The organism is Sphingobium sp. PAMC28499, from assembly GCF_004795815.1.
In the GTDB taxonomy this organism is placed as follows: Bacteria; Pseudomonadota; Alphaproteobacteria; order Sphingomonadales; family Sphingomonadaceae; genus Sphingobium; species Sphingobium yanoikuyae.
On the sequence record NZ_CP039248.1, the window covers coordinates 2159813 to 2214829 of the forward strand.

Annotated in this window: 55 protein-coding genes, 2 tRNA genes, 1 pseudogene and 2 riboswitches (2 of these 60 only partly in view); of the genes and pseudogenes, 22 read left to right on the forward strand and 36 right to left on the reverse strand. The window is 66.6% G+C overall.

Annotated features, from left to right (window positions below; genetic code table 11):
• The 6 genes from E5554_RS10475 to E5554_RS10500 all read right to left on the reverse strand — a co-directional run.
• Positions 1–528, reverse strand: partial view of a DMT family transporter gene (locus E5554_RS10475; protein WP_136188307.1) — the 5' portion only. It extends 375 nt beyond the left edge of the window; 528 of the gene's 903 nt are visible here — the first part of the coding sequence; it begins with the start codon at positions 526–528; its stop codon lies beyond the left edge, outside the window.
• 45 nt (positions 529–573) lie between these two features.
• Positions 574–2034, reverse strand: a complete 1461-nt coding sequence (locus tag E5554_RS10480; protein WP_136186730.1) for a GntP family permease — start codon at positions 2032–2034, stop codon at positions 574–576.
• Complete coding sequence (locus E5554_RS10485) at positions 2027–3061, reverse strand: patatin-like phospholipase family protein (RefSeq protein ID WP_037517156.1); 1035 nt, start codon at positions 3059–3061, stop codon at positions 2027–2029. The genes E5554_RS10480 and E5554_RS10485 overlap by 8 nt, the downstream gene beginning before the upstream one ends.
• Positions 3062–3168: 107 nt before the next feature.
• Entirely contained in the window at positions 3169–3816 is a 648-nt protein-coding gene (locus tag E5554_RS10490) for a heme exporter protein CcmB (protein ID WP_010336308.1), read from the reverse strand.
• Positions 3807–4424 (reverse strand): heme ABC exporter ATP-binding protein CcmA, encoded by a 618-nt coding sequence (gene ccmA / locus E5554_RS10495; RefSeq protein ID WP_136186731.1) that lies wholly within the window; start codon positions 4422–4424, stop codon positions 3807–3809. Before ccmA ends, E5554_RS10490 begins: the two co-directional genes overlap by 10 nt.
• Positions 4421–4828, reverse strand: a complete 408-nt coding sequence (locus E5554_RS10500) for a metallopeptidase family protein (protein ID WP_017501770.1) — start codon at positions 4826–4828, stop codon at positions 4421–4423. The genes ccmA and E5554_RS10500 overlap by 4 nt, the downstream gene beginning before the upstream one ends.
• Positions 4829–4868: 40 nt before the next feature.
• Here E5554_RS10500 and E5554_RS10505 point away from each other — a divergent pair, with 40 nt between their 5' ends.
• The 3 genes from E5554_RS10505 to E5554_RS23460 all read left to right on the forward strand — a co-directional run bounded on the left by E5554_RS10505 (position 4869) and on the right by E5554_RS23460 (position 7695).
• Positions 4869–5159 carry a 4a-hydroxytetrahydrobiopterin dehydratase gene (locus tag E5554_RS10505; RefSeq protein ID WP_004207923.1) on the forward strand — a complete coding sequence of 97 codons (291 nt, stop codon included), beginning with the start codon at positions 4869–4871 and terminating at the stop codon, positions 5157–5159.
• 35 nt (positions 5160–5194) lie between these two features.
• Positions 5195–5303, forward strand: a riboswitch (SAM-I-IV-variant riboswitch).
• 57 nt (positions 5304–5360) lie between these two features.
• Positions 5361–6407 carry a low specificity L-threonine aldolase gene (locus E5554_RS10510; RefSeq protein ID WP_136186732.1) on the forward strand — a complete coding sequence of 349 codons (1047 nt, stop codon included), beginning with the start codon at positions 5361–5363 and terminating at the stop codon, positions 6405–6407.
• A gap of 238 nt (positions 6408–6645) precedes the next feature.
• Positions 6646–7695, forward strand: coding sequence for a hypothetical protein (locus tag E5554_RS23460; RefSeq protein ID WP_168708697.1), 1050 nt, complete (start codon positions 6646–6648; stop codon positions 7693–7695).
• Between the two features lie 7 nt (positions 7696–7702).
• Here the strand turns inward: E5554_RS23460 and E5554_RS10525 are convergent, their stop codons facing one another.
• Positions 7703–8200 (reverse strand): hypothetical protein, encoded by a 498-nt coding sequence (locus E5554_RS10525; protein WP_136186735.1) that lies wholly within the window; start codon positions 8198–8200, stop codon positions 7703–7705.
• Positions 8197–10530, reverse strand: coding sequence for a patatin-like protein (locus E5554_RS10530; RefSeq protein WP_136186736.1), 2334 nt, complete (start codon positions 10528–10530; stop codon positions 8197–8199). Before E5554_RS10530 ends, E5554_RS10525 begins: the two co-directional genes overlap by 4 nt.
• 366 nt (positions 10531–10896) lie before the next feature.
• Between E5554_RS10530 and E5554_RS10535 the strand changes: the two genes are divergently transcribed.
• Positions 10897–11145 carry a hypothetical protein gene (locus E5554_RS10535; protein ID WP_136186737.1) on the forward strand — a complete coding sequence of 83 codons (249 nt, stop codon included), beginning with the start codon at positions 10897–10899 and terminating at the stop codon, positions 11143–11145.
• Between the two features lie 425 nt (positions 11146–11570).
• Here the strand turns inward: E5554_RS10535 and E5554_RS10540 are convergent, their stop codons facing one another.
• From E5554_RS10540 to E5554_RS10555, 4 genes are read right to left on the reverse strand one after another with little or no spacing between them, the layout of a single operon-like run.
• Complete coding sequence (locus E5554_RS10540; protein ID WP_136186738.1) at positions 11571–12467, reverse strand: NAD(P)H-binding protein; 897 nt, start codon at positions 12465–12467, stop codon at positions 11571–11573.
• 24 nt (positions 12468–12491) lie between these two features.
• Complete coding sequence (proB, locus tag E5554_RS10545; protein WP_136186739.1) at positions 12492–13622, reverse strand: glutamate 5-kinase; 1131 nt, start codon at positions 13620–13622, stop codon at positions 12492–12494.
• A gap of 34 nt (positions 13623–13656) precedes the next feature.
• Positions 13657–14751, reverse strand: coding sequence for a GTPase ObgE (obgE, locus tag E5554_RS10550; RefSeq protein WP_017499840.1), 1095 nt, complete (start codon positions 14749–14751; stop codon positions 13657–13659).
• Between the two features lie 30 nt (positions 14752–14781).
• Positions 14782–15462 carry a TetR family transcriptional regulator gene (locus E5554_RS10555; protein ID WP_136188308.1) on the reverse strand — a complete coding sequence of 227 codons (681 nt, stop codon included), beginning with the start codon at positions 15460–15462 and terminating at the stop codon, positions 14782–14784.
• A 54-nt stretch (positions 15463–15516) separates the two neighbouring features.
• Between E5554_RS10555 and E5554_RS10560 the strand changes: the two genes are divergently transcribed.
• Entirely contained in the window at positions 15517–16044 is a 528-nt protein-coding gene (locus E5554_RS10560; protein WP_136186740.1) for a GNAT family N-acetyltransferase, read from the forward strand.
• A gap of 36 nt (positions 16045–16080) precedes the next feature.
• Here E5554_RS10560 and E5554_RS10565 read toward each other — a convergent pair whose 3' ends face one another.
• From E5554_RS10565 to rplU, 3 genes are all read right to left on the reverse strand, one after another.
• Positions 16081–16656, reverse strand: a complete 576-nt coding sequence (locus E5554_RS10565; protein ID WP_069338538.1) for a GNAT family N-acetyltransferase — start codon at positions 16654–16656, stop codon at positions 16081–16083.
• Positions 16657–16940: 284 nt separating this feature from the next.
• The gene (gene rpmA / locus E5554_RS10570; protein WP_004207902.1) at positions 16941–17210 is read right to left on the reverse strand and encodes a 50S ribosomal protein L27; all 270 of its coding nucleotides are present in this window, start codon (positions 17208–17210) and stop codon (positions 16941–16943) included.
• Positions 17211–17237: 27 nt separating this feature from the next.
• Complete coding sequence (gene rplU, locus E5554_RS10575; protein WP_004207901.1) at positions 17238–17534, reverse strand: 50S ribosomal protein L21; 297 nt, start codon at positions 17532–17534, stop codon at positions 17238–17240.
• A 190-nt stretch (positions 17535–17724) separates the two neighbouring features.
• Here rplU and E5554_RS10580 point away from each other — a divergent pair, with 190 nt between their 5' ends.
• The 3 genes from E5554_RS10580 (at position 17725) to ybaL (ending at position 19989) form a co-directional block, all read left to right on the forward strand.
• Positions 17725–18108: a hypothetical protein gene (locus E5554_RS10580; RefSeq protein ID WP_097384165.1), complete on the forward strand. Its 384-nt coding sequence runs from the start codon at positions 17725–17727 to the stop codon at positions 18106–18108.
• Positions 18109–18161: 53 nt separating this feature from the next.
• Positions 18162–18290: a hypothetical protein gene (locus E5554_RS23465; RefSeq protein WP_257211493.1), complete on the forward strand. Its 129-nt coding sequence runs from the start codon at positions 18162–18164 to the stop codon at positions 18288–18290.
• Positions 18291–18354: 64 nt separating this feature from the next.
• On the forward strand, positions 18355–19989 hold the full coding sequence (ybaL, locus tag E5554_RS10585; protein WP_136186741.1) for a YbaL family putative K(+) efflux transporter: 1635 nt from the start codon (positions 18355–18357) through the stop codon (positions 19987–19989).
• Positions 19990–20062: 73 nt separating this feature from the next.
• On the opposite strand, the gene E5554_RS10590 is transcribed toward ybaL, so the two are convergent.
• The 7 genes from E5554_RS10590 to E5554_RS10620 all read right to left on the reverse strand — a co-directional run bounded on the left by E5554_RS10590 (position 20063) and on the right by E5554_RS10620 (position 25514).
• Positions 20063–21799, reverse strand: coding sequence for a DEAD/DEAH box helicase (locus tag E5554_RS10590; RefSeq protein WP_004207897.1), 1737 nt, complete (start codon positions 21797–21799; stop codon positions 20063–20065).
• Between the two features lie 316 nt (positions 21800–22115).
• The gene (gene rplA / locus E5554_RS10595; protein ID WP_004207896.1) at positions 22116–22814 is read right to left on the reverse strand and encodes a 50S ribosomal protein L1; all 699 of its coding nucleotides are present in this window, start codon (positions 22812–22814) and stop codon (positions 22116–22118) included.
• 4 nt (positions 22815–22818) lie between these two features.
• Entirely contained in the window at positions 22819–23250 is a 432-nt protein-coding gene (rplK, locus tag E5554_RS10600; protein ID WP_004207895.1) for a 50S ribosomal protein L11, read from the reverse strand.
• Between the two features lie 269 nt (positions 23251–23519).
• Complete coding sequence (nusG, locus tag E5554_RS10605; RefSeq protein WP_004207894.1) at positions 23520–24056, reverse strand: transcription termination/antitermination protein NusG; 537 nt, start codon at positions 24054–24056, stop codon at positions 23520–23522.
• A 36-nt stretch (positions 24057–24092) separates the two neighbouring features.
• A complete protein-coding gene (secE, locus tag E5554_RS10610) occupies positions 24093–24296 on the reverse strand; it encodes a preprotein translocase subunit SecE (RefSeq protein WP_004207893.1) in 204 nt (67 codons plus the stop codon).
• A 173-nt stretch (positions 24297–24469) separates the two neighbouring features.
• Positions 24470–24545, reverse strand: a tRNA-Trp gene (locus E5554_RS10615).
• A gap of 63 nt (positions 24546–24608) precedes the next feature.
• Positions 24609–25514 (reverse strand): YihY/virulence factor BrkB family protein, encoded by a 906-nt coding sequence (locus E5554_RS10620; RefSeq protein WP_099231805.1) that lies wholly within the window; start codon positions 25512–25514, stop codon positions 24609–24611.
• Between the two features lie 159 nt (positions 25515–25673).
• Between E5554_RS10620 and E5554_RS10625 the strand changes: the two genes are divergently transcribed.
• Positions 25674–26822, forward strand: coding sequence for a diguanylate cyclase (locus tag E5554_RS10625; protein WP_136186742.1), 1149 nt, complete (start codon positions 25674–25676; stop codon positions 26820–26822).
• Between the two features lie 77 nt (positions 26823–26899).
• Here the strand turns inward: E5554_RS10625 and E5554_RS10630 are convergent, their stop codons facing one another.
• The 6 genes and pseudogenes from E5554_RS10630 to E5554_RS10655 form a co-directional block, all read right to left on the reverse strand.
• Positions 26900–28123: a dihydroorotase gene (locus tag E5554_RS10630; protein ID WP_136186743.1), complete on the reverse strand. Its 1224-nt coding sequence runs from the start codon at positions 28121–28123 to the stop codon at positions 26900–26902.
• A complete protein-coding gene (locus tag E5554_RS10635; protein WP_004207889.1) occupies positions 28120–29115 on the reverse strand; it encodes an aspartate carbamoyltransferase catalytic subunit in 996 nt (331 codons plus the stop codon). Before E5554_RS10635 ends, E5554_RS10630 begins: the two co-directional genes overlap by 4 nt.
• Positions 29116–29169: 54 nt before the next feature.
• Complete coding sequence (locus E5554_RS10640; protein ID WP_136186744.1) at positions 29170–30780, reverse strand: NAD(P)/FAD-dependent oxidoreductase; 1611 nt, start codon at positions 30778–30780, stop codon at positions 29170–29172.
• A 27-nt stretch (positions 30781–30807) separates the two neighbouring features.
• Positions 30808–32061 (reverse strand): aromatic ring-hydroxylating dioxygenase subunit alpha, encoded by a 1254-nt coding sequence (locus E5554_RS10645; RefSeq protein ID WP_136186745.1) that lies wholly within the window; start codon positions 32059–32061, stop codon positions 30808–30810.
• 83 nt (positions 32062–32144) lie between these two features.
• The gene (locus tag E5554_RS10650; RefSeq protein WP_010336332.1) at positions 32145–32660 is read right to left on the reverse strand and encodes a phosphoribosyltransferase family protein; all 516 of its coding nucleotides are present in this window, start codon (positions 32658–32660) and stop codon (positions 32145–32147) included.
• Positions 32657–33650, reverse strand: a pseudogene (locus E5554_RS10655) (bile acid:sodium symporter family protein). The gene E5554_RS10650 and the pseudogene E5554_RS10655 overlap by 4 nt, the downstream one beginning before the upstream one ends.
• Before the next feature lie 98 nt (positions 33651–33748).
• On the opposite strand from E5554_RS10655, the gene E5554_RS10660 reads away from it, so the two are divergent.
• On the forward strand, positions 33749–34507 hold the full coding sequence (locus E5554_RS10660; RefSeq protein ID WP_010336334.1) for an enoyl-CoA hydratase: 759 nt from the start codon (positions 33749–33751) through the stop codon (positions 34505–34507).
• A gap of 24 nt (positions 34508–34531) precedes the next feature.
• Here E5554_RS10660 and E5554_RS10665 read toward each other — a convergent pair whose 3' ends face one another.
• The gene (locus tag E5554_RS10665) at positions 34532–35434 is read right to left on the reverse strand and encodes a DMT family transporter (RefSeq protein WP_010336335.1); all 903 of its coding nucleotides are present in this window, start codon (positions 35432–35434) and stop codon (positions 34532–34534) included.
• A 27-nt stretch (positions 35435–35461) separates the two neighbouring features.
• Between E5554_RS10665 and E5554_RS10670 the strand changes: the two genes are divergently transcribed.
• The gene (locus E5554_RS10670; protein WP_247594422.1) at positions 35462–36028 is read left to right on the forward strand and encodes an XRE family transcriptional regulator; all 567 of its coding nucleotides are present in this window, start codon (positions 35462–35464) and stop codon (positions 36026–36028) included.
• A 212-nt stretch (positions 36029–36240) separates the two neighbouring features.
• Here E5554_RS10670 and E5554_RS10675 read toward each other — a convergent pair whose 3' ends face one another.
• The 3 genes from E5554_RS10675 to E5554_RS10685 form a co-directional block, all read right to left on the reverse strand.
• Positions 36241–36651 (reverse strand): hypothetical protein, encoded by a 411-nt coding sequence (locus tag E5554_RS10675; protein ID WP_125987625.1) that lies wholly within the window; start codon positions 36649–36651, stop codon positions 36241–36243.
• Positions 36652–36918: 267 nt separating this feature from the next.
• On the reverse strand, positions 36919–37242 hold the full coding sequence (locus E5554_RS10680) for a hypothetical protein (protein WP_010338154.1): 324 nt from the start codon (positions 37240–37242) through the stop codon (positions 36919–36921).
• 169 nt (positions 37243–37411) lie between these two features.
• A complete protein-coding gene (locus tag E5554_RS10685) occupies positions 37412–37921 on the reverse strand; it encodes a MarR family transcriptional regulator (protein WP_136186746.1) in 510 nt (169 codons plus the stop codon).
• A gap of 162 nt (positions 37922–38083) precedes the next feature.
• Here E5554_RS10685 and E5554_RS10690 point away from each other — a divergent pair.
• The 5 genes from E5554_RS10690 (at position 38084) to cobJ (ending at position 42007) form a co-directional block, all read left to right on the forward strand.
• Positions 38084–38158 (forward strand) — tRNA-Gln (locus tag E5554_RS10690).
• 177 nt (positions 38159–38335) lie between these two features.
• Positions 38336–38548: riboswitch (cobalamin riboswitch) on the forward strand.
• A 279-nt stretch (positions 38549–38827) separates the two neighbouring features.
• Entirely contained in the window at positions 38828–39880 is a 1053-nt protein-coding gene (locus E5554_RS10695; protein ID WP_136188309.1) for a cobalamin biosynthesis protein CobG, read from the forward strand.
• The gene (locus E5554_RS10700; RefSeq protein ID WP_136186747.1) at positions 39880–40509 is read left to right on the forward strand and encodes a precorrin-8X methylmutase; all 630 of its coding nucleotides are present in this window, start codon (positions 39880–39882) and stop codon (positions 40507–40509) included. Before E5554_RS10695 ends, E5554_RS10700 begins: the two co-directional genes overlap by 1 nt.
• Positions 40506–41228: a precorrin-2 C(20)-methyltransferase gene (cobI, locus tag E5554_RS10705; protein WP_136186748.1), complete on the forward strand. Its 723-nt coding sequence runs from the start codon at positions 40506–40508 to the stop codon at positions 41226–41228. The genes E5554_RS10700 and cobI overlap by 4 nt, the downstream gene beginning before the upstream one ends.
• Positions 41225–42007 carry a precorrin-3B C(17)-methyltransferase gene (gene cobJ / locus E5554_RS10710; RefSeq protein WP_136186749.1) on the forward strand — a complete coding sequence of 261 codons (783 nt, stop codon included), beginning with the start codon at positions 41225–41227 and terminating at the stop codon, positions 42005–42007. Before cobI ends, cobJ begins: the two co-directional genes overlap by 4 nt.
• On the opposite strand, the gene E5554_RS10715 is transcribed toward cobJ, so the two are convergent.
• Complete coding sequence (locus tag E5554_RS10715) at positions 41968–42732, reverse strand: cobalt-precorrin-6A reductase (RefSeq protein ID WP_136188310.1); 765 nt, start codon at positions 42730–42732, stop codon at positions 41968–41970. The two genes, cobJ and E5554_RS10715, sit on opposite strands and share 40 nt — an antisense overlap.
• Between E5554_RS10715 and cbiE the strand changes: the two genes are divergently transcribed.
• The 6 genes from cbiE to E5554_RS10745 all read left to right on the forward strand — a co-directional run bounded on the left by cbiE (position 42731) and on the right by E5554_RS10745 (position 47966).
• Complete coding sequence (gene cbiE / locus E5554_RS10720; protein ID WP_136186750.1) at positions 42731–43939, forward strand: precorrin-6y C5,15-methyltransferase (decarboxylating) subunit CbiE; 1209 nt, start codon at positions 42731–42733, stop codon at positions 43937–43939. The two genes, E5554_RS10715 and cbiE, sit on opposite strands and share 2 nt — an antisense overlap.
• Entirely contained in the window at positions 43936–44298 is a 363-nt protein-coding gene (locus E5554_RS10725) for a cobalamin biosynthesis protein (RefSeq protein WP_136186751.1), read from the forward strand. The genes cbiE and E5554_RS10725 overlap by 4 nt, the downstream gene beginning before the upstream one ends.
• Complete coding sequence (gene cobM / locus E5554_RS10730) at positions 44295–45080, forward strand: precorrin-4 C(11)-methyltransferase (protein WP_136186752.1); 786 nt, start codon at positions 44295–44297, stop codon at positions 45078–45080. The genes E5554_RS10725 and cobM overlap by 4 nt, the downstream gene beginning before the upstream one ends.
• Positions 45077–46381: a cobyrinate a,c-diamide synthase gene (locus E5554_RS10735; protein ID WP_136186753.1), complete on the forward strand. Its 1305-nt coding sequence runs from the start codon at positions 45077–45079 to the stop codon at positions 46379–46381. Before cobM ends, E5554_RS10735 begins: the two co-directional genes overlap by 4 nt.
• Entirely contained in the window at positions 46381–47133 is a 753-nt protein-coding gene (gene cobF / locus E5554_RS10740) for a precorrin-6A synthase (deacetylating) (RefSeq protein WP_136188311.1), read from the forward strand. The genes E5554_RS10735 and cobF overlap by 1 nt, the downstream gene beginning before the upstream one ends.
• A 182-nt stretch (positions 47134–47315) precedes the next feature.
• Positions 47316–47966 carry a TetR/AcrR family transcriptional regulator gene (locus E5554_RS10745; protein WP_247594423.1) on the forward strand — a complete coding sequence of 217 codons (651 nt, stop codon included), beginning with the start codon at positions 47316–47318 and terminating at the stop codon, positions 47964–47966.
• Positions 47967–48026: 60 nt separating this feature from the next.
• Here E5554_RS10745 and E5554_RS10750 read toward each other — a convergent pair whose 3' ends face one another.
• The 3 genes from E5554_RS10750 to E5554_RS10760 form a co-directional block, all read right to left on the reverse strand.
• A complete protein-coding gene (locus tag E5554_RS10750) occupies positions 48027–50297 on the reverse strand; it encodes an arylsulfatase (protein WP_136186755.1) in 2271 nt (756 codons plus the stop codon).
• A gap of 171 nt (positions 50298–50468) precedes the next feature.
• Positions 50469–53381, reverse strand: a complete 2913-nt coding sequence (locus E5554_RS10755; RefSeq protein ID WP_247594424.1) for a TonB-dependent receptor — start codon at positions 53379–53381, stop codon at positions 50469–50471.
• A 292-nt stretch (positions 53382–53673) separates the two neighbouring features.
• Positions 53674–55017, reverse strand: partial view of an acylase gene (locus E5554_RS10760; RefSeq protein WP_247594425.1) — the 3' portion only. Its footprint extends 744 nt past the window's final position; only the last 1344 of its 2088 coding nucleotides appear in the window; its start codon lies beyond the right edge, outside the window; it ends in the stop codon at positions 53674–53676.

Here is a 55017-nt window from a genome sequence, read left to right on the forward strand (position 1 = left end):
CGTGCCGCGCTGGATCAGCGTGCCGCCGGTCATCGCCAGCACCGCGACGATGCCGCCGATCGCGGGAATGAGCGTGATCGCGCCCGCGCCCGACTTGGCGATCGCCGGCATCAGCACGCAGCCGACACCCAGGATGGCGATGGCAAGGCCGCTCCAGGCGCGCGCGGGCAAGCGCTCGCCCAGGATCGCGACGCTGGCGACCGCCACCATCAGCGGCTGGGTCGCGCCCAGCAGCGACATGATGCCGGCCGGCATGCCATGGCTGACCGCCCACCAGCTGAGCGTCAGGTAAAGGCCATGCAGCATCGCGCCTGCCGCCAGATGCAGCCCCAATTGCCGGCCGCGCGGCCAGGGCTGGCGGCCATGCAGCGCCAGTGCGCCCAGCAGTAATGCAGTCAGGCACAGGCGCGCGGCCAGGATCAGCTCGGGCGCGCCATGGGGCACCATCGCGCGGGCGACGATGAAGCCGGTGGACCAGATCAGGACGAACAACAGGGATGCGATAATGCCGAACATGGCGCAGCCCATGGCCGATGCGCGCGCGCCTGTCGACCCGGCCAAGGGGCGAAGGGATCAGAAGCTGCCGATCATCGATCCGATCAGGATGACGGCGACCAGCGCCGCAAGCGAGCTGACGATGCCGGCCATGGCGATATCCAGATAGGATTCGCGGTGGGTAACGCCGCTCAGCGCCAGCAGGGTGACGATCGCGCCATTATGCGGCAATATGTCGAGCGTGCCGGACCCGATCACGGCCACACGGTGCATGATGGCGGGGTCGGTGCCGGTTCGCGCGGCGATGTCCATATAGGTCGGCCCCAGCGCCTCCAGCGCGATGGTGAGCCCGCCCGATGCCGATCCGGTGAGCGCGGCGAGCAGGTTGGTCGCCACCGCCAGCGACACCAGCGGCCCGCCGCCCATGCCCAGCACCCAGTCGCGGATCATGTGGAAGGCGGGCAGCGCGGCGATCACCGCGCCGAAGCCGACCAGGCTCGCCACGCTGATGATCGGCAGCACGGCGGCGTTGGCGCCCGAATCGATGCTGTCGCGCAGGCTGACGAGGCGCGCCCGGTTGCACAGGATGATGGCGAGCGTCGCGATCATGAGTGCTGCCGTTACCGACCATATGCCCGCGACCGCACCCAGGCTGGTGCTGCCCCATAAAGGCTCCGCCAGGAAGGGCGCGTCCCAGGTCGGGAACAGCCAGAGCGAGAGGATGAGGTTGCAGCCGATCATCACCCCGATCGGCAGGAAGGCGATGCCGAGCGAAGGGCGGTCGTCGGTGGGCGCACCCTTGTCCATCTCTGCGGGGTCGAAGGTGGAGGCGGTCGTCGTATGCTCGCGCATCCGCGCGCTGTCGACCGGCGCGGCCGGGGACAGGCTGGGGTCATAGCCCTCCTGCCGGGCGGCGGCCGCTGCCTGCGCCCGCAGCAGCCAGCCCAGCCCCACCGCCAGCATGATGACCGCGGCGATCAGGCCTAGGCCCGGCGCGGCATAGATGGAGGTGCCGAAGAAGGGCATGGGAATGACATTCTGGATCGCGGGCGTGCCGGGCAGGGCAGTCATGGTGAAGGTCGATGTGCCCAGGATGATGGTCGCGGGCACCAGCCGCCGGGGAATGTTGCCGGCGTGGAACAGCGCCTGTGCCATCGGCACCAGCACGAAGAAGGCGACGAACAGGCTGACCCCGCCATAGGTCAGGATCGCGCCGGCCAGCACCACCGCCATGATCGCGCGGCCGGACCCCAGCCAGCCGATCATGGCATCGGCAATGGTGCGCACCGATCCGCTGTCGTTCATCAGTTTGGCGAAGATCGCGCCGAGCAGGAAGAGCGGGAAAAATTGGGCGAGGAAGCCCGCGGCGGCGACCATGAATATCTGGGTCCAGCTCGCCAGCATCGGATAGCCCGAAAAGCTGGCGGCGATCATCGCCAGCGCCGGGGCGAGGAACAGGACGCTCCAGCCGCGATAGGCCATGGCGATCAGCGCACCGAGCGCGACCAATATGCCGAGGAAGCTGAGCGCGTCAGACATGGGCGAGCAGCGCGTCGATATCGAGCGTCGATTCCCGGCCGATCGCCTGGCCATGATCCTTCAGGAAATCGTCCGCCGCCTTGCGCCCGATCTTCTTGAGTTTCCACAAGAAAGCCCATTCGGCGTTCAGCTTGGACGAATGGCCGAATTGCAGCATGTCGGCACTGGCGATGCGGTGGATGCGCATCTTCGCCCATTTTTCGCCCTCGCCATGGCCGGGGTCGGCAACCTGGCGCAGCAGCGCCATCATCCGGATTTCCTGCAACAGCACGGCGTTGAAGGAAATCTCGTTCAACCGGCTGGCAATGTCGCGCGCGGCATAGAGGTCGGTGGCGCGCTCGACCGGGTTCACCTGGATCAGGATGGTGTCGTCCGAATCGCAGTCGCGCACCAGCGGCGTCAGCGTCGGATTGCCCGAATAGCCGCCGTCCCAATAGGCCTCGCCATCGATCTCGACCGCGTGGAACATGGTCGGCAGGCAGGCGGAGGCGAGCAGAACGTCGGGGGTGATCTCCGCATTGCGGAACACGCGGGCCTGGCCGGTGCGCACGCTGGTCGCGGTGATGAACAGGCGGATCGGGCTGGCGGCAAGATGGTCGAAATCGACGCATTCGTTGAGGATGTCGGTCAGCGGATTGAACCCGCCCGGATTGAGATCATAGGGCGAGCAGAGCCGCGCCATCAGGTCCATGCCGACATAGAGTGGCGAATAATCGAGCGTCCAGCGGCCGAGCGCTATGTCGAGCGGGCTCCGGCGGAACGGGCTGAACATCGCCCCGTCCGACACCTTGCTCCAGAAGCGGGTGAGGGCGCGGCGGGCGCCCGGCGCGCCGCCATGGGCATAGCCGCTGGCCAGCACGGCCGCGTTCATCGCCCCGGCCGACGTGCCCGATATGCCGTCGATCCGCAGCCAGGGTTCCTCCAGCAGGCGGTCGAGCACGCCCCAGGTGAAGGCGCCATGGGCGCCGCCGCCCTGCAGGGCCAGGTCGATCAGGCGGCTTTGCGGCTCGGCAGTCGGATCGGGCATCGGGCACCTCGCGCTTGGCGGGGATGCCCCGCTATCGGAGTTTGTTGCGATGCAGCATGGGACCATTGCGGCCCGCCAATGTCAACGCCTTGCGCGTTGCACAAACCTCATTCCCGGCCCGCGCGGATCGCCGCGCCGCCTGCGATCGGCGTGATCGCGACCAGCAGCAGGGAGGCGGCGCCGAGGAATTTGAACGCGGCGCCGCTGCCGTCGCCCAGCGTGCCTGCGCCAAAGATCAGCAGCGGCACCGCCAGCGGCAGGGCGAGCAGGCCCGCCAGCGCGCCCGACGAGCGCAGTCCGGCGGTCAGCGTCGCCACCAGCAGGCCGAGCGCCGCAAGCGCGGGCGTGCCGATCAGCAGCCCGGCCTCCAGCGTCAGGATCGTCGCGCCGTCCAGCTTCAGCAGCGCGGCGGCAGGCAGGGCGGCGATCATCAGCGGCGGGCCGAAGCCCAGCCAATGGGCGATCAGCCGGGCGATCACCACCATCTCCTCGCTGATGCCGCGCAGCGCGATCTGGTCCAGGATGCCGGCGTCGCGATCGGGCGCGACCAGCCGATCGACCGGCAGCAGGCTGGCGAGCAGCGCCGCGATCCACAGCATGCCGCCACCGGTGCGGGCGAGCAGGGCGGCGTCGGGACCGACCGCAAAGGGGTAGAGGCTGGCGACCAGCAACAGGAAGGCGACCGGCAGCCACAGTCCGGCCGAGCGCCAGGCCTGTCCCAGGTCGCGGGCGACGAGCAGGGCGATCAGTCGCATGACGCCTCCTGCGCCGGGTCCGGCACATGGGCGGCCATGGCGATCCGCACCGGATCGGTCAGCGGCAATGGCTGGTGCGAGGCGGCGACGACGATGCCGCCGGCCGCCAGATGGTCCGCCACCGCCGCGCCGAGCAGCGCGACCGACGCATCGTCCAGGCCATTGGCCGGTTCGTCGAGCAGCCAGATATCCGCGCCGCTGGCGATCACGCGGGCGAGCATGGCGCGCTTGCGCTGGCCGGTGGAAAGCATGCGCACGGGCACGTCGCGCAAGGGGGCGAGCGCCATGGCGTGGAGCGCGCGGTCGAGCGCGGCCGCATCAACCCGATCGAGCCGTGCCCAGAAGCCGAGCGCGCGGTGGAGCGGCAATTCCATGTCGAGCGCCAGCCGCTCGTCGGCCAGCGCGACGCTGCCCTGGCGGTCGATGGTCCCGGCATAGACGGGCAGCAGTCCGGCGCACTGGCGCAGCAGGCTCGACTTGCCGATGCCGTTGGCGCCGTGCAGCAAGGCGCTGCCGCCGGCCGCCAGCACCAGGTCGACGCCGGCAAAGAGCAGGCGTCCGCCGCGCAGACAGGCCAGGCCCGACAGGCGCAGCGCCGCGCCGCTCATGGGGCGACCATATCCTCCAGCACATGCATGTCGATGTCCGACAGGCCGAAATGATGGCCGACCTCATGCACCACGACATGGGTGATGAGCGCTTCGAGCGGCACGCCGGTCTCGACCCATTCGTCGAGCAGCGGGCGGCGGAAAAGATGCACGGTCGGCGGCAGGTCGCCGGTCTGCGCCTCCTGCCCGAAGGGACGGCCGCTATAGAGGCCGGTCAGGCCGAACGGATCGTCAATCTCCATCTCCTTCAGGATATCGGCGTCGGCGAAATCCTCGACCAGCATCACGACATTGGAGAGATAGGAACGGAACGGCTCGGGCAGGCGGCTCAGGGCCTCCAGCGCGAGTGTCTCGATTTCCTGTGGGGTAGGGGCGAAGCGGAACGATTGACCAGTGTCAGGCATGGCTGTCACATAGGCGAAAGAAATAACGCAGGATAGAGAAATGCTTGCCAGACTGAACGAAACGGAACGGGCGATCGCGCTGGCGGATTTGCCCGAATGGACGGCGGTCGCCGAACCGGACGGGATCGCGCGCAGCTTCACCTTTCCCGACTTCGTCGCCGCCTTCGGCTTCATGACGCGCGTCGCGCTGCTGGCGGAAAAGGCCGACCATCATCCCGAATGGTCGAACGTCTATAATCGGGTCGAAATCACGCTCACCACCCATGATGCCGGCGGCCTGTCGCAGCGGGACATCGATCTGGCGAAGGGGATAGAGGCGCTGCTGCGCTGATGCTTGACGCGGCATCGCCCGGCCGATAATCGCCCCGGCAACATCAAGAGTCGGGCCAACGTCCGACACCAACCTGCTCCCCGAGCAAGGTGGTGCCTTTCGAAAGAGGGGGATGTGGCCGGACCGGCAATCCAACGGGACATGCAGCCACGACGACGTTGATCCGATGCTTGGTCACACACCAGCAGACGGAAGCATGACGTGCCCATTTCCACACAGCAATTTGCCAGCGACAATTATGCCGGAGCCTGCCCCGAGGCGCTCGATGCGATGCTCGCGGCGAACAGCGGATCGGCGACGGCCTATGGCGAGGATGAATGGACGCAGCGCGCGGCCGACAATTTCCGCACCCTGTTCGGCGGCGATGCGGAGGTGTTCTTCGTCTTCAACGGCACGGCCGCCAATTCGCTGGCGCTCGCGGCGCTGTGCCAATCCTATCATAGCGTCATCTGTTCGGCCGCCGCCCATGTCGAGACCGACGAATGCGGCGCGCCCGAATTCTTCTCCAACGGGTCGAAGCTGCTCGCGGCAACATCCGTCGATGGCAAGCTGACGCCCGACGCGATCCGCCAACTGGCAACCAGCCGCTCCGACATTCATTTCCCCAAGCCGCGCGTCGTCACCATCACCCAGCCGACCGAGACCGGTCTGGTCTACACGATCGATGAAGTGCGCGCGATTTCTGCCGTGTGCCGCGAACTGGGGCTGAAACTGCATATGGACGGCGCGCGCTTCGCCCATGCCTGCGCCAGCCTGGGCTGTGACCCGGCGGAGATCAGCTGGAAGGCGGGGGTCGACGTGCTCTGCTTTGGCGGCACCAAGAATGGCATGGCCGTGGGCGAGGCGGTGATCTTCTTCGATCGCGCGCTGGCGCAGGATTTCGACTATCGTTGCAAGCAGGCGGGGCAACTGGCGTCGAAGATGCGTTTCCTGTCGGCGCCGTGGATCGGCCTGCTGGAAAGCGGCGCCTGGCTGCGCAACGCCCGCCACGGCAATGATTGCGCGCGCCGGCTGGCGGCGGCGATCGCCGACCTGCCCGATGTCAGCCCGATCTTCCCGGTGGAGGCCAATGCGCTGTTCCTGTCGGCCCCCGCGCCGGTGCTGGACGCGCTGCGCGCGCGTGGCTGGCGTTTCTACACCTTCATCGGCGGCGGCGCGCGATTCATGTTCGCCTGGGATGCGCAGGTGGAGCGGGTCGACGAACTGGCTCGCGACATCAGGGAAGCCTGCCTGGCGGTCGCCGCCTGACCACAAGCTGATCCGAATAGGCGCAAGGGCATGCGCGCGCGGGCGCGGGTGCGCGTTCGCCCATGTCCTTGTTACGATATCGAAATGTCATCATGCAGCGGGGTCGGATAGCGGGATGATCCGTTGAGGATGCTCCAAAGCGGATGATCTTGCCTGGTCCAGCCAATTGAAAAGAGGCGCTGATCCGGGCCTTCATCACGCCGCCGGCACAGGGGCCGGTGCGTGGACGGAGGCTGTCATGAAGAGGATCGGATGGTTGCTGCTGGGCGTCATGGCGCCGCAGCCGGGGCAGGCGCAGGAGGCGGCACCGATGGCCGAAGCGCGGGCGGCGATCGAGACCGCCGATCTGGCCGCGCTGCCGCCGGAGGTGCGCGCGGCGATCGGCCGGGCCTATTGGGCCACGGAGACGGTGCAGATACGGGGCGTCGAAAAGGTGAAGGGCCAGACGGTCGCTGCCAAGGAAATGGTTTTCAAGAAAAATTCGACGATCGAATTTACCGGCGCACACCCCTGGGTATTGTTGTTTGCCAGACGGATGCGGATCGAAGACCCACAATCTTTGCTGAGCATTCAACGCAACATGGCGCTGCTGGCAGGACCGAAGGGCCAAGCTGGCGCAACCGGCGCTGGCGGGCGCAAGGGCAAGCGCACGGGTGCAAATGGTGGTCCGGGTGGTCAGGGCGGCAGTGGCACCGATGGCCGCCCCGGTGGCACGATCGCGGTGCCCGACATCTATATTGTCGCTGGGCGGCTGGAGGCGATCAATACACCAGAGCAGATCAACCAGGCGCGCATTGCCGTTGATTTTCGAGGCGTGCCGGGCGGCGCGGGGGGAGCCGGCGGTTCGGGCGGCAAAGGCGGAGCCGGCGCGGATGGTAGAGGCGGACGAGCGAGTTGGAAGATCTGCAAGAGTGGCCCCGGCAATGGAGGCAATGGTGGGCGCGGTGGTTCGGGCGGGAATGGCGGCGCAGGGGGAAATGGCGGCAATGGCGGTCGTGTCTATGTCATCGGCCTGCCCGTGGTGACGGATATCTTTACCGCGGGTGACATTCTGACAAGTGGTGGAGCGGCTGGAAAAGGCGGCGGAGCGGGAGCCGCTGGTGCAGGCGGATCGCACGGATCGCATGGTTCGCGGCCGGGCATGTGTAGCGGCGGGCGCGATGGCGATGATGGCAAAGCGGGACGTGCCGGCCAAGCTGGGGGAAATGGCCAGATTGGCGGTCGTGGCAGCATCTATGCGTTCCGGCTGAACGCGCTTCAGTCGCTCGAAACGCCGCCTTCACCCTGAAGCGGCCTCAGGGTTCCTCACCCTCGATCCGGGCGTCATAGCTGCTCAGCGCGCTGATGACGTCCGGCATCTTTTCGTAGCGCTTGCGCAGCAAGGCGAGCTTCGCGTCGGTGCCGGAGCAGAGTTCCGCCACGCTTTCCTCGATATAGGCGCGCCGTTCCGCATCATAGGGTTCCTCGCCGCGAAAATGGTCGCAGCTGTCGCGGTCGACCATGAAGGCGGTGACTTCGCGCGGGAAGGGGGCGGGCTGGGCCGCGTTGCTGGACGGCGGCAGGTCGAGCGAATTGGTCGGGCCGGGCGGGCCGACGGTGACGATCGGCGCCGGGCGCGAGGGCAGGACGGCGGGGGGAGCGGGTGGTGGTGGATCGGGCTGGACGACGGCAACGGCCACCTGCTGCGGCGTGCTGACCGGGGCGGCCTGTGCGCTGTCATCGGGCGAGCCCTTGCAGCCGGTGACGAGCACCAGCGCCAGCATCATCGGAAACAGCTTCAAACGCCCCTTCACCCGATTTCCTCCCGCAGTCCGGCGATCAGATCCGCAACATGCGGCAAGCGCGACTCTTCCTCGTCGAGGATCGCCAGAAACGCCGCCCGCCTATAGTTGCGCAACGCCCCTTCGGGAAGACGGGTTGGGGCAGGAATTGCGGAAATTACGATATCCAGCAGACGCTCCACCCCATGGAGCCTGCCCCACAGATAGTCATTCTCCCGATAGACCCGGCTGAAGAAGGCGCCAAAATTGTTGAATTCTATGCCTTTTAGCGTGGCGTTGGCGCCGCCGGTGCGGATGGCGGTGCAATCTTCGGGCGAAATCCGATCGACCTTGATCGGATCATATTCATCGACAGCGTCACCCTGAAGCAACGGTAAGGTCGCGATGTCGGAGAAGGGGAAACCGAGATAGGCCAGCAACATGGTGCGGCGCCCCGCCTTGGGCAGGTTGGCGAGCGCCTCGGCCAGCAGCATGTCGGCTGCCTCGTCGCGGGCACGCAGGTCACGCGCCTGCGCCATCGCCTCCAGCGCGGCACCGGCGTCAGTCGGCACCTGCGCCGCAGCGGCGCGGACATGATCATTGTAGAAATCATTGCCCTCGCATTCGGTGTAGAGGGCGAGCGCGCGATAGATGGCGTCGTGCATCGCCTGCACCGCTTCGTTGTCGGCATCGGCCTCCAGTTCCAGCGTCTCGGCCAGCCGCCGCGCCAGGAAGCGCAGGCGGCGGATGCGGAAAGCCAGGTCATGGGTGCGGAAGAACAGGACGGGCGCGGCGGCGGAGCCGGCATCCTCGGTCAACTGGTCGGCGCCGATCGCGCGCACCTGCTTCCAGATCGCCTGGCGATAGGCTTCGCGCATCATCGGCGCATCCTCGCCGCTCAACTGGAACAGACGCGCGGCCAGATCCTCGACGATGCCCGACAGCTTGAGATGGGCATAAGCGGGGAAGGCGAAACCGGCCGAGGCGGCGGCGCGCTGCTGCGCCTTGCCGCGCCAGGCCGACAGGCGCGCCGGCGTCGGCCGGTCGAGGAACAGCATGCGGCCGATCGCCCCCTCCACTTCCGCCTCGATACCGGGGCGCAGCGCCTGGATGATCCGGCCCATGCGACGGATGCGGGCGGAATGGCGGTCGATCGCCTCCAGATTGTCGCGGATCGGCTGTTCGCGCGGAATGTCCGACAGCGCGCCGAAGATGGTGCGAAAAAAGCCCGGCAGTGGCGCATTCTCGCCGATCGGCGCGTCTTCCTCCTCGCCCTCGCGATTGAGGTGGATCGACCGGTGGCCGGGCTTGGGATCGATATAGACGAAGCGGCGGTCGACCTCGCGCCGCGACGGCCGGTTCTTGAGCGCGCCGATCGCCTGGGCGAAGGGGGCGTTGGCCAGCACCGATCCGTCGATCAGCACCGCGTCCTCCGCCTCGCCCCGTGCCGCCCGGCGGGGCAGCACGCGCGCCAGGAAGGCGTCGCGGCCGGGCCAGGCGCGGTGGCGGCGCTTCAATACCCGGTCCAGTTCGCGCACGGTGAAGGGCGGGAAGGCGCCGGGGAAGCTGGCGGTGGCGCGCGCGGCAAAGACCAGTTCGGCCGGATCGGCAAAGCCGCTGGCACTGCCGCCCCGGCCGCGAAAGCCGATCGACAGCCGATGCTCGGTCTCGATCACCTGGGGCGGGCTGTTGAGGCTCAGGCTCTGCACATGACCGTCGAAATCGGTGACGGTGACGAACAGGTCGAGCGGATGGCCGTCGGGCAGCAGCGACGGCCCGGCCGGTGTCGCCGCCATCGCGTCGAACGCGTCGAGCAGCATGGTCGAGAATATTTCCCCGCCAAAGGGCGGCTCGAACCAGCGCGAGCGGATGAAGCGCGACAATTTCATCCGCACCTCCTCGCGCGTGTCCGGGGCGACGGTGCGCTCGACCGCGTCACCGGGGCGGCGCGCGGCCATCCACACCAGCGGCGTCGCCCAGAATTTGGTCAGCGCGCGGGCGGGGCGGGCATCGGGATCGAGCAGTTCGTCGACATCGGCATTGTCGAGCCACAGCGCGGTCAGCGGTTCCAGAGACTGGCCGGTCTCGATTGCCTGGGCCAGGAAGATGCCGTTGATGCCACCCGCGCTGGCGCCGGCGATGATGTCGGGCAGGATGCGCAGCCGCGTGCCGCTCGCCGCCTCGATATCGGCGAGCAGCCGATGATAGATCGCCTCGCTCGCCCCCTGCGGCGCCACCCCGTCATGAAAGGCCCGGCTCGCCCGCGTCAGGTGCCAGATTTCCTTGGTGATGCCGTGCATGTAGACGGCCAGGCTGATCCCGCCATAACAGACGAGCGCGAGGCGTAATTCCTTCTCCCTCATGGGGATAGGGATCGCAAAGCCAGGCCGCCTTGTCGAGAGGCGGAATGTCCCACCCCCTGTCCGAAAGCGGGAAGGGGGCGGAGGTGGGTGGCTAAGCAACGGCCTGTTTTCCACCGTCATCCCCGCGCAGGCGGGGATCCATCTCCCCAGCGTCGGACCAGATGCAAGGTCAGGGGATGGATTCCCGCCTACGCGGGAATGGCAACTTCGGGTGGGGAGCGGACAGTCAGCTTTGGCGGAGATATCCGGCTATAGCTGACCTTGACTAGTTGCAGTATTCAGCAACATCGCCCCTTGCGGACATTTTGCTCGCAGGCGTTGGTGCGATAACATGGCTCGCTCGCGAAAGCACAGCTGAGAGGCTTTATGATCGATCCGCACATCGCAAAAGCTCTGGTTGAAGTTTCGTTGTTTTTCGAGTTCTCGGATGGAAACATCGTTGATCCCGACGCGGCTGTTTCTGCAATGGAGCAGTTGGCAGTGAACCTCCAACAGTCGTCTGCCGAGGCAAGGGCTTCATTGGCGTTTGAGATGCGATCGTTGGCGGGAAGCTATCCTGACCAAATCGCGTTTGTATCGAACTTGCCCGAAGCCTTGGGCATCGATAGCGAATGACCGGTATCAGGGATGCAGATGATCTCGCGGAGTGACCAAAGATGGTCGTCAGCCGTCAAAGCCTGACATCGTCTTTGTTTCGCTCCGCTCGCAACGACGGGATATGATCGAAACTCGATCCGTCAATCCCGCATGCCGCTGTCCTACAGCTCTGCCCCTGTTCTAAGCTGGGGCATGACGCTGCCGCTCATTCTGCCTCCGCTATCCATGCAACAGGCGCGCGACCGGTGCGTCGTTGTCGCTGTGCAGGTGCGCGGGTGGGGCCTTGTCGGCGCGCGCCGGGCGCGTCTGCCGAACCTGCCATGGCGCGTTACCGGCGCGTGGGCGGTGCATCATGGGGGCGAAGCAGGTGCAAATGCCCCGAAAAGGCCGTTTACACTGTGAACTTCGGTCGTGACCCGCGCGGACTTGTGTCCTTGGGCGGGCTACAGCCAGCCCTTGGCGCGATAGGCTTCGACCGTGGCCTTGAGCCCTTCCTCGGTCGGGATCTGCGGCGTCCACAGCCGCTTGGGCGGCTGCTTGCGCTTGGCGACGACCCAGTCGGGGTGGCAGAAATAATCGACCCGGTCGGGGGTCAGCTTCGCGTTCCGACCACGCACCAGCCGGTCGAGCCGGGCGGCGGTCGCCAGCAGCCATTGCGGCGTCGCGAAGGTGCGGACATTGCGACCCACCGCCCGGCCGATCGCCTGGCCGAATTCCTGATGGTCCCAGCCGCCGGGCGTCGCATCGTCCGCCTCATAGGTGCGGGTTTGGCTCTGTTCCTTTTCGCAGGCGAGCGTCAGCAGCAGGCGGGACAGATCGGCGACATGGATCACCGACAGCCGGCCGCCGGGCGGCAGCAGCATGATGCCGCGCTTGGCCATGCGGAACAGTTCCAGCATTTCCTGGTCATTGGGGCCATAGATGGCGGGCGGGCGCACGATCGTCCAGTCGAGGCCGCTGGCCTTCACATGGCGTTCGGCCAGTTCCTTCGACCAGCCATAGTCCGACATGCCCGGCTCGCGCGCGGCGAGCGAGGAGACATGGACGAGCCGGCGCACGCCGCGTTTGCGCATGGCGTCGACCACCGCCATCGTGCCGCGGGCATTGCCCGCCTCGAACCCCTCGCGGTCGGGCGCGTTCACCACGCCCGCGATATGGATCACGGCATCGGCGTCGCGCACCAAGGTGTCGAGCGCGGCGGTATCGTCGAGCGAGCCGGGCACCCATTTGAGATGGGCGCGGGGTGGCTGCGCCCGGCGGGTGAGGGCGTTGACCTGAAGACCGGCGGCCAGCGCCTGATCGAGCGTTTCGGCGCCGACGAAACCCGTCGCGCCGGTCATGGCAATTCTAAGGGACATAATAGGTCAGACCATCGCCATATGGTCGCGATGGACCAGCACGGTGCGGGACATTTCGCCGAGCAGGGCGGGAATGTCCTCGCTGCGGCGGCCGGCGATCTTCGCGGCAGCCTCGCTGTCATATTCGGTCAGGCCACGGGCGATCACCCGGCCATCCTGATTGAGAATGTCGACCACGTCGCCGCGCGCGAACACACCCTCGACCCGCGCGACGCCGGCCGGCAACAGGCTGTTGCCCTTGCCCAGAGCGGCTTCGGCGCCGGCATCGACGATGATCCGGCCGAGCACGGTGAGGCGGCCCGAGAGCCAGCCCTTGCGCGCGCCCTGGCTTTCGGCGGCCAGGAAGATCGAGCCACGGCCGCCATTGGCCCAATGGCTGAGCGGGGCGTCGACCTTGCCCGAAATGATGGCGAGATGGGCGCCGGCGCCGGTGGCGATCTGGGCCGCCTGGATTTTCGACACCATGCCGCCCGATCCCATGCCCGAAGCCGAACCGGTGTCGGCCATGGCGGCAATGCGCGCGTCGATGCGCTCTATCCTCTCGATCAGCATGGCATCCGCATCGGCGTGCGGGTTGGCGGTGTAAAGCCCGTCCACGTCCGACAGCAGCACAACCGCGTCGGCCCGTGCCGCCTGTCCGATGCGCGCCGCAAGGCGATCATTGTCGCCAAAGCGGATCTCCGCCGTGGCGACGCTGTCATTCTCGTTCACCACCGGCACGACGTCGAGCGCCATCAGCCGCTCCAGCGTGGCCGAGGCGTTGAGATAGCGGCGGCGATGCTCCAGATCGTCGAGCGTCACCAGCATCTGCGCGGCGGTGATGCCCTTTTCATGCAGCAGGCTGGCCCAGCATTGCGACAGGGCGATCTGGCCGGTGGCGGCCGCCGCCTGCGCATCCTCCAGGCTGCCGCGCCCGCCCTTGGGCAGTTTCAGCCGGCGCGCGCCCAGCGCGATCGCGCCCGACGACACGATGATGACCTGTTGCCCGGCCGCCTTGCGTGCGGCGACATCGGCCACCAGCGTGCGCAGCCAGTCGACGCGTACTTCCCCGGCCGGATCGACCAGCAGCGCCGACCCGATCTTGATGACCAGGCGGCGGACCAGGGCAGGGGGAAAGCCGGACAGAGTGTCGGTCATGATCGCTACTGAATAGGAGGGCGGGGTGATCCGTTCAGATCGGCGACCAGGTGGCTTCGCCGTCGCTGTCGTCGGCGTCGTCCTCTTCACGATCCTCGTCGAGCATTTCCAGCACGGCGTCGAGCAACGGGGTGACGCCTTCGCCGGTCGCGCCGGAGATGATGAAGACATCTTCCACGCCGGCCTGCTCGCGCAGCTGCTCGGCAATGTCTTCCATCAGTTCCTGGCCCAGCAGGTCGCCCTTGTTGAGCACCACGATCTGCGGCTTTTCGTCCAGCCCCCCGCCATAGGCGGCGAGTTCGTCGGTGACGATGCGGAAGGCTTCGACCGGATCGTCGCCGGTCGCGTCGATCAGGTGCAGCAGCACGCGGCAGCGCTCGATATGGCCCAGGAACCGGTCGCCGATGCCCGCGCCCTCGGCCGCGCCCGCGATCAGGCCGGGAATATCGGCCAGCACGAATTCGCGATCACGGTGCAGCACCACGCCAAGCTGCGGCTTGGTGGTGGTGAAGGCATAGGCGCCGACCTTCGCCTTGGTGTTCGTCACCTGGTTGATCAGGGTCGACTTGCCGGCGTTCGGCATGCCGACCAGGCCGACATCGGCCAGCAGCTTCAGCCGCAGCCAGACCCACATTTCCTGGCCCGGCCAGCCGGTGCCATGCTGGCGCGGCGCCCGGTTGGTGCTGGTCTTGTAGGACAGGTTGCCGCGGCCGCCATCGCCGCCGCGCAGGAAGCTCACACGCTGCCCGACCTCGGTGAAGTCGGCCAGGATTTCCTGTTCCTCATATTCGGGATAGCCGTCTTCGTCCTCGGTCCCCTCGATCGGCTGGGGATCGGACAGGATCTGGGTGCCGACCGGCACCTTGACGACCAGGTCGTTGCCGCCGGCGCCATAGCGGTTCTTGCCCATGCCGGGCATGCCGCGCTGCGCCTTGAAATGCTGGGTGTAGCGGAAGTCGATCAGCGTGTTGAGGCCGGCCACGGCCTCGAAGATGATGTCGCCGCCCTTGCCGCCATTGCCGCCGTCCGGGCCGCCATATTCGACATATTTTTCACGCCGAAAGCTGACCGCGCCGGGACCGCCCCAGCCGGACTTGATATAGATTTTTGCTTGATCGAGAAAATGCATGGCGCGCCCATAGCGTCTTCTTGGGCAAAATTAAACCTTAGCTTGCGACACTTTCGCCGTCGCCGTCAACCGGGCTTCTTCGGTCAGGGCGGAGACCAGGCTGCGGGCCGCCAGTTCGCGGGCTTTCTCGCGGTTGAGGCCCAGTGCGGCGGCCATCGGGCCGCCCATCTGCGAATCGCCCAGCGCCAGCAGGACCAGCATCAACGTATTGTCGCGGATCACCTCGGCCAGTTGCGGGCGCAGCGCCGTCGCCGCCAGCTTGTCGACCAGCCGGTGAATCGCGTCCACCACCGGGTCGAGCGCATCCTCATTGCCCGACGCCAGCATCCAGCTGGCCAGCGCGCCGGCGCCGCCCGCGTCGAACGCGTCGAAGGTCATGTCGACGATCCGCCGGGGTTCGACCTCGCCGCGCCGGGCGGCGTTTACCGCGTCGCCGATCGTGGCGGTGATGGCGTCGGCCAGATAGCCGGCGAGCGCCTTCTGCAGGCCGGCGGCCGATCCGAAATGATGGAGCAGATTGGCGTGGGTGCGGCCGATGCGATTGCCCACCGCCTTCAGTGTGACGGCCTGTGGCCCTGCTTCCAGCAGCAGGTCGCGGGCGGCTTCCAGCGCAATCAGGCGACTTTCGTCGGGGCTGAGGCGCGAGCGCTTGAGGGGGATTGGTTCGGGCAACGTGTCTTGCCCATGACACAGGGACCGGGGGAAGGCCATAGCCATGTGCGGGGTCGCTTGACCGGCCCCTGCGCGGCCGCCCATAGATTGGCGATGACCACTGCACCGATCCTCACCACCGACCGCCTGATCCTGCGCCCGCATCGGGTGGAGGATTATCCCGCCTGCCAGGCGCTATGGGCCGATCCCGACGTGGTGCGCTTCATCGGCGGCGCGGCGCTCGATGCGCAGGCGGTGTGGTTCCGCATCCTGCGCTATGCCGGCATGTGGGCGCTGCTCGGCTATGGCATGTGGGCGATCGAGGATCGCGCCAATGGCGAATTGCTGGGCGAGGCGGGGTTGCTGAGCGCGGCGCGGGGCCTGGCCGAACTGGACGGCGTGCCGGAAGCGGGCTGGGTGCTGGGGCCGGCCGCCTGGGGGCGCGGCATCGCGACCGAGGCGATGGCGGCGATCTTTGCCTGGACCGATGCGCATCTGGATGCGCCGTCGATCCGCTGCATCATTGCGCCCGACAATGGCGGGTCGATCAAGGTGGCGGAGAAACTGGGCTTTGCCGCGCTCGCCGAAGTCGATTTCCATGGCGCGCCGACCCGTGTCTTTGATCGGCCCTGTCAGAGGTGAGACGCGGGCGCCCTGATCGGCGCCCGCGTACATCAGTCAAGCGGCAAGCGCTGGCAGCGCGTCGCCATATAAGTCCAGGGCAAAGTCCACGCTCATGCGGGCGGCCTCGCCCTCGTCGAAGACCAGGCAGTCGGCCTCGGCCCCGCGGGCGGGGCTGTAGCGCCGCTCGATCGTGCCATTGGCGCGGAAGCCGATCTTGCGCAGGACATGGCCCGACGCGCGATTGTCGGCGAAATGAACGGCGCGGACTGCCGGCAAATTATGCGCGCGGGCGATGCTCATGACGGCGCGGGCCGCCTCCGTGGCGAAGCCCAGGCCCCAATAGGGGCGGGCGATCCAGTAGCCCAGTTCCGGCGTGCCATCCTCGGCCTCATGGATGCCGCAGCCGCCCACCAGGCGCGGCGCGCCCTGGGTGCGGGTGAAGGCCAGCAGGCGCGGCATGCGCGAATCCTGCGGCAGCGCCAGGAAGGCTTCGGCATCGGCCAGGCCATAGGGGGCGGGTGCGCGGCTCAGATTGCGCAGGACCGCGTCATTGCCGATGGCCTGGGCCAGGGCGGGGGCATCTTCCATCCAGCCTGGCCGCAGCAGCAGGCGGGGGGTACGGGCGAACATTCACGTCTCTCCTCTTCGTGCGCGCCAATAGCTGCCAATCATGACGGCTTGACGACGGTCTTCTCTGGCTGAGCCCCGCCCGCACGACGCGCGAGAAGGTCAGTAGTTCCAGAGGTTTGAGGGAAATCGGGAGGAGTGCCCGGTGATGTTCGTCAGAACGGAAAAAGGGCGCTCCCTGTGAAGGGGCGCCCTTTTTTCCCTCGATCCCGATCGGCGCACTTATGTGCATAACCGATCAGGCGGGACGTCCCTTTTGCGAAGGACGACCCGTCATCGATCGTCCGTTATTCGGCTGCCGCGGCTACCGCGTCGACCGATACATATTTGCGGCCGAGCTTGCCGTCGTGGAACACGACGCGACCTTCGCCCAGGGCGAAGAGGGTGTGATCCTTGCCCATGCCGACGTTACGGCCGGGATATACGCGGGTGCCGCGCTGGCGAATGATGATGTTGCCGCCGATCACTTCCTGACCGCCGAACTTCTTCACGCCAAGGCGCTTCGACTCAGAATCGCGACCGTTACGCGACGAACCGCCAGCTTTCTTATGTGCCATGACCTAAACTCCTTATCTAAGCTGCGCTCAGGCGATCGACACGATCTTGAGGATCGTGTGATTCTGGCGGTGACCGTTCTTGCGGCGATAGTTGTGACGACGACGCTTCTTGAAGACGATGACCTTTTCGCCCTTCGCCTGCGCAATGATTTCGGCTGCGACGGTCAGCTTGGCTGCGTCCTTCAGGTCGCCGCCTTCGCCGGCCAGCAGGACGTCGTCCAGCGTGACCTTGTCGCCGGCTTCGCCAGCGAGCTTTTCAACGACGATCTTATCTCCGGCGGCGACGCGATACTGCTTGCCGCCCGTGCGCACGATAGCGAACATGGCTTGGTCTCTTCTCGTTCAAATCTGCTTTACGCAGATCGTCGAGGACAAAAAGCCTGTTCGACCCGCGCGGGAATGTGGCCCGGTAGTGGAATGACTCGATTCTGTCAACCGCCATGGGCCCAGCTTGTGGGCTGGTTTTTGGCTCTTAGTCTTCCTACATCGGTGATGGAAGGGAATATAAGCGCCGATGAGCAGATTACATCCCCAGGATGCGACCGGCAAGGGCAGGCTGCCCTTCATCGCATCGCTGTGGGCTGCGATCCTGGTCGCGCTTCTGTGTGCGATCGCGCCGGACGGCCCGCCTTCCAGCAAGCTCAATGGCTCCGCCTTCAGTTCCGCCACGACCGGCGTGGTGCTCAAGGCGCGCTCGCTGCCCGCGCCGCATCTCGCCCGCGCGCCCCGCCCTGATGGGGATGGGGTGGCCTTGCCCTGGCTGCTGGCGGCGGCGCTCGCCCTCATGCTCTCCTGGCGCCGTCTGGCGCCCGACGCGCCCCTGCCGCTGCCGGCAGGCCGCTACAGCCATCTTCGCGCGCGGAGTCGTCGCGCCCGCGCGCCGCCCGCCTTCCTCTGACATTTTTCCCGCCCGCCATGGCGGGTGTCCGTCAGACAGAAGGAATTGAGATCATGCCCCGCAAAAGAAAGATGCGCGGTGGCCGGCGCAATCCGCCCGGCTGGTTCATGCCTGTCGTCATGGCAGGGCTCGGCGCCGCCGGCGCCCTGCTCTCGATCGCGATGCTCGGCATCGTCGAATAATAGACAATGTTCCGCGCCGGCGGCAGGATGAAGGCCTGCTGCCGGCGGACAGGGAAGGAATTTCATGCCCCACCACACGCCCCTTATCGGGACGATCGTTGCCGGCCTCGTCGTGGCCTTCATCATGGGTGCCATCGCCCATCGCCTGAAATTATCGCCGCTGGTCGGCTATCTGGTTGCCGGCATCATGGTCGGCCCCTTCACCCCCGGCTTCGTCGCCGACAGTGGCCTCGCCAATGAACTGTCGGAAATCGGCGTCATATTGCTGATGTTCGGCGTCGGCCTGCATTTCTCGCTCAAGGATTTGTTGTCGGTCAAAGCGATCGCCGTGCCCGGCGCAATCGTGCAGATCGCGGTCGCGACCCTGCTCGGCATGGGCCTTGGCTATCTGATGGGCTGGCCGCTGATGGGCGGGCTGGTCTTTGGCCTCGCTTTGTCGGTCGCCAGCACGGTCGTGCTGCTGCGTGCGTTGCAGGGGGCGGACCTGGTGGAAACGCGGCGGGGTCGCATCGCGGTCGGCTGGCTGATCGTGGAGGATCTGGTGATGGTCCTTGCCCTCGTCCTGCTGCCCGCGCTGGCGGGGGTGATGAACAACGCCGATGCGGGCGGCGGGGCAAGCGCGCTGATTGCGCCGCTGGTCGGCACCTTGCTCAAGGTCGTTGGCTTCGTCGTGCTGATGCTGGTCGTGGGACGCCGGCTGATCCCCTGGGCGCTGCACTGGGTCGTGCATAGCGGATCGCGCGAACTGTTCCGCCTCGCCGTGCTGGCGATTGCGCTGGGTGTCGCTTTCGGTGCCGCGATCGTGTTCGACGTGTCCTTTGCGCTGGGCGCCTTCTTTGCCGGCATGATCCTGGGCGAAACCCCGCTCAGCCGTCGCGCGACCGAGGAGACGCTGCCGCTGCGCGACGCCTTTGCGGTGCTGTTCTTCGTGTCGGTCGGCATGTTGTTCAATCCGGCGGTGGTGGTGGAACAGCCGCTGCCGCTGCTGGCGACCGTGCTCATCATCGTGGTGGGCAAGTCGATCGCCGCCTGGGGCATCGTTCGTGCCTTTGGCCATCTCAATGTCACGGCGCTGACGATCGCCGCCAGCCTGGCGCAGATCGGCGAATTTTCCTTCATCCTGGCGTCGCTGGGGGCGGGGCTGGGCGTCCTGCCGGCTGAGGCGCGCGATCTGATCCTTGCCGGTGCGATCGTGTCGATCTTCATCAACCCGATCCTCTTCTCGCTGATCGTGCGCGATCACAAGAAGGAGGAGGATGAGACGCAGGCCGACACCGCGACCGATCAGCCGCGCCTCGGCCATGTCATCCTGGTCGGCTATGGCCGGGTCGGCAAGCTGATCGCCAAGCGTCTGGCCGAGCGTCATGTCCAGTTCGTGGTGATCGAGGGCGATCCCGAACGGGTCGAGGAAGCGGAAGAGGCCGGACTGTCGGTGGTGCGCGGCAATGCGCTGGAGGACCGGCACCTGCTGGCTGCAGGCATATGCGAGGCGCGCTATCTGCTGATCGCCGTGCCCGAAGGGTTCGAGGGCGGCGCGATCAACGAGCATGCCCGCCATCTCAACCCCAATTTGCAGGTGATCGCCCGCGCCCATAGCGATGCCGAGGTCGCGCATCTCGAAGCGCTGGGCGTGCGCCATGTCGTCATGGGCGAACGCGAACTGGCCGGGCGCATGTTGCAGCTTTGCGGCGTCGGCTGAGGGACAAAGAAAAAGGGCGGTGAACGATGATCGATCGTTCACCGCCCTTTTTTAGGACGTCATGTCGCCGGCCTTAGCCGCGCGGCTTGCGCGGGCCGCCGGGGCGCTTGGGTCCGCCCTTGAAGGGGCGGGGGGCGTAACCGGCCGGACGCGGGCCACGGTCGTTCGAGCGATTGCCCTGGCGGCGATTGTCGCGGGCCTGCTCGCGCGGGGCGCCGTCGATCATCTCGAACGCCACGTCGGCGCCCTCGTCATTGGCCTCGCCCGAGCGCTTGACGGCCGACATGAAGCGGCTGGCGATCGCGCGCGGGATTTCGAACATGGTTTCGTTGGTGGTGATACGGATCGCGCCGATGTCGCCGCGCGACACATGGCCGCGGCGGCAGATCAGGGGCAGGATCCAGCGCGGATCGGCATTCTGGCGACGGCCGATGTCCATGCGGAACCACTGGGTGTCCTCGAAGCCCGGACGCGGCCCTTCCTGGCGCGGCGGGGCTTCGCTGCGGTCCAGCAGTTCCTCGGGCGCGGGCAGTGAGGCGCGGGCGCTCTTCACCAGCATCGCGGCGATTTCCTTGGCCGACTTTTCCGCCAGCAGCTCGGCGCCCAGCGCCCAGTCGGCCTCGTCCAGCTCGGCCTTTTCCATCAGGGTCGAGCGCAGGCGGGCATTGTCCTGTTCCAGGATCGCTTCCTTGCTGGGCGGGGTGCCCCATTCGACGGGGATCTTGGCGCCACGCAGCATCGATTCGACACGGCGGCGACGCGGATAGGGGACGATCAGGACGGCGGTGCCCTTCTTGCCGGCGCGACCGGTGCGGCCCGAACGGTGCTGCATCGTCTCTGCGTCGCGCGGCAGTTCGACATGGACCACCAGCGTCAGGCTGGGCAGATCGATGCCGCGCGCGGCGACGTCGGTGGCGACGCAGACGCGGGCGCGCTTGTCGCGCAGCGCCTGGAGCGCGTGGTTGCGCTCATTCTGGCTATGCTCGCCCGACAGCGCCACGGCGGCGAAGCCACGCTCGGTCAGGCTGCTATGCAGGTGGCGGACATTGTCGCGCGTGGCGCAGAACAGGATCGCGGTTTCGGCTTCATGATAGCGCAGCAGGTTGACCACCGCATTCTCGATGTCCGACGGGGCGACGGTGACGGCCTGGTAGCTGATGTCGCCATGGCCGCGTTCTTCGCCCACGGTCGAGATGCGCAGCGCGTCCGACTGATAGCGCTTGGCCATCGCGACGATCGGCTTGGGCATGGTGGCCGAAAAGAGCAGGGTGCGGCGATCTTCCGGCGCGCTGTCAAGAATGCCTTCCAGATCCTCGCGGAAGCCCATGTCGAGCATTTCGTCCGCTTCGTCGAGGACGACGGTGCGCATTCCCGACAGGTCCAGCGCGCCGCGTTCCAGATGGTCGCGCAGGCGGCCGGGGGTGCCGACGACGATATGGGCGCCATGGCTGAGCGCGCGGCGTTCCTTGGCGGCGTCCATGCCACCGACGCAGGTGGCGATGCGGGCGCGGGCGGCGCCATAGAGCCATTCCAGCTCACGGCTGACCTGCAACGCCAGTTCGCGCGTCGGCGCGATCACCAGCGCCAGCGGCAGGCCGGCGACGGGCAGCTTGTCGCCGCCGGTCAGCAGTTCGGCGGCCATGGCCAGGCCGAAGGCGACGGTCTTGCCCGAGCCGGTCTGTGCCGACACCAGCAGGTCGCGGCCCTGCGCTTCGTCCTGCGTCACTTCGGACTGGACCGGGGTCAGGCTTTCATAGCCCTTGGTGGTCAGCGCCTGGGCGAGCATGGAGGGGAGATGTTCAAAAGACATTTTTTCGTTTTCCATCGGTAAAGCGACCCGCCATTCCCGACGGATACGTGAAGACCTGCCATGCTCCCGCCGTGGAGAGCCCAGGGGTAGGTCGCGTCCCTGGTTCCAAAATCCTCCCCTTGTCGGGGGAGGGGGACCGTCGACATCGCCGACGGTGGAGGGGTGTCCCCCTATGGCGCAGGCGGCGAATGCCCCTTTGCCCGGCCTTGTGGCCCTCGGGCCGCTTCTTGAACGAGCGGCTGGTCCTATAAAATAAGAAGGCCGCCTTCCCCCGCAAGGAGGGAAGGCGGCCCCTTTAATTCTTATCCCAGCGGGATCAGATCGAGGCGACTTCGGCCACGTCGACCTTCACGCCCGGACCCATCGACGACGACAGGGCGATCTTGCGGACATACTTGCCCTTCGAGCCCGAGGGCTTCGCCTTGACGATCGCGTCGACGAACGCGTCGAAATTCTTGCGCAGGTCTTCAGCCGAGAAGCTCGACTTGCCGAGGCCAGCGTGGATGATGCCGGCCTTTTCGACGCGGAATTCGATCTGACCACCCTTGGCGGCCTTCACGGCTTCGGCGACGTTCGGCGTGACGGTGCCCAGCTTCGGGTTCGGCATCAGGCCCTTGGGGCCCAGAACCTTACCCAGGCGACCCACCAGACCCATCATGTCGGGGGTGGCGATGACGCGCTGGAAGTCGATGTTGCCGGCCTGGATCGATTCGAGCAGGTCTTCGGCGCCCACGATGTCGGCACCGGCGTCGAGCGCCTGCTGGGCCTTGTCGTTGCGGGCGAACACGGCGACGCGAACGTCCTTGCCGGTGCCGGCGGGCAGGGTGACGACGCCACGGACCATCTGGTCGGCGTGACGCGGGTCAACGCCCAGGTTGATCGCGATTTCGACGCTTTCGTCGAACTTGGCGGTGGCGTGGGTCTTGATCAGGCCCAGCGCTTCGTCAACGCCGTGCAGCTTTTCGCGGTCGATCGCGGTCGCCAGGGCCTTTGCCTTCTTGGTCAGCTTTGCCATGGTCTTAGCCCTCCACCACTTCGAGGCCCATCGCGCGAGCGGAACCTTCGATGATCTTCGTTGCAGCGTCGATGTCGTTCGCGTTCAGGTCAGCCATCTTCGCCTGGGCGATTTCGGCGAGCTGGGCGCGGGTGATCTTGCCAGCGACGACCTTGCCCGGCTCCTTCGAGCCCGACTTCAGGTTGACGGCCTTCTTGATCAGATAGGTGGCCGGCGGCTGCTTCGTCACGAAGGTGAACGAACGGTCCGCATAGACGGTGATGATGGTCGGCAGCGGGGTGCCCTTGTCCATCTTTTCCGTCGAGGCGTTGAACGCCTTGCAGAATTCCATGATGTTCACGCCGCGCTGACCCAGGGCAGGGCCGATCGGCGGCGAGGGGTTGGCGGCTCCGGCGGGCACCTGGAGCTTGATATAGCCCGTAATCTTCTTGGCCATTTTCACTCACTCTATAGCTGGTAAATCTGCGGACAGATTCACCGGTTCAAGTTTAGCGGTCTAGCGGCTCCCGCAAGGGGAACCTCCCGCACATGTCCAGCCGCCCCGTGGGGAGGCATGGAAGCGCGGCCCTATAGCGACCTTCTTGTCCAAAGGGAAGGGGGAGTCTGTCATTCGGTCGATTCGGCCGAAAGCGCAGGGCTTCCCCAACAAAAAGGGCCGCCGGCTGAAAAGCGGGCGACCCTTTTGAACAGCCTTGCGGCGGCTGGTTACTTCGACAGTTCGACCTGTTCGAAGTCCAGTTCCACCGGGGTGGCGCGACCGAAGATCGACACCGACACCTTGACCCGGTTCTTTTCGAAATCCAGTTCCTCGACCACGCCGTTGAAGCTGGCGAAGGGGCCGTCCAGCACCTTGACGCTGTCGCCGATTTCGTAATCGACATTGACCTTGTGCTTCGGGGCGGCGGCGGCTTCCTTCTGGGCGCCGAAATAGCGGGCGGCTTCGCTCTCGCTGATCGCCTGTGGCTTGCCCGACGAACCCAGGAAACCGGTGACCTTGGGCGTATTCTTGACGAGGTGATAGACGTCGTCGTTCATCGCCAGCTTGGCAAGGACATAGCCCGGCATGAACTTGCGTTCGACCTGGACCTTCTTGCCGCGCTTCACTTCGGTCACGGTCTCGGTCGGAACCTCGACCTGCTCGACCAGTTGCGACAGGCCCATGCGCTCGGCCTCGGTCAGGATCGATTCCTTGACCTTGTTCTCGAAGCCCGAATAGGCGTGGATGATGTACCAGCGCGCCATGTTACCGTCTTAAACTCCCTTTTGAACGCCTAGCGTTCAACGACCCGATGCGAGGCTCAGCAGCCACTGGACGATCGCACCGAAGAAGGTGTCGATACCGAAGAAGAAGATGCCCAGCAATGAGGTCATGATGACGACCATGATTGCGGTCATGATCGTTTCACGGCCGGTCGGCCAAACGATCTTCTTCGCTTCGGTCTGCACCTGATTGACGAATTCGCTCGGAGAAGTCTTCGCCATCGCGCTGTCAGCTCACCTTCAAAATCAATACCAAAGCGCGAAACGGCGGTCCGCCCTCCCGTTTCCCGCGATAAGTCGGTGTCGGGGGAGGCAGTCGCGCTTCGCGACCGATGCTTCGCTAAGCGCACTTAGCCGCGAACCCGTGATTGTTCAAGGTTCGCGGCTAGTTCGCTTGGCAGGAGTGGAGGGACTCGAACCCACGGCATTCGGTTTTGGAGACCGACGCTCTACCAACTGAGCTACACTCCTGCACTGGCCCGAGCCAGCGAAGGAGGGCGCTTTAGCGTGGCCTATCGGGGAGGGCAAGCGACTTTATGCAACTTCTTCAACAAGAATATGCGCGCTGGTCTGACGCTCCGCCTCCGCGTTGATCTGGGCGCCCAGCAGCACGATATAGGCGGAGACGAACAGCCAGAGCTGCAGGATCACCACGGCCGCGAGCGAACCGTAGGTCTTGTTATAATCGCCGAAGGTCGAGACGTAGAAGGAGACGGCCAGCGTCGCCACCAGCCAGAACAGCGTCGCGGCGATCGATCCCACGGTCAGCCATTGCCATTGCACCCGGCGGCGATGCGGGCCGAAGCGGTAGATCAGGCCGAAGATGCTGCTGGCGAGCAGGCCGGCGCAGATCCAGGTCGTCGCCTTGATCGCGAACAGCACGCCCGGTCCCCAGTTGGTCAGCAATTTCTGGAGCAGGCCGATGATCGTCGCGGTCACGACGCCGGCGACTACGACCAGCACGGCGGAAAAGGTGATTCCCATCGACACGCGATAGAAGGCGAAGATGTTGCGGCCTTCCTTCTGCGCATAGACGATGTTGAGCGCCTCCATGATCGCGGAGGCGGCGCGGGTCGCGCCATAGACCGCCAGGCCCAGCGCCAGGAACAGGCCGAAGCCGATCGCGGGCTTGCGTGCGCTGACCATCCCCAGCAACTGGTCGTTGATCAGCTGGGCGGCATCGGCGGGCACGACGGTGATGATCGCCTGCATGTGGCGAGCGACGATCTGCGGGTCGCCGACCAGACCATAGGTGAGGACGACGGCGGCCAGCAGCGGGGCGATCGACAGGAAGGCATAATAAGCGACGCCGGCGGACAGCAGGCCCAGATGATTGGCCGACATGGCGGCATAGACGCGCTTCAATATCTCCCACCAGGCACGCGGCGGGATTTTCCATGGCGCATCGACATGCACCTGCTGGGCGATCGTTTCGGTCATGATTATCCCCTGCTGAACAGGGGTAGCGCCTGAACGGCGATAGGGTTCCCTGATTCGCCTCCCTCATGGTTTTCCCCGGTTAGGGTTTCCCGTTGTTGGAGGATTAACCTCCTTTCGCTACCAACGGCCGCTCGCAGCGAGGCGGCAGGGAGCGGACAAGTGGCGGAAAAGCGCTGGCAACAGCGGCTGAAGGGCTGGGACGGCCCGTTCACGGCACCGGTGCCGGACAGCGCGCGCGAGGCTGTGCTGGATACCCAATATCGCCGTTTCCATCAGGCGCTGCCGCTTTTGTGCCTGCTGATCATGGCCAATGCCGTCGCGATGGCGCTCGCGGTGATGGGCGATCTGCCCTTGTGGCAACAGGTGACGCCGCCTGCGCTGATCTTCCTGGCCTGTGCGATATCCCTGCTGCGCTGGCGCGGCGTGCCGATCGCGACCGACGCCAGGGTGCAGGCGCGCAGCCTGAAGCGGGTCGCGCATGTCGCGACCGGGGCTGGACTGGTGGCGGGGCTGTGGGCGGTCAACGCCTTCACCGAAACCGAAATCTATTATTGCATGGTGGCGCCGGTGTTCATTGGCATCGGCGCGCTGGTTGCGGCGACGACCCTGCTCAGCGTGCCGCGCGCCGCGATCGGGGCGATGGGCGCGGCGGTGTTGCCGATCCTGGTGAAGATGGCGCTCTATGACAATCTGGGCGTGCGGGCGATGGCGGTGATGATGGCGATCGTCACGGTGATGCAGGCCAATCTGGTGCTGGGCAAGTTTCGCGAGACGGTAGCGATGCTGGTGTCGCAGCGTGACCTTGCACGGCTGGCCGGCACCGATGCGCTGACCGGGCTCGACAACCGGCTGAGCTTCATGCGCGCGATCGAAGAACGGGTGGAGCGGGGCGCGGCCTTCAGCGTGCTGCTCGCCGATCTTGACGGCTTCAAACAGTGCAACGATCAGCATGGCCATCAGGCAGGGGATATGCTGCTGACATCCTTGGGCGGTCGGTTGCGGGCCTTGATGCCGGACGCGGTGAGCATTGCGCGGCTGGGCGGCGACGAATTTGCGCTGCTCCATGATGCGGAAACCGATGTCGACGCCCTGCATCGGCGCATGCCGGGCATCCGGCAGGCGATCGCCGCGCCGGTGGGCTGGCAGGGGCGCAGCCTGTCGGTCGGCAGCAGTTTCGGCATCGCCAGCTTCCCGCAGGACGGGGCGGAGGCCGCCGCCGTCCTGCATGTCGCCGACACGCGGCTCTATGCGGACAAGCGGCAGCGCAAGGGGCGGCGGCCCGGCGAGTTGCAACGCCAGTCCGCTTAGGCCTTGATTCAAGGAATAGAGCCTGATTCACGCCATCGGTGAAAGCGCCGAGCGCTTCCACCTCCGACGATCAGGCTCTAGAAAAACTGCCCGCCTTTCATGATGCGGCGCGCGCGGCCCTGCACCGGTACCTTGTCGAACGGCGTGTTGCCGGCGGAGGCCGCCATCTTCGCCGAATCGACGATCCATGGCGCGTCGGGATCGACCAGGATCAGGTCGGCGGCGCTGCCGGGCGCAAAGCTGCCGGCATTCACGCCCAATATCTTCGCCGGATTGGCGCTGAGCAGGGTCATCAGCCGGTTGAGGCTGACATGCCCCTCGCGCACCAGGTTGAGCGAGAGCGCCAGCAGCGTCTCGGCACCGGCCATGCCGGGCGATGCGTCGGCGAAGGGCAGGCGCTTGTCCTCCGGCCCGCGCGGATCATGGCCTGATGTGATGACATCGACCGTGCCGTCGGCGACGGCGGCGATGCTGGCATGGCGATCGGCATCGGATCGCAGCGGCGGCGACAGGCGCGCAAAGGTGCGGAAGTCGGTCATCGCCTGATCGTTCAGGAACAGATAGGCCGGGCTGATGCCGCAACTGACCTTCAGCCCCTCCGCCTTGGCGGCGCGGATCAGGTCGAAACCGGCTTTGGTCGTGACCAGACGGAAATGGATGGCGGCGCCGGTTTCGCGCGCCAGCATGATGTCGCGCGCGATCGCCATCGCCTCGGCGCAAGCCGGGGCATGGGCAAGGCCCAGGCGCGTCGCAGTCTCGCCGCTGGTCGCCACCGCCTTGGCGGACAGGCCGCCATCCTCGGCATGGGCGATGACGGTGAGGCCAAGGCCCGAAGCGTAGGAGAGGATGCGCAGCATCACGCCCGAATCGGCGATCCACTGGCGACCGGTGCCCACCGCCTTGGCGCCGGCGATCTGCATCAGGCCCATTTCGGCCATTTCCGTGCCCTTGAGGCCGCGGGTCGCGGCGGCGATCGGGTGGACCCAGAAGTCGGGCTTGCCCGCGCGGGTCGCTTCCCGGATCAGGCCGACCTCGTCCAGCGGCGCGCGCTGGTCGGGCATCAGGGCGGCGCGGGTGATGCCGCCGAAGTGGAAGGCGGGCTTGTCGGTGGCGAAGACGCCCAGGTCGATGAGGCCCGGCGCGACCACCAGCCCGCCGGCATCGACCTGCTGCGCATCGGCAGGAATGTCGACCGCGCCGGTGGCCAGGATGCGATCACCTTCGATCAGGACGGTGCCGGGGACAAGGGCGTCGCCCGCCGGATCGGCCAGCTTGCCGTTGACGATTGCGATCCTGCTCATGCCCAGCCTTCCACACCGCGCGCCGTGCGCGTCAAAACATCTAGGCACGCCATGCGTACCGCCACGCCCATCGCCACCTGTTCGGTGATCGCCGACCGATCCGGATCGTCCGCCACCGTGCTGGTGATCTCGACGCCCCGGTTCATCGGGCCGGGGTGCATGACCAGGGCGTCGGGCTTGGCGATCGCCAGCCGTTCGGGGGTCAGGCCGTAAAGTGCATGATATTCGCGCGCCGACGGGATGAAGGCGCCGTCCATCCGCTCATTCTGCAGGCGCAGCATCATGACGACATCGGCGCCATCCAGCCCGTCTTCCATCCGGCTATAGGGGGTGGCACCCAGCATCTCGACCTCGGGTGGCAACAGGGTGGGCGGGGCGACCGCACGCACCTGCGCGCCCAGTGCGGCGAGGCAGAGCATGTTGGATCGGGCGACGCGGCTGTGGAGCACATCGCCGCAGATGGCGACCACCAGCCCCTCGAACCCGCCCTTGCGGCGGCGGATGGTGAGCGCATCGAGCAGCGCCTGCGTGGGATGCTGGTGCCAGCCATCGCCCGCGTTCAGCACCGGGCAGTCGACCTTGTCCGCGATCAGCGCGACCGCGCCGGAACTCGCATGGCGGATGACGATCACGTCGGCGGCCATGGCGTTGAGCGTCATGGCGGTGTCGATCAGGGTCTCGCCCTTCTTCACGCTGGACGTAGCCGCGGCCATGTTGACGACGTCGGCGCCCAGCCGCTTGCCGGCGATCTCGAACGACAGCAGGGTGCGCGTGCTGTTCTCGAAAAAGGCGTTGATCTGGGTCATGCCCGCCAGCCGGTCGTCATGCTTGCGCGCCTGGCCCTTGTTGGTGCGGGCCCAATGTTCGGCCTCGTCCAGCAGGAAACGGATTTCCCAGGGCTTGAGGTCGGCGATCGACAGCAGGTGCCGGTGCGGGAACAGCGCCCGGCCGGTCAGCTCGGGCGTTGCATCAGGAATGAAGATGTCGGGCATGAGCCGGGTCTTTAGGCCAGGCTTTCGGTTGGGGCAAGGCGGGGAAAGACCCGATCAGGCCCGGCCGCGCCATTTCCCCCACAGGGCGCGATCCTTCAGCACCTCACGCGCGGCATTATGGCCCGGCGCGCCGGTGACGCCGCCGCCCGGATGGGTGCCCGCGCCGCACATATAGAGGCCCTTCACCGGCCCGCGATACGCGCCATGCCCCAACACAGGCCGCGCCGCCCACATCTGGTCCAGCGTCAGATTGCCATGCATGATGTCGCCACCGACCAGGCCGAACTTGCGTTCCAGGTCGAGCGGCGAATGGATCTGGCGGGCGATCACGCTCTTCGCAAAGCCCGGCGCATGGGCCTCGACCGTGGCGATGATATGGTCGGCCGCTGTCTCGCGCTCATGGTCCCAGTTGCGCCTATCAGGCAGTTCGGGCGCGAATTGCTGGCAGAAGAGGCTGGCGACATGGCATCCCTCGGGCGCCAGGCTGTCGTCGATGGTCGACGGGATCAGCATCTCGACGATCGGCGCCTTCGACCAGCCGTCGCGCTTCGCGTCCAGATAGGCGCGGTCCATATAGTCGAGCGTTGGCGCGATGATGATGCCCGACTGGTGATGCTCGCCAATGCCGGGCAGACAGGTGAAGTCGGGCAGGGCGGACAGCGCGACATTCATGCGGAAGGTGCCCGATCCCGCCTTGAACGCCCTGATCCGCTTCAGGAAATCGGCGGGTAGGTCGGCCGGCTGCATCATCCGCTCATAGAGCAGCTTGGGGCCTACATTGGCGATGATGCTGGCACCCATCACTTCCTCGCCGCTGGCCAGCTTCACGCCGACGGCGCGGTCGCCATCGACCAATATATGCTCGACCGGCGCCTCCAGGCTGATCTCGACGCCCATCGCCTGCACGACCTTCGCCATGGCTTGGGTGATCGTGCCCATGCCGCCGACGCTGTGGCCCCAGGCGCCCTTCTTGCCGTTCACTTCGCCGAACACATGGTGCAACAGCACATAGGCGCTGCCCGGCGTGTCGGGAGAGGCGAAATTGCCGACGACCGCGTCGAAGCCGAAGGCGGCCTTGACCGCCTCGCTCTCGAACCAACTGTCGAGGAAGGTTCGGGCCGATTTGGTGAACAGGTCCAGCACGTCACGCTGTTGCTCGATATCGAGCCCTGCGACGCGGCGGCCCTGTTTCAGCGCCTCGACCACCATGGTCAGGCCATCGCCGACATTGGGCGGGCTTTTGAGCACCAGATCGCGGAGCACATCGGCCACCACTTCCAGCGCGTCATAATAAGCGGGCAGGGTCGCGGCATCGCGCGCGCTGAACCGGGCGAACTCGGCCTGGGTTCGCTCCAGCCCGCCGCCCAGCTTCAGATAGCCGCCATCGGGCTGGGGCAGGAAATTGCTGATCGGCCGCTCGATCACGCGATAGCCATGATCGGCCAGCTTCATGTCGCGGATGACCTTGGGATTGAGCAGGCTGACCGTGTAGCTGGCGGTCGAGTTGCGGAAGCCGGGGTGAAATTCCTCGGTCACCGCCGCGCCGCCGACGACATCGCGGCGCTCCACCATGCGCACCTTGTAGCCGGCACGGGCGAGGTAGAAGGCGCAGACGAGGCCATTATGGCCCGCGCCGATGATGACGGCGTCATAGGCTTTGGTCACAACATATCCCTCCCCGAAAAAGCGCCGTCATCCCCGCGTAGGTGGGGATCCATCTCCAGCCATCTCCCCATAGGTGAGGTCGGGGGATGGATTCCCGCCTGCGCGGGAATGACGAGAATCATGATAGTCGAAAGACCATCCCATTTTCGGCGCGCGATGCTGACGCGCCTGCGGAATGATGGTGCGCATCCGCGCGCAGAAATGGCGCAGCGCGACCTCCTGGTCGCTCAGCGGACCGACGGTGAAACTGTCCGACGCCATGCCCGCCTGCACGCGGGCGACAAGTTCCGTATCCTCGGCATTGACCTGGCGGTTGATGCGCCAGTTGAGATAGCGGGCCGCCTTCATCTCCCTACGGTCATCGGGCAGGGCGTAGCTGATCTCGCGGATCAGCGTCTGGGTCGGCGACACCGGCAGCCACTGCATGAAATCCACCTGGTCGGGATAGATGTCGAAGGCGAAATTGGGCCAGAGCTTGAAATAGGTCCAAAGCCGCTGCCGATCGGGCGGAAGATGCGGGACGGCCGGCAGGAAATGCTGATAGGCGCGCTCGGACAGGTTGGCGGACGGGCGGTCGAGGATCGGCCCCCACATCTTGTCGGCATAGGGGCTGGCTTCGACGCCATAGCCATCGCCCATCAGCCGCTTGAGGCCGGGATGGGCGACGGCGATGTGCAGGCCGTCGGAATAATTGTCGCCGATATTCTTCCAGTTCACCGCACGCGGGCGCAGCGTGACGCGGCCAAGCGCGCGCAGTTCGGAAAAGCGATAGGGCGCGATCTCGTCGACATAGGGCGCCATCATCTGCGCCACCGACGGTCCGCCATCATCCTCCAGCCGGACGAACAGGAAGCCGTGGAAATTCTCGATATCGACGGGGGAAAGTCCATGCCTGGACCGGTCGAGATTGCCATAGCTGCCCGCCATTGGCAGGCCCGTCAGGCAACCGTCCAGACCATAGGTCCAGGCATGGTAGGGACAGACCAGCTTTCTGGTGCGACCCGAGGGCCCGTCCACTAGGCGCGCGCCGCGGTGGCGGCACACGTTGGTAAAGGCGCGGGCTTCGCCGTCATCCCCGCGGATGACGATGATGCTCTCGCCAAGATAGTCCAGCACATGGAAATCGCCCGGTGCTGGCAGGTCGCTGTCATGGGCGACGATCTGCCAGCTCGGGCGGAAGATGCGAAGGGTTTCGACGGCGAAAAATTCGGGATCGCTATAGGTCCATGCCGGCAGGCTATAGCCCGCGTCCGGATCCGGTCCGCATCCCGTCTCGCCCATCTACCCCGCATGCCCCATTGCAGTTGTACGCTCGTATAACGAGCGGGCGGGGAATTTCCATTATATTTTTGTGACAGCTATTCTCAGCTGGTCCGTTCGGGCACTTCGCCCCAGTCGGACAGGATCGACGCGCGGCTGGCGACCGCTTCCCAGGGGAAGACGAACCAGTCCTTGGTGACGATGCGGTCGATCGTGGTCGCGCGATATTCGACCTTGGCGGCCGAGCTGACATTGTCGATCAGCACGGCAAAGCGCAGATGATCGGCCGGCGCGCCGGCCAGCGCCGCGCGCAACTGGTTGATCGTGCGGCCGCTGTCATTGATGTCGTCGACGAACAGCAGGCGCGATCCTTCGAGCGCCATCGCCACCAGCTTGTCGAGCAGTTCGTCGCAAAAGCCCACGACCTGGGCCGACAGGTCGACCGACAGCATCGGCTGGCTGATGGCGTGGGACAGATAGGTGGCCGGCACCAGCCCGCCGCGCCCGACGCCGACAATATAGTCGGGCCGCCAGTCCGATTTGGCGATCGCGCCGGCCACGGCGTCGATGTGGGAGAGGAAGCTCTCCATCGGAATGTCGGTCAGGATCGGTTGGGTCATGATATGGTTGCCATCTGCGAATCGGCCCTATCGGCCGCCTGCGCCCCATAGCGCCGTGCCAGCAGGGCACAAGCCATCAGCTGAATCTGGTGGAACAGCATGACCGGCAGGATGATCGGCCCGACGGCCGCTGCGGGGAAGAGGACGCCGGCGATCGGCACGCCCGAGGCAAGGCTCTTCTTCGAGCCGCAAAATTGCAGCACGATCGCATCTTCGCGGGAAAAGCCGAGCAGCCGGCCAAGCCCCCAGGTGAAGAGCAGCACGATCACCAGCATGGCGATACAGAGCAGCGCGAGCAGCGCCAGTTCCGCGCGCGAGACCCGGTGCCATAGCCCTTCGACCACCGCCGCGCTGAAGGCGGAATAGACCACCAGCAGGATCGAGGTGCGATCGACCCGGCCGACCAGCGTCTTGTGCCGCGACACGAAGCCGCCGATCCAGGGGCGGGCAAGATGGCCCAGCACGAAGGGCAGCAGCAATTGCAGCATGATCCCCTCGACCGAGGAAAGGGAGATGAGGTTGCTGCCGCCCCGCTGCATCAGCAATGCCACCAGCAGCGGCGTCAGCACGATGCCGAGCAGGTTGGAGAAGGACGCGCTGACCACGGCGGCGGCGACATTGCCGCGCGCGATCGCGGTGAAGGCGATCGAGCTTTGCACCGTCGATGGCAGCAGCGCCAGGAACAGCAGGCCCGCGCGCATATTCTCCGGGATCGCGCCGATCTGTTGCAGCAGGATGCCGACCAGCGGGAAGAAGAGGAACGTCGTGCCCAGAGTCGCGAGATGGAGTTGCCACGCCTTGGCACCGCCCCAGATCGCCTCGCGCGACAATTTTGCCCCATGCAGGAAAAAAAAGCAGCACGATGCCGGCATCCGCAACGATGGATGCGACATGGGCGCCCTGGCCGCGGGCGGGCAGGACCGACGCTAGGGCAACGGTGCAGAGCAGCAGGACGAGGAAGGGATCGAGGATCAGGCGCAGGCGAGTCATCATGTTTCCGGGCATAGGGAAGGGGCTTGGAAAAGGATAGACGCCGCCCCATCCTCTGGGCCAACAGCCTTGGCACAGAGTATCGGGAGAGAATTTGCGTGAGCGACCATATCGCCATCATCGAGACGAACGGCGTGCTCGAAATCCATATCGACCGGCCCGACAAGAAGAATGCACTGACCGGGCCGATGTATCGTGCGATGATCGCCGCGCTGGCCGATGCGTCGAGCCGGCCGGAGATTGGCGTGGTGCTGTTCGCGGGGCGGGGCGACGCCTTTTGCGCCGGTAATGACCTCAAGGACTTCATGGCCGGTCCGGAGGGCGGGGCCGCCGCCTTCGATTTCATCAGCGCGATTGCCGCCTTCGACAAGCCGATCGTCGCGGCGGTGCAGGGGCTGGCCGTGGGCGTTGGCACGACGATGCTGTTCCATTGCGACCTGGTCTATGCCGCGCCCGACGCGCGCTTCGTCATGCCCTTCGTCAATCTGGGCATCGTGCCGGAGGCCGGCTCCAGCCTGCTCGCGCCCGCGATCATGGGGCATGCCAGGGCGGCGGCGATGCTGATGCTGGGCGAGCCGATGGATGCGGAAGGGGCGGATCGCGCCGGTTTCGTGACGGCGATCGTGACAGGGGACGCGCTGCTCGACCATGCCCGCGCCAAGGCGGCGGCGCTGATGGCCAAGCCGCCCCAGGCGCTGATGGCGACGCGCCGGCTGATGAAGGGCGATCCCGCCGCCTTGCAGGCCCGGATCGCGGAGGAGGCGCGCCTGTTCCGCGAAGCGCTGGCCTCGCCCGAAGCGCAGGAGGCGTTCATGGCCTTCTTCGAAAAGCGCGCGCCGGTCTTCAAGCGGGCCTGATCGAAGCGTGGCCGGGGGAAGGGATCAGTCCTTGCCCCGGCGCTCGAACTTCAGTTCGCTCACGATCACGGCGGCGATGATCAGCAGCGCGCCGGCCAGCGCCGTGGCGGGCTGGCGGTCGCCCGCGATCCGGCCCAATATCCCGGCCCAGACTGGCTCGCCGGCATAGATGAGGGTCGCGCGGGTCGGCGATACGGTGCGCTGCGCCCAGTTCATCACGAACTGGATCAGCGCCGTCATAGCGCCCAGGCCACAGGCCGACAGGATCACCGTCCAGGAAAAGGGCGGGATCGCCTCACCCATCGGCGCCATCAGGCCGAAGGCGAGCAGCGACGTGACCGCCAGTTGCACCAGCGTGACGCGGGCAATGTCGACCTTGCCGGCCCACAGGCTGATGAAGATGATTTCCAGCGCGATCGCCAGCGTGCTGATGAGCGTCAGCGCCTCGCCCTTGCCCAGCGACAGCCCTTCGCGCGGGGCGGCGATCAGGATCAGGCCGGCAAAGGCCAGCGCGACGCCGACCCAGCTGGTCCAGCGCGGCCGCCGCCGCAATATCGCCCATTGGAGGATCGGCACCAGCGGCACATAGGCGGCGGTGATGAAGGCGGATGTGCTGCTGGATATGGTCTGCAGCGCCCAGGTCTGGAGCGTGTAGCCGCAGAAGATGCCAAGGCCGATCATCGACCCGGCCAGCAGTTCGCGCGCCGTCAGGCCGCGCAACACCGGCCAGGCGAGCGGCAGCGCGAGCAGCGCCGCCGTGCCGAAGCGCATCCCCACGAAGAAGAGCGGCCCGCTCTGCTGCATGGCATGATGCACGATCAGGAATGTCGCGCCCCACAGCACGGTGATCCCGATCAGCGCGAGTTCGGGACGGCCGATCATCAGCCGGGGCGCAGGGCTCTTGTCGAGGGCGGCATTGTGCAACATAATGCACATCGCGTTATGAGCAATATATTGCACAGTCAAGTCGAAGTCCCGCGCCCGGACGTTCTTTCCCATGTCGCGGGCAATATCCGCCGCCTGCGCGCCGCCAAGGGGCTGAGCCAGGATGCGCTGGCCAGCGCGGCCGGGGTCAGCCGACGCATGCTGGTGGGGATCGAGAGCGGCGAGGCCAATGTCAGCCTGTCGACGCTCGACCGGCTGGCGCAGGCGCTGGACGTCAGCTTCTCGCACGTCGTGCGCGCGCCCGACATGCCGGATAATAGCCGGATCGATACCCTCGCCTGGCAGGGCGAGGATGCGCATAGCCGCGCGACCCTGCTCGGCACCGTGCCGGCCGCGCGCGAGGCGGAGCTATGGACCTGGTCGCTGGCGCCGGGCGACCGCTACCCGGCCGAGGCGGACGCCGCCAACTGGCACGAGATGCTCTATGTGGTGGAAGGGGTGCTGACGGTCGAGATGGATGCCGGCACGCGCACGATCGCGGCGGGCGACTTCCTCATCTTCAGCAGCGACCGCCCCTATGTCTTCGTCAATCGCGGAACGGACCTGCTGCGCTTCGTGCGCAACGTGGTGTTCTAGGCAGCGCGGACGAATGCCGGGAGGGGCGGGGTGCGGACTGGCCCTTGTCCCGTCATGCCAGCGAAGGCTGGCATCTCAGGCCGGCGCACGCGGCATAAACGGATAGCGCTAGACGGCTGGCCTCTTTCTGCTGCCGCCTGATACCCCAGCCTTCGCTGGGGTGACGGAGTTGGGTGGGAAGGGGACAGTCGGCTATCTTTCGAGGAACGCGCTTAGCTGTCGTTCCCGATCCCTTCATATTTTATGCCATCCGGCAGGGCTGTCATCGCCTTTAAGCGTCCGTCTCCGAGATAGATCAGATAGCAATTACCGGCGAAAGACACTCTTCTGGCTATTTCGCTACTGGGACATGCGAGTGCGAGGCGATCAATTTCCACTTTGGACCAGCTATAATTGAGCCTGCCATCCTTAATTTTGATGCCCTTAATTTCCTGAATCCAGTGCGCTTGAGCAAACGGCATTGCTCGACCAGCCCTGATGGGAAATGGCGCGGACCAATAATCATAGTCCTGATGAAGATATTGAACAGAGATGGGCCTTGAAGCGTGATTATCTACAATGGTCGGCCAAGCATCACATGCCGGCAGAAGCAAGAGTGTTGCAATCGCTAGGAATGTCCGCATTCGATAAATCTATGGCGTTCCGTTTGCGGCCGCAAGTGGTCGAATTCCGACAATTTCCACATCCGTCACCCTGACGAAAGTCAGAACCCATTCTGGGCTACGGCGGATGGGGAGCGCTGAAGCGATCCCGGATCAAGCCTGTCCTGAGCCTGTCGAAGGGGCCGGGATGACGAAGAGGGAAATAGCCACTTCCAGTCGCGTCCAGGCCGCCCGGATATAGCCTCGCGGCCCGAGGCCGGGCCTCCCCATGGGGAGGCCCGGCACGTCTCAATGGCTGTCGTTGCGCAGGTCCTTGCCGGCCTGCTCCAGCGAGGCGCCGACATCCTGCTTGGCTTCCTTGCCCTCGCGCTTGGCGTCGTCGGCCGCCCGGTCGGTCGCGGCGCCGATCCGGTCCGCGCCATTGTCGATCGCGGCGCCCGCGCGGTCGAGGCCGTTGTCGATCTTGGCGCCGGCATCGTCGACGGCGTTGCTGACGTCATTGCCGATCGCGGAGCCGGCATTTTCCAGATTGTCCGATGCCTTTTCCGAACAGGCGGACAGGCTCAGTCCCAGGGCGGACAGGGCCGTGATGGCCAGAAGGGGTGCGCGCATGATGTCTCCTCATTGCGTTGGCAAGGCTTGGGCAGCGCCGCATCATATCTGACGCGGCGCTGCCTAATCTCTTGTTGTCGCATCGTTTCAAGCGGAAAACCGGTTCCCACTTTTCCGCACGACGCTCCTAAAAGCGCGGCAGCGGCCATAAGGTTGCGTGGTTTCGCGATCAGCCGCCGCTGAGGCCGAACACCATCGACCGGTCGGCATCGGGGATCAGACCCTCCATCACCCGCCAGAAACCGGTGACGGAACCCTGTCCGGCCTGGGCATAGGCGGCCGCCATCTTCTCGCGCAGCGCGCGGAAAAGCTCGGCCTCCAGTGCGCGGCCGGCGGCGCTGAGGCGCAGCAGTTTCTGCCGCCGGTCGCTGCTGCCGGGCCGGGTCTCGATATAGCCGCGCTCGATCAGGTCATTGAGCACCCGGCCGAGCGATTGCTTGGTGATCGCCAGCAGGCGCAACAGATCCTTCACCGTCAGGTCAGGCTGGCGCGAGATGAAATAAAGGGCGCGGTGATGGGCGCGGCCCAGGCCCTGCGCCGCCAGCCCCTCGTCGATCGAGCGGGTGAGCGCGGAATAGCCGAAATAGAGCATCTCGATGCCGCGCCGGATTTCGTCCTCGCGCAGGAACAGCGGCGAGGCCGGTGCGATCTGGCTGGGCGAGGGGGTTTGGACGGACATCGGTGCGGGTTTCCGGCTGGAGGGGAGGGGGCGTGGCGTTGATCCCTAAGATGGGTTGGGCGGGAAGGAAAGGGAAAGGCGAAGTCCATCGTCAGGAGGGCTTTTCTTTCGTGCATCAGCCGCTATATGGCGGTCCCGCGCTGACTTGGATCGGCGCATTGCTGGGGCGTCGCCAAGCGGTAAGGCAGCGGCTTTTGATGCCGCCATGCGCAGGTTCGAATCCTGCCGCCCCAGCCATAATTTTCGGTATCCGACGCCGCGTCGCTTTCCTTGCTTCCGGTTTCCGTTTCGGCATCTTCCGTCGGTATGCCTTGGGCGTCGAGCCGGCAGCGGGACTGCCGATACCCATTCCATGTCTTGGCGAAGCCCGATGTTTCGATTAGGGCATCATCGATGCGCCGGTTCATACTGGCGCATTGCATAACTGACGCCGGTGTTCCGCAAGGAACTTAATCGGGAATGCGGTGCGGGGGCCTGGCCCCTTATTCCGTGGCTGTCCCTGCAACTGTAAGCGGATAGCGCGATGCACGAGCCCATGAGGGCAGCCACTGGACAGAGCGTCCGGGAAGGCGTGCATCCCGCAACGACCCGCGAGCCAGGAGACCTGCCGGCGTTTCGGTCGCTCTTGTCCTGACCCAGGGATTGGTCATGGCACGGTCTCTCTTCCGTCTGGGCGGCGAAGCGTGTGGCTGGGGCTGCACGGCCGCGTGGTGTCGGGCGCCTGTCGCGCCTGCCTGCCGCCTCGCGCCGACCGGCGATGCCGGCAAGCCCCGCCTGGTTGCGTCCCGGCGCGCGGAGGATGTGCCTGTGAGCCAGACCGGCGCGGGCAGGGATAGGGCGACCGCGAACCATGCGGTAGCCCACGGGCCGGCCGTTCGGGGCTGGTGTCCCGACGCCTGGCGCCCGATGGCGGCGGGCGACGGGCTGATCGTGCGCGTGAAGCCGCGCCTCGGCCGTCTTTCGGCCGACGACCTGGCGGCGCTGGGCGAAGCGGCGATCGCCCATGGCAACGGCCTGATCGACATGACCCGGCGCGCTAACCTCCAGATCCGCGGCGTGCGCGACGATAGTTGGCGCCCCTTGCTCGACCGGCTGCTCGACCTTGGCCTGGTCGACCACGATGCTCGGCGCGAGGGCGCGCGCATGATGATGGTCGCGCCAGACTGGCGGGCGGGCGACGACAGCCATCGCATCGCCAGCCAGTTGCTTGATCGCCTGGACGAATTGCCGGACTTGCCGGGCAAGATGGGCTTCGTGATCGATGCCGGCGCCGCGCCGCTCCTGCCCGGCGAAGCGGGGGATTTTCGCATCGAACGGGCGCGCGATGGCGGCCTGATCTTACGTGCGGAGGGGCGGGCACAAGGCGTGCCGGTGGATAGCGGCGGCGAAGTGGATGCGCTGCTCGCACTCGCCCGATGGTTCGTGGAGAGCGATGGCGCGCGCGCGGGGCGCATGGCCCGGCATGATGCGCCCCTGCCGGATTGGGCAACGGGCAGGGCAGAGGCCGCGTCGCCGCGCCCGCGACTGGTCCCCGGCGCATGGGATGGCGGCATGGCCTATGGTCTTCCCTTCGGCCGGATCGACGCGCGGCATCTTCTCGACGCGCCGGCCATGCGGCTAACCCCATGGCGCATGCTGCTGGCCGAAGGACAACTGCCAGGCCTGTGCGCCGACGCGGCCGACCCGCTGATCCATGTGGAGGCCTGCCCCGGCGCGCCTGCCTGCCCGCAGGCGAGCGTGGCGACCCGCGACCTCGCCCGCCAACTGGCACCCCATGTGGCGGGCCGCCTTCATGTCTCCGGCTGCGCCAAGGGCTGCGCCAGTTCGATTCCGGCCGACATCGTGCTGACGGGGCGGGACGGGCGCTACGACCTGGCCTTCCATGCCTGCGCAGGATCGGCGCCCGTCCGTCCTGACCTCACCGCCACCGACCTTCTTGCCCATTTCGGAGCCTGTTGATGCCCCATGATTATGAGAGGGACGGCGCGGCGATCTATCGCCAGTCCTTCGCCACCATCCGCGCCGAAGCCGACCTCGGGCGCTTTGCTGCCGAGGAGGAACCGGTCGCAGTGCGCATGATCCATGCCGCGGGCATGGTGGACCTTGCGGGCCATATCCGCTTTTCGCCGGGCTTTGCAGCGGCGGCGCGGCAGGCCCTGATCGCAGGGGCGCCGGTGCTGTGCGATGCGCGCATGGTGTCGGAAGGGGTCACGCGCGCGCGCCTGCCCGCCGACAATGCCGTGCTCTGCACCCTGCACGACACCGCCGTGCCGGACATGGCGCGGGCGATGGGCAATACCCGATCCGCCGCCGCGCTGGAATTGTGGCGGCCGCATCTTGCCGGGGCACTGGTTGCCATCGGCAATGCGCCCACGGCGCTGTTCCACCTGCTCGACATGCTGGAAGATCCGGCCTGTCCGCGTCCCGCAGCGATCATCGGCTGCCCGGTCGGCTTCGTCGGCGCGGCGGAATCCAAGGCCGCTTTATGGGCGGCGCAGCCCGTGCCCTGCTGCGTCGTCGACGGGCGGTTGGGCGGCAGCGCGATTACGGTCGCGGCGATCAATGCGCTGGCGAGCCGCGCGGAATGAGCGGCACCGTCTATGGCGTGGGCCTCGGCCCCGGCGCGCAGGACTTGCTGAGCGTGCGCGCCGACCGGCTGGTGCGGAGCGGGCGGCATGTCGCCTATTTCCGCAAGGCTGGCCGGCCGGGGCAGGCGCGCCGCATCGCGCAGGGCATGTTGCGGGACGATGCGATCGAACTGGCGATGGAATATCCGGTGACGACCGAAATTCCGCTCACCGATCCGCGCTACAATGATTGTTTAGCCGCCTTCTATGCCGACTGCACTGGCCGGCTGCTGGCGATCGCGGAGGCGGGCGAGGATGTGGTCGTCTTGTGCGAGGGCGATCCCTTTTTCTACGGCTCCTTCATGCATTTGCACAGTCGGCTGTCGGGGCTGGTCCCGGTCGAAGTGGTCCCCGGCATCATGGGCATGTCGGGGGCGTGGAATGCGACCGGCCTGCCGATCACCTGGGGTGACGATGTGCTGACCGTGGCGATGGCAACCCTGCCGGAAGAGGAACTGGTCCGCCGCATCCGCGATACCGACGCGCTGGTGGTGATGAAGATCGGCCGCCACCTCGCCAAGCTGCGCCGCGCGGTGGCGGCGGCCGGGCGCAGCGATCAAGCATGGCTGGTCGAACATGCCGCCATGCCGGAACAGCGCGTGACCCGGCTGGCCGATGTCGACAGGGTCACGCCCTATTTCTCGATCCTGCTGATCCACGGTCAGGGGCGTCGGCCATGAGTCTTGCGGCGGGAGAGGGGGGCTGGATCGCGATCGCGGGGCTTGGGCCAGGGGACGAAGCGCTGGTGACGCCGGAGGTCGACGCCGCGCTGGCTGCCGCGACTGACGTGGTGGGCTATATCCCCTATGTCGCGCGGGTCGCGCCGCGTGCGGGGCTGATGTTGCATCCTTCGGACAATCGGGTGGAACTGGATCGGGCGGCCCATGCGCTGGACCTGGCGGCGCAGGGTCGTCGGGTCGTCGTCGTCTCCTCGGGCGATCCGGGCGTCTTTGCCATGGCATCCGCGCTGTTCGAGGCGCTGGAGGCCGGCCCCGCTCCCTGGCGCGACATCGACATTCGCGTGCTGCCCGGCATCACCGCGATGCTGGCTGCTGCTGCGCGTGCGGGCGCGCCGCTCGGCCATGATTTCTGTGCGATCAACCTGTCGGACAATCTCAAGCCCTGGTCCCTGATCGAAAAGCGGCTGCGACTGGCGGCGGAGGCGGATTTCGCCATGGCCTTCTACAATCCTCGCTCGGCGTCCCGGCCGGAAGGGTTCGTGCGCACGCTGGCGCTGTTGCGGGAACTTTGTGGCGATGCACGCCCGATCCTCTTCGCCCGCGCCGTGACCACCGCGCAGGAGACATTGCATATCGTGCCGCTGGGGCAGGCGCGGGCGGACATGGCGGACATGCGCACCATGGTGATCGTCGGGTCGAGCCGGACCCGCATCATCGAGCGGGCGCGCGGGCCGATCCTCTATACGCCGCGCGGCATCCCCGACGAGGCGGCGGGATGAGCGATCCAGTCGAGCACATCCTCGGGCCGATGGAACTCCTGCCGCTCGGGCAGCGGCGGCCGGTCGATCATCAGCACGCGCAGGCCCAGCGCGCGCGCGGCGTCCAGCTTGGCGGCTGCGCCCGTGCCACCGGCATTCTTGGCGACGATCAGGTCGATGCGATGATCGCGCAGCAGGCTTGTGTCGTCCGCCACCGTGAACGGGCCGCGATCCACGATCAGGGCATGATCGGGCAGGGGCGGCACTGCGTCCGGCACATCTACGAAGCGCAGCAGATAATGATGCTGGGGCTGGGCGGCGAAGTCCTCCACATGCATGCGCCCCAGGGCCAGCATGATCCGCTGAGGCGGCCCGTCGAGCGCCGCCACCGCCGCTGCCATGTCCGGCACCGCGTGCCAGCGATCGCCGGCGACGGGCGTCCAGGGGACACGGGTCAGCGCGGCATGGGCGATCCCCGCCCCATGCGCGGCCGCCACCGCATGGGCGCTCATCGTCGCTGCAAAGGGATGGGTGGCGTCGACCAGATGGGTGATGCCTTCCGTGCGCAGATGCGCGACCAGTCCCGCCACCCCGCCAAAGCCGCCGACCCGCACGGGCAGGGGTTGTGCCCGCGGGCTGGCCGTGCGTCCGGCATAGCTGAAGGTCGCACGGATGCCGCGCGCCGCCAGCAAGGCCGCCAGCGCGCTTGCCTCCGTCGTGCCGCCCAGCAGCAGGATGTTGGGCATGGATGACATGAATTCTCCCCCCTGGTTGACGATCGTCGGCATCAGCGAGGACGGGATGGACGGCCTGTCTGCGGCAAGCCGCGCGGCACTGGCGGCGGCGGACCTGGTCATGGGGCCGGCCCGGCACCTCGCGCTGCTGGGCGGGATTAGCGCGCTGATGGTCGAATGGCCAGTGCCCTTCGCGGACGGGATTGCGCGGCTGCTGGCGCATCGTGGGCGGCCGGTGGTGGTGCTGGCGTCGGGCGACCCCTTCTGGTTCGGCGCGGGGAGCAGCATCGCGCGCCATCTGGCGGCACATGAATGGTGCGCGCATCCCGCGCCCTCCACCTTCGGGCTGGCGGCGGCGCGGCTGGGCTGGGCGATACAGGATGTCGCGTGCCTTGGCCTGCATGCCGCGCCGCTGGATCGGTTGCGTCCGCACCTCGCGCCGGGCGCGCGGGCGCTGGTGCTGCTGCGCGACGGGGCGGCGGTGGCGGGGCTTGGCGCTTGGTTGTCGGCCAGGGGATTTGGCGCGTCGCGCCTGCATGTGCTGGAAAGCCTCGGCGGCCCGCGCGAACGGATCCGGTCGATCAAGGCGGGGGCGACGATACCGGCCGACATCGCCCATCCCGTGGCGGTCGGGCTGGAGGTTGCCGGTGACGGCCCCGTCCTGACCGTCGCCAGCGGTCGTCCCGACGCGCTGTTCGAGCATGACGGACAGATCACCAAGGCGCCGGTGCGCGCCCTGACCCTGTCGGCGCTGGCGCCCCGGCCGGGGGACTATCTGTGGGACATTGGCGCCGGGTCGGGATCGATCGCGATCGAATGGCTGCTGGCTCATCCGGCCAATCGCGCCTGCGCGGTGGAGGCCGATCCGGCCCGTGCGGATCGCGCCCGCGCCAATGCCCGTGCGCTGGGCGTGGATCGGCTGGAGCTGATGATCGGTCGCGCGCCGGACGTGCTGCCTGATGGTCCGATGCCGCAGGCGGTCTTCATCGGTGGCGGTTTGTCGCAGGCGCTGCTGGAACGGCTGGAGGCGCTGCTGCCACCCGGCACGCGGCTGGTCGCCAATGCGGTGACATTGGAGTCGGAGGCGCTGCTGGCGCTCTGGCACGGGCGGTGGGGCGGCAGCCTGCTGCGCATCGAACTGGCCGACGCCGCACCGCTCGGCAATCGCCATGGCTGGCGGTCGCGCTATCCGGTGGTGCAGTGGAGCGTCACGCTATGATCGTCGCGGGCTTCGGCTTCCGTGCCGGCGCGACCACCGCGTCCCTGCGGGCGGCGCTGGCGGCGGCCGGCGGCGGACGGGACGTCACCCATCTCGCCACGCTGGCGGACAAGGCCGGGGGACTGGCGGAACTGGCCGCGCAACTGGCCCTGCCGCTCATCCCCATTGCGGCCGATCGCCTCGCATCCTGGCCCACCATCAGCCGCTCGCCGGCCTCGCTGGCCGCGCGTGGCACCGGCAGCGTCGCCGAGGCCTGTGCCCTGGCCGGCGCGGGGGAAGGCGCCCGCCTGCGCGCCGCCCGCAGCCTTTCCCCCGATCGCATGGCGACCTGCGCCATCGCTCAAGGAGCATCATCATGACCGTCCATTTCATCGGCGCCGGCCCTGGCGCGCCCGACCTTCTGACCCTGCGCGGCCGCGATCTGATCGCGGCCAGCCCGATATGCCTCTATGCCGGATCGCTGGTCCCGGCGGAGGTGCTGGGCCATTGCCCGCCCGGCGCGCGCATCGTCAATACCGCGCCCATGGACCTGGACGCCATCATGGCGGAGATCGCCGCCGCCCACGCCGCCGGGCAGGATGTGGCGCGGCTCCATTCCGGCGACCTGTCGGTCTGGTCGGCCATGGGCGAGCAGATCCGCCGCCTCCGGGCGCTGGACATCCCCTTCACCGTGACCCCCGGCGTGCCCGCCTTCGCTGCGGCGGCCGCGGCGCTGGAGGTGGAGCTGACGCTGCCTGAACTGGCCCAGTCGCTCGTCCTGACGCGCACGCCGGGGCGGGCCAGCACCATGCCCCCGGCCGAGAGCCTGACCAATTTCGCGGTGACGGGCGCGACCCTGGCCATCCATCTGTCGATCCACAATCTGGCGCAGGTGGTGGCGGATCTCACCCCTGCCTATGGGGAATCCTGCCCGGTCGCGGTCGTGTGGCGGGCAAGCTGGCTCGACCAGCGGATCGTGCGGGCGACCCTCTCGTCGATCGAGGCGGCGGTCGCGGGCAGCATGGAGCGCACCGCCATCATCCTGGTCGGCCCGGCGCTGGACGCGGCGGATTTTGCCGAAAGCAGCCTCTACGCGCAGGGCTATGACCGGCGTTTCCGGCCCCAGCATGCCGGATCGCGCTACGCCGGGTCGTCCGAGTGACGGTGCCGGGCCTGCTCGTTTCGGCGCCCGCATCGGGCACCGGCAAGACGACCGTCACGCTCGGCCTGCTCCGCGCGCTGCGCGACGCGGGCGTGATGGTGCAGCCGTTCAAATGCGGGCCGGACTATATCGACCCGGCCTTCCATCGCGTTGCCTGTGGCCGGCCGTCCTTCAACCTCGACAGCTGGGCGATGGACGGCGCGCTGCTGGACCGGGTGGCGGCCGAGGCCGGCGATGCCGACATGATCGTGGCCGAAGGGGCGATGGGCCTGTTCGACGGGGTGGCAGGTCGGGGCGCGGCCGGCCATGGCACCGCCGCCGACGTGGCGCACCGCATGGGCTGGCCGGTGCTGCTGGTGCTCGACATATCCGGACAGGCGCAATCCTGTGCGGCGACGGCGCTCGGCTTTGCGCGCTTCGATCCCGATGTGACGATTGCGGGCGTCATCCTCAATCGCGTGGCGAGCCCGCGCCATGAACGGCTGGCGCGGGCAGGGCTGGCGGCGGCGGGTATCACTGTGTTCGGTGCCTTGCCCCGGCACGCCGACCTCAGCCTGCCCGAACGGCATCTGGGGCTGGTGCAGGCCGGCGAGCAGCAGGGGCTCGATCAGGCGCTGGAGCGCCATGGCGCACTCATGCGGGAGCGGGTCGATCTCGCCGCGGTTCGGGACGCGGCCCGCTCGGACGGCGTCACGGCCCGCGGGCGTCTGCCCGATCCCCCGGCGCAACGGATCGCGGTGGCGCAGGACGTGGCTTTCTCCTTCCTCTACCCGCATCTTCTGGAGGGCTGGCGACAGGCCGGGGCGCAGATCATGCCCTTCTCCCCGCTGGCCGATGAGGCGCCAGCGGAGGATGCCGACCTGATCTGGCTGCCCGGCGGCTATCCCGAACTCCACGCCGGGACCATCGCCGGCGCGCAGCACTTCCTGACGGGTCTGCGCCGCCATGCCGAGGATCGGCCGGTCCATGGCGAATGCGGCGGCTATATGGTGCTGGGGGATGCGCTGATCGACCGGGACGGCACCGCCCATCGCATGGCCGGGCTGCTCGGCCTTGTCACTAGCCATGCGGATCGCCGCCTGCATCTGGGCTATCGGCGGGCGGAGCTGCTGGCGCCTGTCGCGGGGCTGCGCGCCGGCACCATGCTGCGCGGCCATGAGTTCCATTATTCGACCATCCTGGGCCAAGATGACGCGTCCCTGATGCGGGTGACCGATGCCGACGGTGCTGCGGTCGCGGAAACCGGCTCGCGGCGCGGCTGGGCCAGCGGTTCCTTCTTCCACATGATTGCGAGCGCATGATGATCGACCTGCACCTCATCGGTATCGGCACCGGCAATCCGGATCATCTGACGGCCCAGGCGGTACGGGCGATGAACAGCGCCGACCTCATCCTCCTGCCGCGCAAGGGCAGCGCCAAGTCCGACCTTGTCGACCTGCGCCGCACCATCTGTGCGGCCGTGCTGACGCGGGCGGTGCGCGTGGTGGAGTTCGACCTGCCCGTGCGCGATGCGCGGGGCGACTATATGGGCGGCGTCCATGACTGGCACGATGCCATCACCCGGGCCTGGGCCGGACAGATCGCGCGCCACCTGCCCGATGGCGGCCGCCTTGCCCTGCTGGTCTGGGGCGACCCCTCCCTTTATGACAGCAGCCTGCGGATCGCCGACCGGCTGGCGCAGAGGGGGCTGGCGATCCGGGTAAGCGTCGTGCCGGGCATCACCAGCCTGCAGGCGCTGACTGCGGCTCATGCCATCCCGCTCAATCGGCTGGGCGCGCCGGTCGTCATCACGACCGGGCGCCGGCTGCGCGACGATGGCTGGCCGGCGGACGGCGACAGCGTCGCCGTGATGCTGGATCAGGGCTGTGCCTTCGACGCGCTCGATCCCGCCGGCATCCATATCTGGTGGGGGGCCTATCTCGGCATGGCGCATCAACTCCTGATCGAAGGGCCGCTGGCGGTCGTGCGGGACAGGATCGCGGGGCTCCGCGCGCAGGAACGGGCCCGGCATGGCTGGATCATGGACATCTATCTGATGCGCAGGGGGGCGTGATCCTGGCGGCGGCGCGATGCGCGAAAGCGGGCCGGTGCTGCTAAATTCCGCGCTCCCCGCTTGTCGAAAGGGGCTGGTTTTCAGCGCCATCCGGCAATAATTTGCCCCGCAATTGCCGGGAGATGATTGCCTTGCCAGAGTTGAGCGCCACCAGGAAGCGGGTGCGACATGCAGAGCCGCCGATGGTGCGGCTCGTCCGTGCCGCCGAAACATTGTTCGCGGCGCGCGGCATCGATGCCGTGTCGATGCGCGAGATTGCCACGGCCGCCCGCTGTGGCGACACCAATGCCGTCACCTATTATTTCGGATCGAAGGACGGGCTGCTCGCCGCCGTCTTCGGCGCCCGTGTGGAGCAGATGGATCCGGTGCGCGGCCGGATGCTGGCACAGGCGGAAGCGAACGGCCATCTGCGCGATCCGATGGCATTGCTGGGCATATTGCTGTTGCCGCAGCTCGACCTGAAGGATGAAGCAGGCGCCCATCCCTATGCCCATTTCCTGCTGCATTTCGCGACCCAATATTGGTCGCTGACCTCCAGCCTGTTTGCGGCGGTTGAAGGCAGGGCGCAGAACCTGTTCCGGGTGATCGGCCATCTGCGCGCGCTGATGGAGGGGGTGCATCCCGACGTCGCGCGCAACCGCATCCTGCTGTGCAACATGATGCTGCAGAGCCTGCTGGTCCGCTGGGACCATATGCCGCCCGAGGATCGCACCGTGCCGCTGGAGGCGCATGTCCGCGACGTGATGATGAGCGCACGCGCCAGCCTGCTGGCCCCGCCGGGCGAAGCCGAACTGCCGGTGTCGGTGGAGGCCTGGCTGGCGCGCTATTGCTAGAGCATTTTGAAGTCAGCTGGCACAGCTGACGGCTCGCAAAATGCGGAAAGCAAAGGGCCCCTAGGGCAGGCTGATATCCACCTGCTCGATCGTCCCGGTGAAGCGGCTGCTGACCACATCATAGGCAGGATCGACCGGGCTGATACTGTCCTGGCCGACCTCGAAATCCTCGGTATGCGACACCACGAGCGCGAAGGTGCGGTCGATCCGGCCGCGCGCGACCTCCTTTCCATCCACCAGCAGCGTGGCGGTGGCGCCGCTAGTCGGCGCTTCCCGGTCCATGACAAAGCGCAGGCCGATATCGTGCTGCCCCGCCGTCAGGGGCGCGGTGCCGGCAATCCGGCTCATATGGGCCGGGGTCAGATTATAGGTGAAGCTGGGCCGCCCCTTGTCGAGGAACAGGCTATAGCCACCGAAGCGGCCGCCATGCACGGCGATGACGCCCCGGCCGCCATCGGCCGGCACGTTCACTTGCGCGCGGATGGTGAAGGAATGGCCGACCAGGCCCGGCGCCGCGCTTTCCGGAATAGGGCCGATCGGGCCATGATAGGTGAAGTGGGTGCGCCGGGCATTATGGTCGGGTCGGCCCTTCTGCCCGCCTTCGCTGCCATGGATCGGCAGGATGCCGGCGGTCGCCGCTTCAGCCCAGAACAGATCCTTGAGCGCGGCGAGCTTTTGCGGCTGGGCAGCGGCCAGGTCATGCGCTTCGCTGAAGTCCGAGCGGGTATCATATAGCTGCCAGACGCGCTGGTCGATCGGCACGGGCGGCGGCGGCGTGCGTTCCCACGGCGTCACCATCGGCGCGGTCGCGGCCACCCAGCCATCCTTGTAGACGCTCAGATTCTGCGCCATCGCGAACACCTGGGTCGTGCGGTGCGAGGGGGCGTCCTTGGCGGCGAAGCTGTAACCCATGCTGATCCCGGTGATGGGCTTTTGCGGTACGCCGTCCAGTATCTCGGGCGCCTTGACCCCGGCGGCCTCCAGCACGGTCGGCATGATGTCGCTGACATGGTGGAACTGGCTGCGCAGCCCGCCCGGATCCTGGATATGGCGCGGCCAGGACATGACCATGCCGTTGCGTGTGCCGCCGAAATGAGAGCCATAGCGCTTGGCCCAGGGGAAGGGAGCGTTGAGCGCCCAGCCCCATCCGCCGGGGATCAGATTATAGGCGTTGCGCGTGCCGATATCGTCGATATGGGCAAGGGCATAATCGGGATTTTCCTTCACCCCGCTCAGCGCCGACTGCTCGAACAGCTTGCCGTCGAAACTGCCTTCCGCGCTCGCGCCATTGTCACCCTGGATATAGATGATCAGCGTGTTGTCGATCTCGCCATTGTCGCGCAGCCGCTGGATGACGCGGCCGATCTGCGCGTCGGCATAGGCGAGCGACGCGGCATAAGCCTCCATATAGCGGGCATAGAGGCGCTTCTGATCGGCGGTCAGGCTGTCCCAGCGCGGCAATGTGTCGGGCCGGGGGGCATCGTCCGCCCCCTGCGGGATCACGCCCAGCCGCTTCTGCCGGGCGACCGTTTCCGCCCGCATCGCGTCCCAGCCGGCATCGAATTTGCCACGAAAGCGCGCCAGCCAATCCGCGGGCGGCTGGTTGGGGGCATGGGCGGTGCCGGTCGCATAATAGAGGAGAAAGGGCTTGTCCGGGGCGGCCGCATGCTGCTCGTCGATCCAGCGGATCGCATGATCGGCCAGGTCATGTTCCAGATGATAGGCGGGATCGGCTGGCGCCTGCACATGGGCGGTATTTTCGACCAGATTGGGTTCGGCCATGCTGCTGTCGGCGCCCAGGAAGCCGTAGAAATATTCGAAACCCAGGCCCGTGGGCCAGCGATCGAATGGTCCGGCGCGGCTCATTTCCCATTCCGGGGTGACATGCCCCTTGCCGATCATCGCTGTATTATAGCCATTTTCCTTCAGGATCTGGGCCATGGTGCCGGCGCTTTTGGGGATGACGCTGTTATAGCCATCATAGCCGGTCGCCCAGTTGGCGACATAGCCCATGCCGACCGCCTGCGGATCGCGCCCGGTCAGCAGCGAGGCGCGGGTCGGCGAACAGATGGCGGTGGTGTTGAACTGGTTATAGCGCAGCCCGGCCTGCCCGAGCGCATCGAAGGTCGGCGTCGGGATCGGGCCGCCAAAGGTGCTGCTGGCGCCAAAGCCGACATCGTCGGTCATGACGATCAGGATATTGGGAGCCCCCTTGGCGGCGTGGACCGGCTGAGGCCAACTGGGCGGCGAGGATTCCGCCGGCGTGCGGCCGTAGATTTTCGCGGCCGAAGCATCGGAGGTCTGGGCGACGGCAGGCGCTGAGAGCGCCATGAGCAGCGCGAGGGAGGATGTCGCGCTCAAGACCCTGCTGGACGGGCGATGGACGGGATGGGGCGAAGCATTTGGCAAGGCGACCTCCTTGGACAAAAAAGAGACGCCGGTTGCATTGGCAGCCGGCGCCCAGGGAGAGAGATACGGCGGCACCAGGCCGCCGTCCGGCTTTCAGAACTTGAAGCGGATGCCGCCCGTGAAGGCGCGGCCTACCGTGTCGTAAAGCGCGAAATTGGTGGCGATGTTGACGCCCGGAATGGTGCCGGGGATCAACGGCGGATCCTTGTCGAACAGATTGTTGACGGTGCCGAAGAATTCGACATGGCCATTGGCCACCGGCAGGCGGTAGCTGAGCGTCATGTCGGTATAGCCGACCGCCCCGATCGTCTGGCCAAGGCCGTTTTCCAGGCCGCCGGGAATGCCCAGTTTCACCTTGCCGATCAACTGCTGGTTGAGGAAGACGCCGACCCGGCCAATCTCATAATTGACGCTAAGCGTGCCACGCCAGCGCGGGCGGCCCTCCGGTGTGCTGCTGATCGTGCTGATCCCGGCATATTCCAGCACCGGCGCGGTCGACGACTGCTGGGTCTGATAGGTGTCGAGATAGCTGGCATAGAGGCGCAGGCCCAGATTGCCGCCGGCCAGTTCGGTCCGGTAGGACGCGTCGAAATCTATCCCGCTGGTTTCCAGATAGGCGATATTGGCGGGCGCCACCCGGATCTGGCTGGGGAAGGATGTCGGCGTGTCGCGGGTGACGAGCGCACATTCGGGCGCGGTGCCGCCGCTCTGGCTGCAATTGTTGACGATCTGGGTCAGGCTCAACGTGCCGATCGCATCCTTGATCTTGATCCGGTAATAATCGACCGACAGGCTGAGCCCCGGCAGGAAGGACGGCGTGATGACCGCGCCGAAGGTCAGCGTATCGGCCTTTTCCGGTTGCAGATCGGGGTTGCCGCCCGTCACCTGCGGCACATTGGCGGTGATGCCGCTGACCGGATCGACCAGCAGGCTGATCGCGCTCTGGTCGCCGGCAAACAGCTCGAACAGATTGGGCGCGCGGATATCGCGCGAGACCGACCCGCGCAGCAGCAGGTCGCTGATCGGCTTCCAGGTGGCGCCCAGCTTCCAGGTCTTGACTGATCCCGACGTGCTGTAATCGGTATAGCGGCCGGCCGCGTTCAGGCTCAGTTCCTGCGCAAAGGGCTGGTCCTTGAGCAGCGGCACCGCCAGTTCGCCGAACACCTCCTTGACGCTCAGGTCGCCCGACGCCTCGCCGACATTGGTCAGCCAATAATGATAAACCGACGAAGGCACGCCGCGCAGGCCGGCGAAATAGGCGCTGCGTTCCGCCGTCGTGTCGAGATCGGCGGGGTTGGCATTGCTGGTCAGGCGCAGGCTCTGGCGGCGATATTCCGCACCCAGCGCGACGTCGACCGGACCGGCGGGCAGGTCGAACAGGGCGCCCTGGATGCTGGCCGACATGGCGTTCTGCCAGATGCGGGCGCGGTAACGCGACGTACCCACGACATAGTCATAGCCAGGCTGACTGGCATAGGCGTCGCCGGTGGCCAGCAGATTGAAGGGCTGGCAATTGGCGTAGCGGGCCGCGATCGTCGGATCGGCGCTCAGGCTGGCCCGGCAGACGGTCTGGCCGCTGCCATTGCGCACGGCATCGGTCGCGGCATAGAAATGCTGCCAATCCCAGACGCCTTCCTGTGCGACCGAGAAATTGGAGTCGCCATGGTTGAAGGCGACATTCCATTTCCATTTGTCCGCCAGCGTCCCTTCGAACCCGGCATTGACCATCCAGTAATCGGTGCGTTCCGTCGTGTGGGGCCGGGGTGAATTGGCGCCATAGCGGGCGAGCGTGATCGACTGGCTGGTCGGGGTGAAGGCGGCCTGAAGTTCGGCCGGCAGATAGGGATTGCCGCTGTAGAGCGTGGCGGCGGTTGGCGGCACCAGGCTGTTGGCCAGCGAGGTGTAGGACAGGTCGCTGCGCGAGAAGCTGCCCTGGACATAGCCGGTCACGTCCGGCGTGAAGTCCCAGCTCGCCCGGCCAAAGGCCTGATAGGTGTGCAGCGGGGCGACCGCCTGCGTGTCAGGCGAGATCGCATAACCGTCTCCCCCGACAAAATAGCCCGGCGATCCGGTTGCCGTGCCGTTGCTGAACGGCACCAGCGCGCCATTGGCGTCGAACCGGTAATTGGTGAACGGCCCCGACGTGATCTTGCCATATTCCGATGCGGCGCTGAGCGTCACGCCGGACGCGATCATATAGGGATTGAGCGTGCCGCCGGGCGAACAGGCGGTGGGATCGGCCGCAGCATTGGGATTGGTGCAGCCGACCGTGCTGCCGACATAGCTGTAGGCGCCGCGCCCCAGCTTGCGGTCGCTGCGCAGCATGCCGTTATTCTTGAAAGTCTCGGCGCTCAGCAACAAATGGCCGCGATCGCCACCGAAGTCGAAACCGCCGGCGATACCGAAGCGATAGCCCTGATTGTCGCCACGCTGCGACGTCGAGCCCTGGGCGACGCCGGTCAGGCCGGTAAATTTCTTGTCGAGCACGAAATTGACGACGCCCGAGACCGCGTCGGAGCCATAGGCCGCCGAAGCGCCGCCGGTCACCACGTCCACCCGCTGGATCAGCAGGTTGGGGATGACATTGACGTCGACCGTACCGAGATAGGTGGTCGGCGCCACCCGCTGACCATCGAACAGGATCAGCGTGCGCAACGGCCCGACGCCACGCAGGTTCAGTACATTGCCGTGCGCCGCGGTGTTGGCGAAATTCATCGAGCTGCGCGACGGGCTGGACGAGTTCTGGAACTGCGGCAGCTTGTTGAGCGCGTCGGGAATGTTGGATGGGGTCGCCTTCACCAGCTCTTCGGTCGATGCGACGGTCACCGGCGTCGGCGCGGTATAGCCGTCGCGCACGATGCGGGTTCCGGTGACGACGATATCCTGGGCTGATGCCTGTCCGCTCTGGGCGTCCGTCGGCGGCGTGGCCTCCTGTGCGGCGGCCGCGCTCACCATCGTGAACAGGGCGGTACCCGTCAGGAATAATGAAGACGCTCGTCCTCGCATTGCACTTCTCCCCATCCTCTCGGTTTATTTTTATACGGTTGTGCAATTCTGATATTAACGCAGTTGATTGAAGTCAACGCAAATATGCGTGGAGGGTCATATTTTCGGATGGCGAGCGGTCTGGGCAGGGGGCGTGCGCATCACTGAGCCGCAACGCGGGGTTGCGACGACGAGGCTTTGATGGGCGAAGAGGGGTAAAAGGGGAGCGGCTTTGTGCCTGCGTGATGCAGCACAGCCGCATCCATTCGCGCGCGCCGGGACGCAGCACCTGCACCCCGGCGCGCGCTGCTTGTCAGAACGCGGTCTTCTCTTCCAGATGCCCTTCCACGTCAGCACGACTGATCCACAGGGTGCGGAACTTCTTGTCGGCCAGCAATTGCAATTGGTCGCTATTGTGCCGGGAACCGGGCTGGCTGCTATTGCCATAGCTCATCAGGCCGACGGCCTTCATCGGCGTGCCGAATTCGACCATGGAAACCCATGTCTCGCCATGGACGGGCGTGCGCTCGCCATTCTTCATCGGCCCCCAGGTGATGGTGCGAAACACGCCGGTATTGCCGAAGCCGCCATTGGCCGGCACGCTGACATCGCCGATATGAAAGCGCGAGACATCGCCGAACGGACGGTCGATCGCGCCGTATAGCTGCTTCGTCTTCGCCACCGCTTCCTTCAGCATGGCGACGGCCGCCGTCGGGTCTTTCAGGCCGCGTGGCGTTTTCAGCGGGTCGTCCAGCGTCCATTTGACGGCATAGTTGGACTGGTCGGTGAAATTCTTGGGCGCGAAGAGGCCGGCCCAGGTTTCGAACAGCAGCGCGGCGCGGCTGTCGGGTTCGAACCGATGGTCCCAGCCCTTGAGCAACGCCGTGGCTGCCTGCACCTCGGCATCGTTCGATCCGGCGGCTGCCGCCAGCAGGTCGGGCAACATCCGTTCCGCCATCAGCGAGGTGGTGGTCAGCTTGCGCGACACGAAATCGTCGAAGCTGATCTTGGGCGTCTGACTCATCAGCTTGACCGACATCTGTGCCCGCTGGCTCATCGGCCCGACCGGCGCGACATAGGCAGGGAAGCTCTTGGGATCGAGCGCGCGGGGCCAGGTCGCCAGCCATGGCGGATCATTGGCGTTCTGGACGAAGCCGGTGGCCGGATCGAGCAGCTTGGGCATGTCGTCATAGCTGTGGACATCCTTCCACAGCGTCGCCGAGGTATCGCCCGGCACCGGCGCCGACCAATATTTGAGGTCGCCGCTCGCATGCTTGGGCAGCAGGCCGTTGTCGAGATAGAGGATATGGCCGGCGCGGTCGGCATAGATGATGTTGAACATCACCACCTGCATCTTGCGCAGCGCCTTTTCGAACGCGCCCCAGTCGCGCGCCTTGCCCATCTCCAGATATTGCTCCAGCACGCCGGGCCGGTCGAGGCCGGCGACCTTGAGCGCGACCGTCGTCTTGCCGTCAGGCAGGGTGAAGACCGGGCCATGGACCGTGCTTTTCTGTTCGAAGCTGACGCTCTTCAGCGTGCCGTCCGCCTGCTTGACCTTGTAGCTCTTCGTCACCGTATCGAACGGCAGCGTCTTGCCGTCGAAGCGATAGCCATCGCCTTCTAGCACCAGCTTGTAGCTCGTGAAACCCTGCATCGT

What these genes read in the sequence shown, in the direction of transcription:
- cbiE (WP_136186750.1), top strand. Translation starts at nt 42,731, where the DNA reads ATGGATGACATGAATTCTCCCCCCTGGTTGACGATCGTCGGCATCAGC.
- rpmA (WP_004207902.1), bottom strand. Translation starts at nt 17,210, where the DNA reads ATGGCACATAAGAAAGCTGGCGGTTCGTCGCGTAACGGTCGCGATTCT.
- proB (WP_136186739.1), bottom strand. Translation starts at nt 13,622, where the DNA reads ATGACCGACACTCTGTCCGGCTTTCCCCCTGCCCTGGTCCGCCGCCTG.
- ccmA (WP_136186731.1), bottom strand. Translation starts at nt 4,424, where the DNA reads ATGAGCGGCGCGGCGCTGCGCCTGTCGGGCCTGGCCTGTCTGCGCGGC.
- E5554_RS10650 (WP_010336332.1), bottom strand. Translation starts at nt 32,660, where the DNA reads ATGACCCAACCGATCCTGACCGACATTCCGATGGAGAGCTTCCTCTCC.
- E5554_RS10590 (WP_004207897.1), bottom strand. Translation starts at nt 21,799, where the DNA reads ATGTCTTTTGAACATCTCCCCTCCATGCTCGCCCAGGCGCTGACCACC.
- E5554_RS10485 (WP_037517156.1), bottom strand. Translation starts at nt 3,061, where the DNA reads ATGCCCGATCCGACTGCCGAGCCGCAAAGCCGCCTGATCGACCTGGCC.
- E5554_RS10530 (WP_136186736.1), bottom strand. Translation starts at nt 10,530, where the DNA reads ATGAGGGAGAAGGAATTACGCCTCGCGCTCGTCTGTTATGGCGGGATC.
- cobI (WP_136186748.1), top strand. Translation starts at nt 40,506, where the DNA reads ATGAGCGGCACCGTCTATGGCGTGGGCCTCGGCCCCGGCGCGCAGGAC.
- E5554_RS10560 (WP_136186740.1), top strand. Translation starts at nt 15,517, where the DNA reads ATGACCACTGCACCGATCCTCACCACCGACCGCCTGATCCTGCGCCCG.
- cobM (WP_136186752.1), top strand. Translation starts at nt 44,295, where the DNA reads ATGACCGTCCATTTCATCGGCGCCGGCCCTGGCGCGCCCGACCTTCTG.
- E5554_RS10635 (WP_004207889.1), bottom strand. Translation starts at nt 29,115, where the DNA reads ATGCCCGACATCTTCATTCCTGATGCAACGCCCGAGCTGACCGGCCGG.
- E5554_RS10675 (WP_125987625.1), bottom strand. Translation starts at nt 36,651, where the DNA reads ATGCGGACATTCCTAGCGATTGCAACACTCTTGCTTCTGCCGGCATGT.
- E5554_RS23460 (WP_168708697.1), top strand. Translation starts at nt 6,646, where the DNA reads ATGAAGAGGATCGGATGGTTGCTGCTGGGCGTCATGGCGCCGCAGCCG.
- E5554_RS10665 (WP_010336335.1), bottom strand. Translation starts at nt 35,434, where the DNA reads ATGTTGCACAATGCCGCCCTCGACAAGAGCCCTGCGCCCCGGCTGATG.
- E5554_RS10580 (WP_097384165.1), top strand. Translation starts at nt 17,725, where the DNA reads ATGAGCAGATTACATCCCCAGGATGCGACCGGCAAGGGCAGGCTGCCC.
- rplU (WP_004207901.1), bottom strand. Translation starts at nt 17,534, where the DNA reads ATGTTCGCTATCGTGCGCACGGGCGGCAAGCAGTATCGCGTCGCCGCC.
- ybaL (WP_136186741.1), top strand. Translation starts at nt 18,355, where the DNA reads ATGCCCCACCACACGCCCCTTATCGGGACGATCGTTGCCGGCCTCGTC.
- rplA (WP_004207896.1), bottom strand. Translation starts at nt 22,814, where the DNA reads ATGGCAAAGCTGACCAAGAAGGCAAAGGCCCTGGCGACCGCGATCGAC.
- E5554_RS10745 (WP_247594423.1), top strand. Translation starts at nt 47,316, where the DNA reads ATGGTGCGGCTCGTCCGTGCCGCCGAAACATTGTTCGCGGCGCGCGGC.
- E5554_RS10630 (WP_136186743.1), bottom strand. Translation starts at nt 28,123, where the DNA reads ATGAGCAGGATCGCAATCGTCAACGGCAAGCTGGCCGATCCGGCGGGC.
- E5554_RS10645 (WP_136186745.1), bottom strand. Translation starts at nt 32,061, where the DNA reads ATGGGCGAGACGGGATGCGGACCGGATCCGGACGCGGGCTATAGCCTG.
- E5554_RS10700 (WP_136186747.1), top strand. Translation starts at nt 39,880, where the DNA reads ATGCCCCATGATTATGAGAGGGACGGCGCGGCGATCTATCGCCAGTCC.
- obgE (WP_017499840.1), bottom strand. Translation starts at nt 14,751, where the DNA reads ATGCATTTTCTCGATCAAGCAAAAATCTATATCAAGTCCGGCTGGGGC.
- E5554_RS10490 (WP_010336308.1), bottom strand. Translation starts at nt 3,816, where the DNA reads ATGCGACTGATCGCCCTGCTCGTCGCCCGCGACCTGGGACAGGCCTGG.
- E5554_RS23465 (WP_257211493.1), top strand. Translation starts at nt 18,162, where the DNA reads ATGCCCCGCAAAAGAAAGATGCGCGGTGGCCGGCGCAATCCGCCCGGC.
- nusG (WP_004207894.1), bottom strand. Translation starts at nt 24,056, where the DNA reads ATGGCGCGCTGGTACATCATCCACGCCTATTCGGGCTTCGAGAACAAG.
- E5554_RS10680 (WP_010338154.1), bottom strand. Translation starts at nt 37,242, where the DNA reads ATGCGCGCACCCCTTCTGGCCATCACGGCCCTGTCCGCCCTGGGACTG.
- E5554_RS10555 (WP_136188308.1), bottom strand. Translation starts at nt 15,462, where the DNA reads ATGGCCTTCCCCCGGTCCCTGTGTCATGGGCAAGACACGTTGCCCGAA.
- secE (WP_004207893.1), bottom strand. Translation starts at nt 24,296, where the DNA reads ATGGCGAAGACTTCTCCGAGCGAATTCGTCAATCAGGTGCAGACCGAA.
- E5554_RS10695 (WP_136188309.1), top strand. Translation starts at nt 38,828, where the DNA reads ATGGCGGCGGGCGACGGGCTGATCGTGCGCGTGAAGCCGCGCCTCGGC.
- E5554_RS10685 (WP_136186746.1), bottom strand. Translation starts at nt 37,921, where the DNA reads ATGTCCGTCCAAACCCCCTCGCCCAGCCAGATCGCACCGGCCTCGCCG.
- cobF (WP_136188311.1), top strand. Translation starts at nt 46,381, where the DNA reads ATGATCGACCTGCACCTCATCGGTATCGGCACCGGCAATCCGGATCAT.
- E5554_RS10725 (WP_136186751.1), top strand. Translation starts at nt 43,936, where the DNA reads ATGATCGTCGCGGGCTTCGGCTTCCGTGCCGGCGCGACCACCGCGTCC.
- E5554_RS10480 (WP_136186730.1), bottom strand. Translation starts at nt 2,034, where the DNA reads ATGTCTGACGCGCTCAGCTTCCTCGGCATATTGGTCGCGCTCGGTGCG.
- E5554_RS10750 (WP_136186755.1), bottom strand. Translation starts at nt 50,297, where the DNA reads ATGGCGCTCTCAGCGCCTGCCGTCGCCCAGACCTCCGATGCTTCGGCC.
- E5554_RS10540 (WP_136186738.1), bottom strand. Translation starts at nt 12,467, where the DNA reads ATGACCGGCGCGACGGGTTTCGTCGGCGCCGAAACGCTCGATCAGGCG.
- rplK (WP_004207895.1), bottom strand. Translation starts at nt 23,250, where the DNA reads ATGGCCAAGAAGATTACGGGCTATATCAAGCTCCAGGTGCCCGCCGGA.
- E5554_RS10715 (WP_136188310.1), bottom strand. Translation starts at nt 42,732, where the DNA reads ATGCCCAACATCCTGCTGCTGGGCGGCACGACGGAGGCAAGCGCGCTG.
- E5554_RS10620 (WP_099231805.1), bottom strand. Translation starts at nt 25,514, where the DNA reads ATGACCGAAACGATCGCCCAGCAGGTGCATGTCGATGCGCCATGGAAA.
- E5554_RS10535 (WP_136186737.1), top strand. Translation starts at nt 10,897, where the DNA reads ATGATCGATCCGCACATCGCAAAAGCTCTGGTTGAAGTTTCGTTGTTT.
- cobJ (WP_136186749.1), top strand. Translation starts at nt 41,225, where the DNA reads ATGAGTCTTGCGGCGGGAGAGGGGGGCTGGATCGCGATCGCGGGGCTT.
- E5554_RS10500 (WP_017501770.1), bottom strand. Translation starts at nt 4,828, where the DNA reads ATGCCTGACACTGGTCAATCGTTCCGCTTCGCCCCTACCCCACAGGAA.
- E5554_RS10755 (WP_247594424.1), bottom strand. Translation starts at nt 53,381, where the DNA reads ATGCGAGGACGAGCGTCTTCATTATTCCTGACGGGTACCGCCCTGTTC.
- E5554_RS10565 (WP_069338538.1), bottom strand. Translation starts at nt 16,656, where the DNA reads ATGTTCGCCCGTACCCCCCGCCTGCTGCTGCGGCCAGGCTGGATGGAA.
- E5554_RS10505 (WP_004207923.1), top strand. Translation starts at nt 4,869, where the DNA reads ATGCTTGCCAGACTGAACGAAACGGAACGGGCGATCGCGCTGGCGGAT.